Origin of the sequence: Burkholderia sp. AU33423 (assembly GCF_002223135.1) — a bacterium.
GTDB lineage: Bacteria > Pseudomonadota > Gammaproteobacteria > Burkholderiales > Burkholderiaceae > Burkholderia > Burkholderia lata_D.
Genome location: NZ_NKFH01000003.1, coordinates 170,478 through 218,874, shown reverse-complemented (window position 1 = coordinate 218,874; position 48,397 = coordinate 170,478). Strand labels below are relative to the sequence as shown.

48 protein-coding genes (1 of these 48 running past the window's edge) are annotated in these 48,397 nt (G+C 66.6%); 28 read left to right on the top strand and 20 right to left on the bottom strand.

Features of this window, described 5'->3' with window-relative positions; translation table 11 throughout:
• Nucleotides 1–503: 503 nt before the first annotated feature.
• The gene (locus tag CFB50_RS02600; protein WP_069247041.1) at nucleotides 504–1,280 is read right to left on the bottom strand and encodes an enoyl-CoA hydratase; all 777 of its coding nucleotides are present in this window, start codon (nucleotides 1,278–1,280) and stop codon (nucleotides 504–506) included.
• Between the two features lie 129 nt (nucleotides 1,281–1,409).
• On the opposite strand from CFB50_RS02600, the gene paaN reads away from it, so the two are divergent.
• From paaN to paaK, 5 genes are all read left to right on the top strand, one after another.
• Nucleotides 1,410–3,116, top strand: a complete 1,707-nt coding sequence (gene paaN / locus CFB50_RS02595) for a phenylacetic acid degradation protein PaaN (protein ID WP_089444884.1) — start codon at nucleotides 1,410–1,412, stop codon at nucleotides 3,114–3,116.
• 87 nt (nucleotides 3,117–3,203) lie between these two features.
• Complete coding sequence (pcaF, locus tag CFB50_RS02590; RefSeq protein ID WP_089444883.1) at nucleotides 3,204–4,406, top strand: 3-oxoadipyl-CoA thiolase; 1,203 nt, start codon at nucleotides 3,204–3,206, stop codon at nucleotides 4,404–4,406.
• A gap of 45 nt (nucleotides 4,407–4,451) precedes the next feature.
• The gene (gene paaG, locus CFB50_RS02585) at nucleotides 4,452–5,243 is read left to right on the top strand and encodes a 2-(1,2-epoxy-1,2-dihydrophenyl)acetyl-CoA isomerase PaaG (RefSeq protein WP_069247038.1); all 792 of its coding nucleotides are present in this window, start codon (nucleotides 4,452–4,454) and stop codon (nucleotides 5,241–5,243) included.
• A 1-nt stretch (nucleotide 5,244) separates the two neighbouring features.
• Nucleotides 5,245–5,697: a hydroxyphenylacetyl-CoA thioesterase PaaI gene (paaI, locus tag CFB50_RS02580; protein WP_071335534.1), complete on the top strand. Its 453-nt coding sequence runs from the start codon at nucleotides 5,245–5,247 to the stop codon at nucleotides 5,695–5,697.
• A 38-nt stretch (nucleotides 5,698–5,735) separates the two neighbouring features.
• Nucleotides 5,736–7,034, top strand: coding sequence for a phenylacetate--CoA ligase PaaK (gene paaK / locus CFB50_RS02575; RefSeq protein WP_069247036.1), 1,299 nt, complete (start codon nucleotides 5,736–5,738; stop codon nucleotides 7,032–7,034).
• A 248-nt stretch (nucleotides 7,035–7,282) separates the two neighbouring features.
• Here paaK and mltA read toward each other — a convergent pair whose 3' ends face one another.
• On the bottom strand, nucleotides 7,283–8,407 hold the full coding sequence (gene mltA / locus CFB50_RS02570) for a murein transglycosylase A (RefSeq protein ID WP_226275398.1): 1,125 nt from the start codon (nucleotides 8,405–8,407) through the stop codon (nucleotides 7,283–7,285).
• Between the two features lie 28 nt (nucleotides 8,408–8,435).
• On the opposite strand from mltA, the gene CFB50_RS39870 reads away from it, so the two are divergent.
• Nucleotides 8,436–8,567 carry a hypothetical protein gene (locus tag CFB50_RS39870; RefSeq protein WP_256940834.1) on the top strand — a complete coding sequence of 44 codons (132 nt, stop codon included), beginning with the start codon at nucleotides 8,436–8,438 and terminating at the stop codon, nucleotides 8,565–8,567.
• A 22-nt stretch (nucleotides 8,568–8,589) separates the two neighbouring features.
• Here the strand turns inward: CFB50_RS39870 and apaG are convergent, their stop codons facing one another.
• Nucleotides 8,590–8,964, bottom strand: a complete 375-nt coding sequence (gene apaG / locus CFB50_RS02565; RefSeq protein WP_011350820.1) for a Co2+/Mg2+ efflux protein ApaG — start codon at nucleotides 8,962–8,964, stop codon at nucleotides 8,590–8,592.
• 178 nt (nucleotides 8,965–9,142) lie between these two features.
• On the opposite strand from apaG, the gene rpe reads away from it, so the two are divergent.
• The 8 genes from rpe (at nucleotide 9,143) to CFB50_RS02525 (ending at nucleotide 16,457) form a co-directional block, all read left to right on the top strand.
• Nucleotides 9,143–9,829, top strand: coding sequence for a ribulose-phosphate 3-epimerase (rpe, locus tag CFB50_RS02560; RefSeq protein WP_011883156.1), 687 nt, complete (start codon nucleotides 9,143–9,145; stop codon nucleotides 9,827–9,829).
• A gap of 4 nt (nucleotides 9,830–9,833) precedes the next feature.
• Complete coding sequence (locus tag CFB50_RS02555) at nucleotides 9,834–10,598, top strand: phosphoglycolate phosphatase (protein WP_089444882.1); 765 nt, start codon at nucleotides 9,834–9,836, stop codon at nucleotides 10,596–10,598.
• 357 nt (nucleotides 10,599–10,955) lie between these two features.
• The gene (gene trpE, locus CFB50_RS02550; RefSeq protein ID WP_039362349.1) at nucleotides 10,956–12,449 is read left to right on the top strand and encodes an anthranilate synthase component I; all 1,494 of its coding nucleotides are present in this window, start codon (nucleotides 10,956–10,958) and stop codon (nucleotides 12,447–12,449) included.
• A 13-nt stretch (nucleotides 12,450–12,462) separates the two neighbouring features.
• Nucleotides 12,463–13,053, top strand: coding sequence for an aminodeoxychorismate/anthranilate synthase component II (locus CFB50_RS02545; protein ID WP_089444881.1), 591 nt, complete (start codon nucleotides 12,463–12,465; stop codon nucleotides 13,051–13,053).
• Nucleotides 13,054–13,066: 13 nt separating this feature from the next.
• A complete protein-coding gene (gene trpD, locus CFB50_RS02540; protein WP_089444880.1) occupies nucleotides 13,067–14,098 on the top strand; it encodes an anthranilate phosphoribosyltransferase in 1,032 nt (343 codons plus the stop codon).
• A gap of 29 nt (nucleotides 14,099–14,127) precedes the next feature.
• Nucleotides 14,128–14,913 (top strand): indole-3-glycerol phosphate synthase TrpC, encoded by a 786-nt coding sequence (gene trpC / locus CFB50_RS02535; RefSeq protein ID WP_069247031.1) that lies wholly within the window; start codon nucleotides 14,128–14,130, stop codon nucleotides 14,911–14,913.
• Nucleotides 14,913–15,539 (top strand): CYTH domain-containing protein, encoded by a 627-nt coding sequence (locus tag CFB50_RS02530; protein WP_069247030.1) that lies wholly within the window; start codon nucleotides 14,913–14,915, stop codon nucleotides 15,537–15,539. The genes trpC and CFB50_RS02530 overlap by 1 nt, the downstream gene beginning before the upstream one ends.
• Before the next feature lie 12 nt (nucleotides 15,540–15,551).
• Nucleotides 15,552–16,457: a uracil-DNA glycosylase gene (locus CFB50_RS02525; protein WP_089444879.1), complete on the top strand. Its 906-nt coding sequence runs from the start codon at nucleotides 15,552–15,554 to the stop codon at nucleotides 16,455–16,457.
• A gap of 99 nt (nucleotides 16,458–16,556) precedes the next feature.
• Here the strand turns inward: CFB50_RS02525 and CFB50_RS02520 are convergent, their stop codons facing one another.
• The 4 genes from CFB50_RS02520 to CFB50_RS02505 all read right to left on the bottom strand — a co-directional run bounded on the left by CFB50_RS02520 (nucleotide 16,557) and on the right by CFB50_RS02505 (nucleotide 21,204).
• Nucleotides 16,557–17,153, bottom strand: a complete 597-nt coding sequence (locus CFB50_RS02520) for an FMN-dependent NADH-azoreductase (protein WP_039362334.1) — start codon at nucleotides 17,151–17,153, stop codon at nucleotides 16,557–16,559.
• A gap of 147 nt (nucleotides 17,154–17,300) precedes the next feature.
• Complete coding sequence (locus tag CFB50_RS02515) at nucleotides 17,301–19,100, bottom strand: M61 family metallopeptidase (protein WP_089444878.1); 1,800 nt, start codon at nucleotides 19,098–19,100, stop codon at nucleotides 17,301–17,303.
• Nucleotides 19,101–19,202: 102 nt separating this feature from the next.
• Nucleotides 19,203–19,931, bottom strand: coding sequence for a DsbC family protein (locus CFB50_RS02510; RefSeq protein ID WP_039362328.1), 729 nt, complete (start codon nucleotides 19,929–19,931; stop codon nucleotides 19,203–19,205).
• Between the two features lie 94 nt (nucleotides 19,932–20,025).
• Entirely contained in the window at nucleotides 20,026–21,204 is a 1,179-nt protein-coding gene (locus tag CFB50_RS02505) for a UbiH/UbiF family hydroxylase (protein WP_089424390.1), read from the bottom strand.
• Nucleotides 21,205–21,450: 246 nt separating this feature from the next.
• Here CFB50_RS02505 and ychF point away from each other — a divergent pair, with 246 nt between their 5' ends.
• On the top strand, nucleotides 21,451–22,545 hold the full coding sequence (gene ychF / locus CFB50_RS02500) for a redox-regulated ATPase YchF (protein ID WP_089444877.1): 1,095 nt from the start codon (nucleotides 21,451–21,453) through the stop codon (nucleotides 22,543–22,545).
• Between the two features lie 143 nt (nucleotides 22,546–22,688).
• Here ychF and gabP read toward each other — a convergent pair whose 3' ends face one another.
• The 3 genes from gabP to CFB50_RS02480 form a co-directional block, all read right to left on the bottom strand.
• Nucleotides 22,689–24,080 (bottom strand): GABA permease, encoded by a 1,392-nt coding sequence (gabP, locus tag CFB50_RS02495; protein ID WP_089444876.1) that lies wholly within the window; start codon nucleotides 24,078–24,080, stop codon nucleotides 22,689–22,691.
• Between the two features lie 418 nt (nucleotides 24,081–24,498).
• Nucleotides 24,499–24,843 (bottom strand): MmcQ/YjbR family DNA-binding protein, encoded by a 345-nt coding sequence (locus CFB50_RS02485; protein ID WP_089444875.1) that lies wholly within the window; start codon nucleotides 24,841–24,843, stop codon nucleotides 24,499–24,501.
• Nucleotides 24,844–24,924: 81 nt separating this feature from the next.
• A complete protein-coding gene (locus CFB50_RS02480) occupies nucleotides 24,925–26,229 on the bottom strand; it encodes an MFS transporter (protein WP_089444874.1) in 1,305 nt (434 codons plus the stop codon).
• Nucleotides 26,230–26,422: 193 nt separating this feature from the next.
• On the opposite strand from CFB50_RS02480, the gene gcvA reads away from it, so the two are divergent.
• The 3 genes from gcvA (at nucleotide 26,423) to ettA (ending at nucleotide 29,605) form a co-directional block, all read left to right on the top strand.
• Nucleotides 26,423–27,340, top strand: a complete 918-nt coding sequence (gene gcvA / locus CFB50_RS02475; protein ID WP_069247023.1) for a transcriptional regulator GcvA — start codon at nucleotides 26,423–26,425, stop codon at nucleotides 27,338–27,340.
• A gap of 84 nt (nucleotides 27,341–27,424) precedes the next feature.
• Nucleotides 27,425–27,733 carry a DUF3761 domain-containing protein gene (locus CFB50_RS02470; RefSeq protein ID WP_089444873.1) on the top strand — a complete coding sequence of 103 codons (309 nt, stop codon included), beginning with the start codon at nucleotides 27,425–27,427 and terminating at the stop codon, nucleotides 27,731–27,733.
• 204 nt (nucleotides 27,734–27,937) lie between these two features.
• The gene (gene ettA, locus CFB50_RS02465; protein ID WP_027783420.1) at nucleotides 27,938–29,605 is read left to right on the top strand and encodes an energy-dependent translational throttle protein EttA; all 1,668 of its coding nucleotides are present in this window, start codon (nucleotides 27,938–27,940) and stop codon (nucleotides 29,603–29,605) included.
• A gap of 130 nt (nucleotides 29,606–29,735) precedes the next feature.
• Here the strand turns inward: ettA and CFB50_RS02460 are convergent, their stop codons facing one another.
• Genes CFB50_RS02460 through CFB50_RS02445 form a run of 4 tightly spaced genes read right to left on the bottom strand, consistent with a single transcriptional unit; the run spans nucleotide 29,736 to nucleotide 33,050 of the window.
• Nucleotides 29,736–30,359 (bottom strand): HAD family hydrolase, encoded by a 624-nt coding sequence (locus CFB50_RS02460; RefSeq protein ID WP_089444872.1) that lies wholly within the window; start codon nucleotides 30,357–30,359, stop codon nucleotides 29,736–29,738.
• The gene (locus CFB50_RS02455) at nucleotides 30,356–30,907 is read right to left on the bottom strand and encodes a cysteine hydrolase family protein (protein ID WP_089444871.1); all 552 of its coding nucleotides are present in this window, start codon (nucleotides 30,905–30,907) and stop codon (nucleotides 30,356–30,358) included. The genes CFB50_RS02460 and CFB50_RS02455 overlap by 4 nt, the downstream gene beginning before the upstream one ends.
• 55 nt (nucleotides 30,908–30,962) lie before the next feature.
• Nucleotides 30,963–32,777, bottom strand: coding sequence for an aminopeptidase P family protein (locus tag CFB50_RS02450; RefSeq protein WP_089444892.1), 1,815 nt, complete (start codon nucleotides 32,775–32,777; stop codon nucleotides 30,963–30,965).
• An 18-nt stretch (nucleotides 32,778–32,795) separates the two neighbouring features.
• Nucleotides 32,796–33,050 carry a hypothetical protein gene (locus CFB50_RS02445; RefSeq protein ID WP_039352130.1) on the bottom strand — a complete coding sequence of 85 codons (255 nt, stop codon included), beginning with the start codon at nucleotides 33,048–33,050 and terminating at the stop codon, nucleotides 32,796–32,798.
• Nucleotides 33,051–33,221: 171 nt separating this feature from the next.
• Between CFB50_RS02445 and CFB50_RS02440 the strand changes: the two genes are divergently transcribed.
• From CFB50_RS02440 to CFB50_RS02410, 7 genes are all read left to right on the top strand, one after another.
• The gene (locus CFB50_RS02440; protein ID WP_069247019.1) at nucleotides 33,222–33,983 is read left to right on the top strand and encodes a response regulator transcription factor; all 762 of its coding nucleotides are present in this window, start codon (nucleotides 33,222–33,224) and stop codon (nucleotides 33,981–33,983) included.
• Between the two features lie 26 nt (nucleotides 33,984–34,009).
• The gene (hemA, locus tag CFB50_RS02435) at nucleotides 34,010–35,308 is read left to right on the top strand and encodes a glutamyl-tRNA reductase (protein ID WP_069247018.1); all 1,299 of its coding nucleotides are present in this window, start codon (nucleotides 34,010–34,012) and stop codon (nucleotides 35,306–35,308) included.
• Nucleotides 35,309–35,390: 82 nt separating this feature from the next.
• Nucleotides 35,391–36,473, top strand: a complete 1,083-nt coding sequence (gene prfA, locus CFB50_RS02430; RefSeq protein ID WP_089444870.1) for a peptide chain release factor 1 — start codon at nucleotides 35,391–35,393, stop codon at nucleotides 36,471–36,473.
• A 7-nt stretch (nucleotides 36,474–36,480) separates the two neighbouring features.
• A complete protein-coding gene (prmC, locus tag CFB50_RS02425; RefSeq protein ID WP_089444869.1) occupies nucleotides 36,481–37,323 on the top strand; it encodes a peptide chain release factor N(5)-glutamine methyltransferase in 843 nt (280 codons plus the stop codon).
• 67 nt (nucleotides 37,324–37,390) lie between these two features.
• Nucleotides 37,391–37,702: a Grx4 family monothiol glutaredoxin gene (gene grxD, locus CFB50_RS02420; protein ID WP_011350791.1), complete on the top strand. Its 312-nt coding sequence runs from the start codon at nucleotides 37,391–37,393 to the stop codon at nucleotides 37,700–37,702.
• Between the two features lie 16 nt (nucleotides 37,703–37,718).
• Nucleotides 37,719–38,315 carry a UbiX family flavin prenyltransferase gene (locus tag CFB50_RS02415; RefSeq protein WP_048251007.1) on the top strand — a complete coding sequence of 199 codons (597 nt, stop codon included), beginning with the start codon at nucleotides 37,719–37,721 and terminating at the stop codon, nucleotides 38,313–38,315.
• Nucleotides 38,316–38,526: 211 nt separating this feature from the next.
• Nucleotides 38,527–39,318, top strand: a complete 792-nt coding sequence (locus CFB50_RS02410; RefSeq protein ID WP_089444868.1) for a DODA-type extradiol aromatic ring-opening family dioxygenase — start codon at nucleotides 38,527–38,529, stop codon at nucleotides 39,316–39,318.
• Between the two features lie 111 nt (nucleotides 39,319–39,429).
• Here the strand turns inward: CFB50_RS02410 and CFB50_RS02405 are convergent, their stop codons facing one another.
• Nucleotides 39,430–41,028, bottom strand: coding sequence for an APC family permease (locus CFB50_RS02405; protein WP_069247015.1), 1,599 nt, complete (start codon nucleotides 41,026–41,028; stop codon nucleotides 39,430–39,432).
• A 420-nt stretch (nucleotides 41,029–41,448) separates the two neighbouring features.
• Between CFB50_RS02405 and CFB50_RS02395 the strand changes: the two genes are divergently transcribed.
• Complete coding sequence (locus tag CFB50_RS02395) at nucleotides 41,449–41,652, top strand: cold-shock protein (RefSeq protein ID WP_006477070.1); 204 nt, start codon at nucleotides 41,449–41,451, stop codon at nucleotides 41,650–41,652.
• A gap of 98 nt (nucleotides 41,653–41,750) precedes the next feature.
• Here CFB50_RS02395 and CFB50_RS02390 read toward each other — a convergent pair whose 3' ends face one another.
• From CFB50_RS02390 to CFB50_RS02380, 3 genes are all read right to left on the bottom strand, one after another.
• The gene (locus CFB50_RS02390; protein WP_089444867.1) at nucleotides 41,751–43,001 is read right to left on the bottom strand and encodes an Hsp70 family protein; all 1,251 of its coding nucleotides are present in this window, start codon (nucleotides 42,999–43,001) and stop codon (nucleotides 41,751–41,753) included.
• A 187-nt stretch (nucleotides 43,002–43,188) separates the two neighbouring features.
• Entirely contained in the window at nucleotides 43,189–43,794 is a 606-nt protein-coding gene (locus CFB50_RS02385; RefSeq protein WP_069247013.1) for a nitroreductase family protein, read from the bottom strand.
• A gap of 164 nt (nucleotides 43,795–43,958) precedes the next feature.
• On the bottom strand, nucleotides 43,959–45,242 hold the full coding sequence (locus tag CFB50_RS02380) for an MFS transporter (RefSeq protein ID WP_089444866.1): 1,284 nt from the start codon (nucleotides 45,240–45,242) through the stop codon (nucleotides 43,959–43,961).
• 219 nt (nucleotides 45,243–45,461) lie between these two features.
• Between CFB50_RS02380 and CFB50_RS02375 the strand changes: the two genes are divergently transcribed.
• Both CFB50_RS02375 and CFB50_RS02370 read left to right on the top strand, forming a co-directional pair.
• Nucleotides 45,462–46,082 (top strand): TetR/AcrR family transcriptional regulator, encoded by a 621-nt coding sequence (locus tag CFB50_RS02375; protein ID WP_069247011.1) that lies wholly within the window; start codon nucleotides 45,462–45,464, stop codon nucleotides 46,080–46,082.
• A 55-nt stretch (nucleotides 46,083–46,137) separates the two neighbouring features.
• The gene (locus tag CFB50_RS02370) at nucleotides 46,138–46,710 is read left to right on the top strand and encodes a DUF1415 domain-containing protein (RefSeq protein ID WP_089444865.1); all 573 of its coding nucleotides are present in this window, start codon (nucleotides 46,138–46,140) and stop codon (nucleotides 46,708–46,710) included.
• 63 nt (nucleotides 46,711–46,773) lie between these two features.
• Here CFB50_RS02370 and CFB50_RS02365 read toward each other — a convergent pair whose 3' ends face one another.
• Together CFB50_RS02365 and CFB50_RS02360 are read right to left on the bottom strand one after the other, a co-directional pair.
• The gene (locus CFB50_RS02365; RefSeq protein ID WP_089444891.1) at nucleotides 46,774–47,664 is read right to left on the bottom strand and encodes a class I SAM-dependent methyltransferase; all 891 of its coding nucleotides are present in this window, start codon (nucleotides 47,662–47,664) and stop codon (nucleotides 46,774–46,776) included.
• Between the two features lie 89 nt (nucleotides 47,665–47,753).
• A protein-coding gene (locus tag CFB50_RS02360; protein ID WP_089444864.1) for a methyltransferase crosses the window boundary here: on the bottom strand, nucleotides 47,754–48,397 show its 3' portion. It continues 490 nt past the right edge of the window; the window shows 644 of its 1,134 coding nt (coding positions 491–1,134); its start codon lies off the right edge, out of view; it ends in the stop codon at nucleotides 47,754–47,756.

The window sequence follows — 48,397 nt, the reverse complement described above, 5'->3', positions numbered from 1 at the left end:
ATGAATCACTTCATAAACCTGACTTACTTTAGTGTGAGACTCTTGATACTTTCGCTATCTGATCCGAGGATCAGCTCGCTTTCATCAAGCGCCCACACTTATCGGCTGTTAATTTTTAAAGAGCATTCTGCGAGGAACTTCGTGTTTCTCAGCAGCGCTGCGTTTTCAGCAGCAGAGAAGCGAGATTATGAACCGTGTTTCGCAGCTCGTCAACAACTTTTTAACACCATCGTTGCGACTGCGGGGCTCAACTTCCAGGCCAGCTGCGCGCTACAGACTGCTGCGCATCGCCAACCCTGCCTCCCTTCTCCCGCGCCGTGTTTCCGTTAGCGCGAAAGAGGCGTGATTCTAAGCACCCGCCCCCATCCACGCAAGCCCTTTGTGAAAATATTTTGAAAAGCCCCCGTGCGCTGACGCGCACGGGGGCTCGGGTACGACCGGATGGGCAATCACGCCAACAGCCGATACCGACCAGTCGCTGCCCAGCTACCCGGGCAGCCCAATCAGCGGTGCTTGAATACCGGCTTCCGTTTTTCGACGAATGCCGCCATCCCCTCCTTCTGGTCTTCGGTCGCGAACAGCGAATGGAATAGCCGACGCTCGAAGTGGACGCCTTCGGCCAGCGTCGTCTCGTACGCGCGGTTCACCGACTCCTTGACCATCATGACCGCCGGCAGCGAAAACTCGGCGATCGTCGCCGCGGCGGCAAGCGCCTCGTCGAGCAGCGTGTCGGCCGGCAGCACGCGCGACACGAGCCCCGCGCGCTCCGCTTCGGCAGCATCCATGAAGCGAGCCGTCAGGCACATATCCATCGCCTTCGCCTTCGACACCGCGCGCGGCAAGCGCTGCGTGCCGCCCGCCCCCGGCATGACGCCCAGCTTGATTTCCGGCTGCCCGAACTTGGCTGTGTCCGCCGCGAAGATGATGTCGCACATCATGGCCAGCTCGCAGCCACCGCCCAACGCAAAGCCCGAAACCGCGGCAATGATCGGCTTGCGGATCTCGCGGACCGTCTCCCAGTTGCGCGTGATGTAGTCGCCCCGATAGACATCCATATAGGAGTAGGTCGCCATCATGCCGATGTCCGCGCCGGCCGCGAATGCCTTCTCGCTCCCGGTCACGACGATCGCACCAATGCCATCGTCCGCATCGAACGCTTTCAGCGCGGCGCCCAGTTCATCCATCAGCGCATCGTTCAGCGCATTCAGCGCCTTCGGACGGTTCAGCGTAACCAGCCCGACACGCCCCCGGGTCTCCACCAGGATGTTCTCGTAAGCCATCTATTTCTCCTCGATCAATGAAATGAGAAACGCCTCGCACATGCGAATAGTTTGATGCTACCATTCTCCGACCAACCGGTCGGTTAATTAATCGATCCAACCCCTCTCAACGTCAATCAGGCTGCCGCCATGACCCATGCACTGTTCACGAAGCACGAAGACACGCTGAAACACGCACTCGCCGCCATCGAGAGCCGCGGGTACTGGAGCCCGTTCGCCGAAATGCCGAGCCCCAAAGTGTACGGGGAAAGCGCGAACGCAGATGGCGAAGCCACATTCAAGTCGCACCTCGACAAGACGTTCGCGCTCGACCAGCCGGCGTCCGGAGAAACGGTCGGCGCAGAGCGGTCGCCGTACGGTATTGCACTGGGCATCCGCTATCCGAAGTCGACGCCCGACGAACTGATCGCTGCCGCTGCCGCAGCACAACGCTCGTGGCGCGAAGCCGGCCCGAGCGCCTGGATCGGCGTCAGCCTCGAAATCCTCGCGCGCCTGAATCGCGCTAGCTTCGAAATCGCCTACAGCGTGATGCACACCACGGGGCAGGCGTTCATGATGGCGTTCCAGGCCGGCGGCCCGCACGCCCAAGATCGTGCGCTCGAGGCAGTCGCCTATGCATGGGACGAACTGCGCCGCATCCCGGCCGACGCGCACTGGGAAAAGCCGCAAGGCAAGAACCCGCCGCTCGCGATGCACAAGCGCTACACGATCGTCCCGCGCGGCACCGGGCTCGTGCTCGGCTGCTGCACCTTCCCGACCTGGAACGGCTATCCCGGCCTGTTCGCCGATCTCGCAACCGGCAACACCGTGATCGTCAAGCCGCATCCGGGCGCGATCCTGCCGCTCGCCATCACCGTCCGGATCGCTCGCGACGTGCTGCGCGAAGCCGGTTTCGATCCGAACGTCGTCACGCTCCTCGCGACCGAACCCAACGACGGCGCACTCGTCCAGGATCTCGCGCTGCGCCCCGAGATCAAGCTGATCGACTTCACCGGCAGCACGCAAAACGGCACGTGGCTCGAACGCCATGCCCACCAGGCACAGGTCTATACAGAGAAGGCTGGCGTCAACCAGATCGTGATCGACTCGACCGACGACCTGAAGGCCACCGCCAAGAACATCGCGTTTTCGCTGGCGCTGTACTCCGGCCAGATGTGCACGGCACCGCAGAACATCTACGTGCCGCGCGACGGCATCCGGACGGCGGACGGCCATGCGAGCTTCGACGAGGTCGCACAGGCCATCGCCATTGCCGTGCAAAAACTCACCGGCGACCCGGCACGCTCGGTCGAACTGATCGGCGCAATCCAGAACGACGGCGTGACCGCACGCATCGACGATGCCCGCCAGCTCGGCCGCGTGCTCGCCGACAGCCTGACCCTCCAGCACCCTGCGTTCCCTGATGCCCGAGTGCGCACGCCGCTCGTGCTGCAACTCGACGTGGCCGATCGCGAGAAATTCACGCAGGAATGGTTCGGCCCGATCTCGTTCGTGATCGCGACCGACTCGACCGCGCAGTCGCTCGACCTCGCCGGGGAAATCGCGGCGGAACATGGCGCGCTGACCCTCTCCGTCTACAGCACCGACGACGCGATCGTCGACGCCGCCCACGATGCGGCGGTGCGCGGTGGCGTCGCGCTGTCGATCAACCTGACGGGCGGTGTGTTCGTGAACCAGTCGGCAGCGTTCTCGGATTTCCACGGCACGGGCGCGAATCCGGCAGCCAACGCGGCGTTGGCCGACCCGGCGTTCGTCGCCAACCGGTTCCGCGTGGTGCAAAGCCGTGTCCATGTTGCGCCGAAAGCAGCACCCGTGGAAGCCGGCCAACCGGCATAACCCGAATGGCCGACGTGCAAACGCCGCCACGTTCCCTACCATGAACGAAGTCGCCACCCGGCGATTTCGTTGCTCATCGATACGCCCATGACAGACGCCTATATCTGCGACGCGATTCGCACTCCCATCGGCCGCTACGGCGGCGCCCTGAAAGATGTCCGTGCCGACGACCTCGGTGCGGTGCCGCTCAAGGCGCTCGTCGAGCGCAACCGTGACGTCGACTGGACGGCGATCGACGACGTGATCTACGGCTGCGCGAACCAGGCCGGCGAGGACAACCGCAACGTCGCGCGCATGTCGGCGCTGCTCGCGGGCCTGCCGACCGACGTGCCCGGCACGACGCTGAACCGGCTGTGCGGCTCCGGAATGGACGCGGTCGGCACAGCCGCGCGCGCGATCAAGGCGGGCGAGGCGCGCCTGATGATCGCAGGCGGCGTCGAGAGCATGACGCGTGCGCCGTTCGTGATGGGCAAGGCCACGAGCGCGTTCGCACGCCAGGCCGACATTTTCGACACGACGATCGGCTGGCGCTTCATCAATCCGCTGATGAAACAGCTGTATGGCGTCGATTCAATGCCCGAGACGGCCGAAAACGTCGCGGTCGACTACAACGTCAGCCGCGCCGACCAGGATCTGTTCGCGCTGCGCAGCCAGCAAAAAGCCGCGCGTGCGCAGCAGGACGGTACGCTCGCCGACGAAATCGTTGCTGTCACGATTCCGCAGAAGAAAGGCGATCCGGTGGTCGTCTCACGCGACGAGCATCCGCGCGAGACATCGCTCGAAGCGCTCGCGAAGCTGAAGGGCGTCGTGCGCCCGGACGGCTCGGTGACGGCCGGCAACGCATCGGGCGTCAACGACGGTGCGTGCGCGCTACTGCTCGCCAATGCGCAGGCAGCCGACCAGTACGGCCTGCGCCGCCGCGCACGCGTCATCGGCATGGCGACAGCCGGCGTCGCGCCGCGCGTGATGGGCATCGGACCCGCGCCGGCCACGCAAAAATTGCTGGGCCAGCTCGGCATGACCCTCGACCAGTTCGACGTAATCGAGCTGAACGAGGCGTTCGCGTCCCAAGGTCTCGCGGTGCTGCGCATGCTCGGCGTCGCCGACGACGATCCACGCGTGAACCCGAACGGCGGTGCGATCGCACTGGGACATCCGCTCGGCGCATCGGGCGCCCGGCTCGTGACCACGGCGCTCCACCAACTCGAGCGTACGGGCGGCCGTTTCGCGCTCTGTACGATGTGCATCGGCGTCGGCCAGGGCATCGCACTCGCGATCGAACGCGTGTAACCGACGCACCGCGCGCCTATAACGAAGTCATGAAGGAGACACTGCATGTCCTATCAGGCGATTCAGCTGGAAATCGATCAGGCCTCGAACGTAGCCACGATTACCCTCAACCGCCCCGACAAGCTGAACAGCTTTACGCGGGCGATGCATCGCGAGCTGCAGTCGGCACTCGATGATGTCGAGGCGGCCGGCGCGCGCGCGCTGATCCTGACAGGTGCGGGGCGCGGCTTCTGCGCGGGCCAGGACCTGGCCGATCTCGACTTCACGCCGGGCGCGTCCACCGATCTCGGCACGCTGATCGACGAGCACTTCAATCCACTGATCCGCCGCCTGCAGCGTCTGCCGATTCCGGTGATCGCCGCCGTCAACGGCACGGCGGCCGGCGCCGGCGCGAATCTCGCGCTCGCCTGCGATCTCGTATTCGCCGCCCGTTCGAGCAGTTTCATCCAGGCCTTCGTCAAGATCGGTCTCGTACCCGATTCGGGTGGTACGTGGTTCCTGCCGCAACGCGTCGGCATGGCACGCGCGCTGGGGCTCGCGCTGACCGGCGACAAGCTCGGGGCCGAACAGGCCGAGCAATGGGGCTTGATCTGGCGTGCCGTCGACGACGACACGCTCGCTGCATCAGCCCGCCAGCTTGCCACCCAGCTCGCACAGCAGCCGACGCTCGCGATCGCATCGATCAAGCAGTCGATGCGTGCCAGCGTCACGAACACGCTCGACCAGCAACTCGACATGGAACGCGACCTGCAGCGCACGCTCGGCCAGTCGCACGACTACGCAGAAGGCGTGAAGGCATTCATCGAGAAGCGCGCGCCGCGCTTCGAGGGGCGTTGACATGACAAACGCCACTGCCACGCTCGACCCCGATGCACTCGCCCGCGCCACCGCGCGAGCCATGTACGACGCCGACGCATGCAGCCGCGCGTTCGGGATGGAAATCGCCGAAGTCCGCGCCGGCTACGCGCGCCTGCAGATGCGCGTGCGGCCCGAATTCCTGAACGGGCATCAGACCTGCCATGGCGGAATCATCTTCACGCTGGCCGATTCGACGTTCGCGTTCGCGTGCAACTCATACAACGTGAATACCGTCGCGGCCGGCTGCTCGATCGAATTCCTGCGCCCCGTGCACGGCGATGACGTACTGACGGCCGAGGCGATCGAGCAGGCGCGCGCCGGCCGCCAAGGCATCTACGACATCCGCGTCACGAACCAGACCGGCGAAACCGTCGCGATGTTTCGCGGCAAATCCGCGCAGATCAAGGGCACGGTCATCCCGGAAGACCGCTGACGTCGACGGCTCGCACATAACAAACACTGGAGACATGCATGACTACCCCGCTACCGCTCGAGCCGATCGAGACCGCCTCACGCGACGAGCTGACCGCGCTGCAGCTCGAGCGCCTCAAGTGGTCGCTCCGGCATGCGTATGACCACTCCCCCGTCTATCGTCGCAAGTTCGACGACGCGGGCGTCCATCCGGACGACCTGAAGACGCTCGCCGACCTGTCGCGCTTCCCGTTCACGACGAAGAGCGACCTGCGCGACAGTTACCCGTTCGGGATGTTCGCGGTGCCGCAGGACCAGATCTCGCGCATTCATGCGTCGTCAGGCACGACCGGCAAGCCGACGGTCGTCGGCTATACGGCCGGTGACATCGACACATGGGCGAATCTCGTCGCGCGCTCGATCCGCGCCGCCGGTGCGCGCCGCGGCGACAAGGTGCACGTCAGCTATGGCTACGGCCTGTTCACGGGCGGGCTCGGCGCGCACTACGGCGCCGAACGCGCGGGGCTGACCGTGATTCCGTTCGGTGGCGGCCAGACCGAGAAGCAGGTGCAGCTGATTCAGGATTTCCGGCCCGACATCATCATGGTGACGCCGAGCTACATGCTGTCGATCGCCGACGAAATCGAGCGGCAGGGTCTCGATCCCGTGCAGAGTTCGCTGCGCATCGGCATCTTCGGCGCGGAACCCTGGACCAACGACATGCGCGTCGCGATCGAGCAGCGGATGGGCATCGATGCGGTCGACATTTACGGGCTGTCCGAAGTAATGGGCCCCGGCGTCGCGTCCGAATGCGTCGAGACCAAGGACGGTCCGACCATCTGGGAAGACCACTTCTACCCGGAAATCATCGATCCCGAAACCGGCGAAGTGCTTCCGGACGGCGAACTCGGCGAGCTCGTATTCACGTCGCTGACGAAGGAGGCGCTGCCGATCGTCCGCTACCGGACCCGCGACCTCACGCGGCTGTTGCCCGGTACTGCCCGAACGATGCGCCGGATGGAGAAGATCACCGGGCGCTCGGACGACATGATGATCGTGCGCGGCGTCAACGTGTTCCCGACGCAAATCGAGGAGCAGTTGCTCAAGCAGCGCGCGCTCGCCCCGCACTATCAGATCGTGCTGACGAAGGAAGGTCCGCTCGACGTGATGACGCTCAACGTCGAACCTTGCCCCGAGACCGCGCCCGATACGGCGGCGATCCATGCGGCAAAACAGGCGCTCGCCTACGACATCAAGTCGCTGATCGGCGTGACGGCCGTGATCAACGTGCTGCCCGTGAACGGGATCGAGCGGTCGGTCGGCAAGGCGCGACGCGTCGTCGACAAGCGCAAGGGCTGACGAAAATCGCTGCGCGTCAATTACGCGCGACGAATCCGTGGCTGCAAATGAAACAGCCCGATCGGCCAATGCCGATCGGGCTGTTTCATGTCGGGACGCCTTTAGGCACCCGCCGACGCGACAAGCGCATCACGAAAGCTGACACCGCACGTGCGCCCTCACGATCAGAGCGACGTGCCCCACGCACATCGCCGCTTCCACGAATGCCGCAGCCCCGAGAAAACCCCGAGCACCCGCGCCGCGTCACATCACGAATTCGGGAACAGCAGCCACATCCGGCCGACCTGCTTCATCCGCCCGGCCTGATCGCCTGCGTCGTCGCCGAGCCCCCAGAAATAGTCGGCCCGCACGCCCCCCTTGATCGCTGAGCCCGTATCCTGCGCGAACACGAGCCGGTTCATCGGCGTATTCGTCAGCGGGCGCGTGGTCTGCAGGAACACCGGCGTGCCGAGCGGGATCGACGACGGATCGACGGCGATCGAGCGCTCCGGCGTCAGCGGTACGCCCAGTGCACCGATCGGGCCATCCGCACCACCGTGCGGGGCATCTTCCTTGGTCGGCATGTCGCGGAAGAACACGAACCGCGGGTTCGTGTCGAGCAACGCGTCGACGCGGGTCGGGTTCGCCTTCGCCCACGCCTTGATGCCCTGCATCGTCGCCTGGGCGGGCGTCAGCTCGCCACGATCGAGCAGCCACTTGCCGATCGAGCGGTACGGCTGGTTGTTGGTGCCGCCGAAGCCGACCCGCATCACCGAACCGTCGTCGAGCAGCACGCGCCCCGAGCCCTGCACCTGCAGGAAGAACGCTTCGATCGGGTCGTCGACCCACACGAGTTCGTTGCCGTTCAGGATGCCGGCGCGTTCGAGCTGCGCGCGTGCCGGCAGCGCCGCGCCCGCGCGATAACCGGCCGGCCAGCGGTAGAGCGCGTACTGATACGGACCGCGACGCACGCGCGAACCGTGCAGCAGCGGCTCGTAATAGCCGGTCACGAGCCCGTCGAGCGTACCGTCGGTGTTCGCAAGCTGGAACGGCGTGAAATACGTTTCGAAGAACGTGCGTGCACTGCTGACGTCGAGCTCGTCGAGCCGGTCGGCGGCCGCGCAGGCGCGTGCCCAGGCCGGCTGGCGCGCGAGCCGCACGCAGTTCTGCCGCAACGCGGCGGTTGCGCCGAGCAGCGAATCGTCCTGCCAGCCTGGCACCTGCTGCCACGCGACCGGCGTGAGCCGCTTCGCGGCTACCTGACCCGGCACGATCGCCGCGCCGGTCGGCGGCTTCAGCGATGAAGTGCGCGTCGGCGCGCCACCGCACGCCGCAAGGAGCGCCGCTGCCGCAGCAGCCGCAACCCACCCGGCCACCCGGGGCCCAAACCACATACAATGTCCGTTCTTGATGGAAACCGCCATGTCAGATTTTCTCGACCAATATCCGATGCTCATCTTCGCGCTCGAAGCCTTCGTAGCGCTCGCCCTGCTGATCTTCATCGTCGTGTGGACGTCGTCGGGCAGAAAAAAGCACACCCGCAAGCCGCGCTAACACCCTGACGCGCTCCGCACGCTCAATGCAGCGTGCGCGGCATGTGCAGAGCGAACTCGTCGACCGGCGCCTCGAAACGCTCGCCGTCCTCCGCCACGCAGAAGTACGCGCCACGCATCGTGCCGACAGGCGTCGCGATCACGGCCCAGCTCGTGTACTCGAAGTGTTCGCCCGGCTGCAGCAGCGGCTGGTGCCCGACGACGCCGAGCCCCTTCACTTCCTGCACGTGGTTCTCGCTGTCCGTGATGATCCAGTGACGCGCGATCAGTTGCGCCGCGACCTGTCCCGTGTTGCGGATCGTCAGCGTGTACGCGAATGCGTATTGACGGCGATCGGGGTCGGATTGTTCCGGCAAGTAGCTGGTTTTCACCGAAACGGTGAACTGATACTGACTCATGGTGTTTCCGCTGGAAAATGACTGCCCGTGCCGGCATGGGCAACGGGGCCGCGGGCGCGCCGCATTGGTTCGGCATTCTATGCGCAATCCGGCCTCGGCCGCACGACCTGCCGCCGCGCACCGGGTCGCCGGACGGTAGAATGGCGGTTTTGCGCCGCAACGTCCCCGCTCCCCTGCCATGACCCAATTCCGCATCGCTCCCAGCATCCTGTCGGCCGATTTCGCACGGCTCGGCGAAGAAGTCCGCAACGTGGTCGCCGCCGGCGCCGACTGGATCCACTTCGACGTGATGGACAACCATTACGTGCCGAACCTGACCATCGGCCCGCTCGTGTGCGAAGCGATCCGCCCGCACGTACAGGTGCCGATCGACGTGCACCTGATGGTACGCCCGGTCGACCGGATCGTGCCCGATTTTGCGAAGGCCGGTGCAAACCTGATCAGCTTCCACCCGGAAGGATCCGATCACATCGACCGCACGCTGTCGCTGATCCGCGACCACGGTTGCAAGGCCGGCCTCGTGTTCAACCCGGCCACGCCGCTGAACTACCTCGACCACGTGATGGATCGCCTCGACTTCGTGCTGCTGATGTCGGTCAACCCGGGCTTCGGCGGCCAGTCGTTCATTCCGGAAACGCTGAACAAGCTGCGCGAAGCACGCGCACGCATCGACGCGTACACCGAGCGCACCGGCCGCGAGATCCTGCTCGAGGTCGACGGCGGCGTGAAGACCGACAACATCGCGGAAATCGCGGCGGCCGGCGCCGACACCTTCGTCGCGGGTTCGGCGATCTTCGGCAAGCCGGACTACCGCAAGGTGATCGACGAGATGCGCGCCGCGCTCGCTACCGTCGAGCGGAGCTGACGCCGTGGCCGACTCGTCGCTCGCCGGCCAAGCGCCGGCCGGGGCCGCACCGGAAGGCGCCCCGATCCGCTTCGCCACGCCGCGCATCGACGCAGCGCTGATCGATCTCGACGGCACCATGGTCGATACGGCCGACGATTTCACGGCCGGCCTGAACGGGATGCTCGCGCAGCTCGGCGCGCCGGCCACGTCACGCGACGAGGTGATCGGCTATGTCGGCAAGGGCTCCGAACACCTGATCCAGAGCGTGCTGAAGCCGCGCTTCGCGGCCGACGAGGCGCACGCCCGCTTCGACGACGCGCTAGCGATCTACCAGACCGAGTACGCGAAGATCAACGGCCGCCACACGCGCCTCTACCCGGACGTGGCCGCCGGTCTCGACGCGCTGCGCGCAGCCGGCATCCGGCTCGCGTGCGTGACGAACAAGCCGCATCGCTTCGCGGTCGAGCTGCTCGAGCAGTACGGGCTGGCCGATTGCTTCGGCATCGTGCTCGGCGGCGACAGCGTCGCGCGCAAGAAGCCGGATCCGCTGCCGATGCTGACGGCCTGCAACGCGCTCGGCGTCGCACCGGATGCGGCAGTCGCGATCGGCGACTCGGAAAACGATGCGCTGGCAGGCCGCGCGGCCGGGATGGCGACGCTGACGGTGCCGTACGGCTACAACCATGGCAAAGCTATACAAACGATAAATTCGGATGGTATAGTCGATTCGTTGCTGGTCGCAGCTCGCGCGATCTCCGCGCACAACGCCGGCCGGCCAACCCTCTGATTATTTCTTCCATCTGCATGTTTCTGAATAAAAAACGGAGTCTGAGCAGCATCGACCGGGGAGCCTGGCCCTGGCGTCGCTGGTCGCGCTAACCTCTTCGATGAGGTACGCTGAAGCACGTCTTCAGCGCCGTTTTTTATCTCGCTGCGCATCCGCGCGCCGATCGTCGCACCACCTCGAGTTCTACCGCGTCCGAACGCTTGCGTTCAGGTGCGGCCGCAGGCTCGCGACGTTCACGCCCGGAGTGCCGGCCGGCAACAGGCACTTCTCGAACGACCGCCCTTTCGCCGACGGCAACCCGCGCAGCGTCAAGTGATCCCTGGCGCACGCGCCGCTCGTCCCGAACAGGACCGGAACATGACCGAACTCGAATTTCAATCGCTCGCGAACGAAGGCTACAACCGCATCCCGCTGATCGCGGAAGCCCTCGCCGATCTCGAAACGCCGCTGTCCCTCTACCTGAAGCTGGCCCAGCCCGAACGCTCGGGCGCCAACTCGTTCCTGCTCGAATCGGTGGTCGGCGGCGAACGCTTCGGCCGCTATTCGTTCATCGGCCTGCCCGCCCGTACGCTCGTGCGGACCCGCAACGGCGTGTCGGAAGTCGTGCGCGACGGCCAGGTCGTCGAGACGCACGACGGCGACCCGTTCCAGTTCATCGAATCGTTCCAGGCGCGCTTCAAGGTGGCGCAGCGCCCGGGCCTGCCGCGCTTCTGCGGCGGTCTCGCCGGCTACTTCGGCTATGACGCGGTGCGCTACATCGAGAAGAAGCTCGCGAACACTGCGCCGCGCGACGATCTCGGCCTGCCCGACATCCAGTTGCTGCTGACCGAGGAAGTCGCGGTCATCGACAACCTCGCCGGCAAGCTGTACCTGATCATCTACGCGGACCCGAGCCAGGCCGAAGCCTATACGAAGGCGAAACAGCGCCTGCGCGAACTGAAGCAGCGCCTGCGCACGACCGTGCAGCCGCCGGTCACGTCGGCGAGCGTGCGCACCGAGACGTTCCGCGAATTCAAGAAGGACGACTACCTGGCCGCCGTACGCCAGGCGAAGGAATACATCGCGGCCGGCGAGCTGATGCAGATCCAGGTCGGCCAGCGTCTGACGAAACCGTACCGCGACAATCCGCTGTCGCTGTATCGCGCGCTGCGTTCGCTGAACCCGTCGCCGTACATGTACTACTACAACTTCGGCGATTTCCACGTGGTCGGCGCATCGCCGGAAATCCTCGTGCGCCAGGAAAAGCGCGGTGAAGACCAGATCGTCACGATCCGCCCGCTCGCCGGCACGCGCCCGCGCGGCAACACGCCGGAGCGCGATGCGGAACTCGCGACCGAGCTGCTCAACGATCCGAAGGAGATCGCCGAGCACGTGATGCTGATCGACCTCGCGCGCAACGACGTCGGCCGCATCGCGGAAATCGGCTCGGTGCACGTGACCGACCAGATGGTCATCGAGAAATACTCGCACGTGCAGCACATCGTCAGCTCGGTCGAAGGCAAGCTGAAGCCCGGCATGACGAACTACGACGTGCTGCGCGCGACGTTCCCGGCCGGCACACTGTCCGGCGCGCCGAAGGTCCGCGCGATGGAACTGATCGACGAACTCGAGCCGGTCAAGCGCGGGCTGTACGGCGGCGCCGTCGGCTACCTGTCGTTCTCGGGCGAGATGGATCTCGCGATCGCGATCCGCACGGGCCTGATCCACAACGGCAACCTGTACGTGCAAGCGGCGGCCGGCGTCGTCGCGGATTCGGTGCCCGAATCCGAATGGCAAGAGACCGAAAACAAGGCGCGCGCTGTGCTGCGTGCGGCCGAACAGGTCCAGGACGGCCTCGATAGCGACTTCTGACCGGAGACTGACCATGCTGCTCATGATCGACAATTACGACTCGTTTACCTACAACCTGGTCCAGTACTTCGGCGAACTCGGCGAGGACGTGCGCACCTACCGCAACGACGAAATCACGCTCGACGAAATCGCGAGCCTGAATCCCGATGCGATCTGCCTGTCGCCCGGCCCGAGCAACCCGCAGCACGCGGGCATCACGCTCGACGTGCTGAAGGAATTCGCGGGCAGGAAGCCGATCCTCGGCGTCTGCCTCGGCCATCAGGCGATCGGCGAGGCCTTCGGCGGCCGCGTCGTGCGCGCGAAGACCATCATGCACGGCAAGGTGAGCAAGATCGAAACCGACTGCCGCGGCGTATTCGCCGACCTGCCGAAGCACTTCGACGTCACGCGCTATCACTCGCTCGCGATCGAGCGCGAATCGCTGCCCGACTGCCTCGAGGTGTCCGCGTGGACCGACGACGGCGAAATCATGGGCGTGCGCCACAAGACGCTGCCGATCGAAGGCGTGCAGTTCCACCCGGAATCGATCCTGTCCGAGCACGGCCATGCGCTGCTCGAGAATTTCCTGAAGCAGGCGCGCGCCGCGGCCGCGCAAGCCGCCTGACGGGAGCCTCACGATGACGATTACCCCGCAGGAAGCGCTGCAGCGCACGATCGAACACCGCGAAATCTTCCACGACGAGATGCTGCACCTGATGCGGCTCATCATGCGCGGCGACATGTCGCCCGTGATGGCGGCCGCGATCATCACCGGGCTGCGCGTGAAGAAGGAGACGATCGGCGAGATCGCCGCCGCCGCGACCGTGATGCGCGAATTCGCGAACCACGTCGAGGTGCAGGACAACTCGAACTTCGTCGACATCGTCGGCACCGGCGGCGACGGCTCGCACACGTTCAACATCTCGACCGCGTCGATGTTCGTCACGGCCGCGGCCGGCGCGAAAGTCGCGAAGCACGGCAACCGCGGCGTATCGAGCAAGTCCGGCAGCGCCGACGTGCTCGAGGCGCTCGGCGTGAACATCGACCTGCAGTCCGACCAGGTTGCCGCGTCGATCGCCGAAACGGGCATGGGCTTCATGTTCGCGCCGAACCATCACCCGGCGATGAAGAACATCGCGGCCGTGCGCCGCGAACTCGGCGTGCGCACGATCTTCAACATCCTCGGCCCGCTGACCAACCCGGCCGGCGCGCCGAACCAGCTGATGGGCGTGTTCCACCCCGACCTCGTCGGCATCCAGGTGCGCGTGATGCAGCGCCTGGGCGCGCAGCACGTGCTGGTCGTGTACGGCAAGGACGGGATGGACGAGGTATCGCTCGGCGCGGCGACGCTCGTCGGCGAGCTGCGCGACGGCAAGGTGCACGAATACGAGATCCATCCGGAAGACTTCGGCCTGCAGATGGTGTCGAACCGCACGCTGAAGGTGGAAAATGCCGACGAATCGCGCACGATGCTGCTCGGCGCGCTGGACAACCAGCAGGGCGTCGCACGCGAGATCGTCACGCTGAACGCCGGCACCGCGCTCTATGCGGCGAACGTCGCCGAGTCGATCGCGGACGGCATCCAGCTGGCCCGCGAAGCAATCGCGAGCGGCAAGGCCCGCGCGAAAGTCGACGAACTCGTGCGCTTTACGCAGCAGTTCAAGCGCTGACTCCCCTTACGAATCAAGCAGGAATCCACATGAGCGACATTCTCGACCGAATCATCGCCGTCAAGCGCGAAGAAGTCGCGGCGGCCATGCGCAGCGCGCCGCTCGAGGCACTGAAACTGGAAGCCTCCGCGCGCGACCTGCGCGACTTCGTCGGCGCACTGCGCGCGAAGCATGCGGCCGGCCGCGCGGCCGTGATTTCCGAAATCAAGAAGGCCAGCCCGTCGAAGGGCGTGCTGCGCGAGCATTTCGTGCCGGCCGACATCGCCCGTTCGTATGCAGCGCACGGCGCCGCTTGCCTGTCGGTGCTGACCGACGAGCAGTTCTTCCAGGGCAGCGTCCGCTATCTCCAGGAAGCGCGCGCGGCCTGCGAGCTGCCGGTGCTGCGCAAGGACTTCATCGTCGACGCGTACCAGATCATGGAAGCGCGCGCGATGGGCGCCGACGCGATCCTGCTGATCGCCGCCGCGCTCGACACGCCGCTGATGCAGGATCTCGAAGCGTATGCGCACTCGCTCGGTCTCGCAGTGCTGGTCGAAGTACACGACCGCAACGAGATGGAACAGGCGCTGACCCTCAAGACGCCGCTGCTCGGCATCAACAACCGCAACCTGCGCACGTTCGAGACGTCGATCCAGACCACGCTCGACATGCTCGACATGATTCCGGCGGACCGCATCGTCGTGACCGAATCGGGCATCCTGTCGCGCACCGACGTCGACACGATGCGTGCGGCGAACGTGAACACGTTCCTCGTCGGCGAGGCGTTCATGCGCGCCGAGCAGCCGGGCGAGGAACTCGCACGGATGTTCTTCTGATGGCGATCGAAAAGGAAATCAAGCTCGCGCTGCCGGCCGGCCAGGCCGACGCCGCACGACGCTTCTTCGAGACGCTGACCGGCGAACCCGGTCGCGACATCACGCTCGCGAACGTCTATTACGACACGCCCGATCTCGCGCTGGCCCGCTCGAAGAGCGCGGTGCGCGTGCGCCGCACGCCGGACGGCTGGCTGCAGACGTTCAAGACGGTCGGCAGCGCGGAAGGCGGCCTGCATCGCCGCCACGAGTGGGAGCTGCCGGTCGCCGGCGACGCGCTCGAGATCGATGCGCTCGTCGCGGCCTGCGACGTGCCGGAAGCCGCCGCCGCGCTGAATGACGCGGCCGGCACGCTGTCGGCGCTGTTCCGCACGGATTTTTCGCGTACGCTGTGGCGCATCGCAATCGGCGGCGCAACCGTCGAAGCCGCGGTGGACCTCGGCGAGATCGTCGTCCAGGCGGAACACGAAACGCGCCGCGAACCGATCAGCGAAATCGAACTCGAACTGATCGACGGCCCGGAGGCGGCGCTTGCAACGCTCGCCGCCGAATTGCAGCAAGCGCTGCCGGGCCTCGTTCCCGAAAACATCAGCAAGGCGCAGCGCGGCTACCGGCTGCGCGCGCAATAACCCGCATCACGCATGGCAACCCGCAAGACTTCCCGCGCGCCGCAACAGGCGTCGCTGTTCGACGATCCCGTGCCGGAAACGGCACCGGCCGATATTCCGTCCCCGGCGCCCGAAGCGGCCGCGGCCGGACGCAAGCCCGCAAAGAAAGCCGCGGCCCCGGCTGCGGTCCCGGCTGCACCGCAGCCCGTTGCCGCCGACGTTCCGCACCTCGCCGCGCAATTCGACGCGCTGCCGTCCGTCTGGCGCGACGTGCTGAAACCCTTTACCGACAGCGACGCGTACGCGCCGCTGTGCCGCTTCGTCGATGACGAGCGTGCCGCCGGCAAGACGGTCTACCCGACCGACGTATTCCGCGCGCTGCGCCTGACGAGCCCGGACGACGTCAAAGTCGTGATCCTCGGCCAGGATCCGTACCACGGCGACGATCGCGGCACGCCGCAGGCGCACGGGCTCGCGTTCTCGGTGCCACCGGCCGTGCGCACCCCGCCGTCGCTGCGCAACATCTTCAAGGAAATCGCCGCGAACTTCGGCCACGACGCGCCGCGCCACGGCTGTCTCGACACCTGGGCGCGCCAGGGCGTGCTGCTGCTCAACACGGTGCTGACGGTCGAGCGCGGGGCTGCCGCGAGCCATGCGAAGCGCGGCTGGGAGCAGTGCACGGACACGCTGATCCGCGAACTCGCCGGCCGCCATCAGGGGCTCGTCTTCATGCTGTGGGGCGCCCATGCGCAGGCGAAGCGTGCACTGTTCGACGCCAGCGCGCATCGCGTGCTCGAGGCGCCGCATCCGTCGCCGCTGTCCGCGCACCGCGGCTTCCTCGGCTGCCGCCATTTCGCGCTCGCGAACGACTATCTGGTCGAGGCAGGCCGCGAACCGATCGACTGGCGCCTGCCGGAAGCGGCGGAAACGCTCGCCTGACCGCCGCGCCAGCCGGCATGCAAAAACGCCGCGCCCCTTTCGGGACGCGGCGTTTTTTTTATCGGACGATGCGGCGGGCGCGGCGCACCCGCTTCGACCTTACGCGGCGGCGATCGCTTCGCGTGCGCCGGCCAGCGCTGCGCTTTGCGCATCCGCTCCGAGGTTCAGGCCTTCCGCGAAGATGAAGTTCACGTCGGTCATGCCGACGAAGCCGAGGAACGTGCGCAGGTACGGGGTCTGGCTGTCGTTCGGCGTACCAGCGTACTTGCCGCCACGGGCCGTCACCACGTGAACCTTCTTGCCCTTGATCAGGCCTTCCGGACCGTTCTCGGTATAGCGGAACGTGACGCCTGCACGTGCGATCCAGTCGAAGTACGTCTTCAGTTGCGACGAGATGCCGAAGTTGTACATCGGTGCGCCGATCACGATGATGTCGGCAGCTTGCAGTTCGGCGATCAGTGCATCGCTCTTCGCGACGATCGCATTCTGTTCCGCGGTGCGCTTGTCGGCCGGCGTGAAGAACGCGCCGAGCACCGATTCGTCGAGGTGCGGCAGCGCATCGGCCAGCAGGTCGCGAACCACGACGTTCGCGCCGGGGTTCGATTGTTGCAGCTTTGCCGTCAGTTCGTTGGCCAGCAGCGTGGATTGCGCACCTTGCGAACGCGCGGCGGAATTGATTTGCAGAATGGTCGTCATGTCAGGCTCCAGTAGGGTTGCGCTTGGGTAGCGCGAGTGACGCCATTGTGCGTGGCCGCATGACCGCGAAAAAGCGGGTTCAGGGCGACGGATTGTTGCAGCAGCAGAACAATCGTTGATCGCGCCCCGATACCCGATTCAGGCCGCTCACCCCTTCAGCCAGGCCTCCCGGGCCTTCGAGACCGCAGCCGGCTTCGCGGCCGCCGTCAGCCGGTAGCGCGTGACTTCCGGGCCGTCGAGCTTCAGTTTCGCGGTGCGCAGCTCGTCGCGCCGGAAGGCGTGAACCTCGACCTTGTCACCCGGCCGGTAGCGCGCGAGCAACGCATCGAGGTTGGTGCCCGTGACGCGCAGCCCGTCGACCGCGATCAGCGTGTCGCCGGCCGACAGCCCCGCGCGATGTGCGGCGCCGCCTTCGTAGACGGCCGCGAACGTGCAGTCCGCGCCGCCACGCAGGCGCGCGCCGATCGTCGGCTTCGCGGTCGCGCCGTTCGCGACATCGGGCGCGAGCGTCACGCCGAACGGTGCGAGCAGTTCGGCGAGCGGCAGGTCGCGCGTGCCGTGCACGGCATCGGCGAACAGGCGGCCGAGCGCGACGCCCGTCGCCTCTTCGATCAGCGCCTCGACTTCGTTCTCCTCGACGCCCGCCTGCTTGCCGCGGTAGAAATCGCGGCCGTAGCGCTGCCACAGCAGGCGCATCACGTCGTCGAGCGACTTCTTGTTGCGCGTCTGCGCGCGGATTGCGAGATCGAAGGCGAGCGCGACGAGCGAGCCTTTCGTGTAGTAGCTGACGATCGCGTTGGTCGCGTTCTCGTCCTGGCGGTAGTACTTGATCCACGCGTCGAACGAGCTTTCGGCGACGCTCTGCTTCAGGCGCCCCGTGCCGCGCAGCACGCCGCCGACGGTGCGGCCGAGCGCCGCGAAATATTCGTCCTGCGACATCAGCCCGCTGCGCACCAGCATCAGGTCGTCGTAATACGACGTGAAGCCCTCGAACAGCCACAGCAGCGACGTGTAGTTTTCCTTCGACAGGTCGTACGGCACGAACGCCGCGGGCTTGATGCGCTTCACGTTCCACGTATGGAAGTACTCGTGGCTGCAGAGCCCGAGATACGTGCGATAGCCTTCCGTCGTTTCGGGCCGCCCCTTCACCGGCAGGTCGGTGCGGTTGCAGATCAGCGCGGTCGACGCGCGATGCTCGAGGCCGCCGTAACCGTCGCTGACCGCCAGCGTCATGAACACGTAGCGGTCCATCGGCGCTTTCTTCGATTTCGGCTCGAACAGCGCGATCTGCGCTTCGCACACGCGCTTCAGGTCGGTGCGCAGGCGCTCCAGGTCGAGCTGCGTCACGCGCCCCGCGATCACGATGTCGTGCGGCACGCCGTGCGCGTCGAACGTCGCGAGCGCGAATTCGCCGATCGTCACCGGATGGTCGGAGAGCTCGTCGTAGTTCGATGCGCGGTACGCGCCGAACCCGTAGCGCTTGGTGCCGCGCCCCTCGGGCAGCGACGTACCGACGCGCCATGCGCGAAACGCCGCACCGGCCGGCTTCGCGATGTCGACTTCACACGGCGCGCCCTCGTGGCCCGCGACGCTCAGGAACACGGCCGTCGCGTTGAAGAAGCCGCCCGATTCGTCGAGATACGCGGAGCGCACCGACAGGTCCCACGCATACACGTCGTAGCGCAGCGTCAGCGCGCCGTTCACGGGTGCGGCCTGCCACGTGTGCTTGTCGGTCTTCGCGATCCGCACCTTGCGGCCTGCGTCGTTGAAGGCGCCGAGCGTCACGATGTTGCGCGCGAACTCGCGCACGAGGTAGCTGCCCGGAATCCACACCGGCAACGAAAAGCGCTGGCCTTCGGGATCGGGATCGGCGACCGTCACCGACACTTCGAACAGGTGCGCGGCAAGATCTTTCGGGACAATCGAATAGCGGATCGGCTGGGTCATCGTGGCAATCGGTCGAATACGGCGGCGAAAACGAAGAGAGGCGCCGGCAGATCATGCGGGCGCCCCTCGCTGGCCGGGTCATGCGGCCCGGCGTGTGATCGGTTACTTGCTCGAGGCGAGCGCCTGGTTGAGCTGGTCGGCCGACACGGCGCCCGGCAGGCGGCGGCCGTCCGGCAGGAAGATCGTCGGCGTGCCCGTGACGTTCATCCCGCGGCCGAGCGCGAGGTTCTTGTCGAGCGCGGTCGTATCGCAGGTACCGGCGCCGGACGGCGCGCGGTGGTCGAGCATCCAGCCCTCCCACGTTTTCGCGCGGTCGGTCGCACACCAGATCGCCTTCGACTTCGCGGTCGAATCCGGCGACAGAACCGGGTACAGGAACGTGTAGACGGTCACGTTGTCGACCGACTGCAGCGTCGTCTCGAGCTTCTTGCAATACGGGCAGTTCGGATCGGAGAACACCGCGATCTTGCGGGCGCCGTTGCCCTTGACGACCTTGATCGCATTCGCGAACGGCAGGCTTGCGAAATCGATCTTGTTGATTTCGGACAGGCGCGCGTCGGTCAGGTTCTTGTGCGTCTTGGTGTCGACGAGATCGCCGAGCAGCACGTAGTCGCCTGCCGCATCGCTATAGATGATCTGCGAGCCGAGGTTCACTTCGTAAAGGCCCGCGACCGGCGCTTTCGACACGCTCTTGATCGGCGCGTCGCTGCCGAGGCGGGCCTGCAGCGTCGCTTTCAGCTTGTCGGTGGTCTGGTCGGCCTGCGCGGTGCAGCCAAGCGTCGCCATCGTGACGGCCAGCGCCAGCGACGCGATGCGGATCGTTTTTTTCATTGAAATCTTCCTTCAGCTCAATCGGTGTGCACGGCACAGTGTACGCCGTAACGGAACCGTGTCCGACCGGCGAAGCGGCCGAAGGTTCGATCGATCAGCCGAGCGCGGCCGACACGAGCCAGCGCTTTACCAGCGGCTGCGCGCCGACGAAGGCCATGCCCGCATTGCGCACGGCCTTCGCGAGCGAGCCCGGCACCGCGAACAGCCGCTGCAGCCCGTCGGTCGCGACCATCAGCGCGCGGATGTCCTCGCGGCGCGAACGCTCGTAGCGGCGCAGCAGCACCGTATCGCCGAGGTTGCGGAAGCTTTCCTTGCCCGCGATCGCGTCGGCAAGCGCCGCGACGTCGCGCAAGCCGAGGTTCATCCCCTGCCCCGCGAGCGGGTGGATCAGGTGCGCGGCATCGCCGACGAGCGCGACGCGCGGTGCGATCAGCTTGTCGACCGTCTGCAGCGCCAGCGGGAAGCCGGCAGCCGGCGTCACGCAGTCGAGCGTGCCGACCTGGCCGTGCGACACGCGCTCGACCTCGGCCGCGAGCTGCGCCGGATCGAGTGCGAGCAATTCGTCAGCATGCGCGGTGTGCGCGGACCAGACGAGCGATACATGGCCGTCCGGCAGTGGCAGCAGCGCGACGATCTCGCCTTCGTGGAACCACTGGTAAGCGGTCTCGCGGTGCGGCAGCGACGCCTTGAAGTTCGCGACGACGCCGGTTTGCCGGTAGTCGCGCCGCTCGACCTTGGCCCCCATTTGCGAGCGCACCCACGAATGCGCGCCGTCCGCGCCGACGACGAGGTCCGCTTCCAGCACCTGCCCCGACGACAGCGTGAGCACGGCCGCGTCGTCGCGCACGTCGAAACCCTGTGCGCGTGCATCGAACCACGTCAGATTCGGCTGGAACCGCAGCGCGGCGTCGAGCGACGCCTCGACCAGCGACGATTCGGCGATCCATGCGAGTTGCGGCACGGACGCCTGGTACGCGGAGAAATGCAGTTCCGCGTGCGCATCGCCGTACACGCGCATGTCGTAGACCGGTGCGAGCCGGCTGTGATCGAGCGCCTGCCAGACCCGCAGCCGCTCGAGCAAGGCCTGCGAACTGGAGGACAGTGCGTAGACGCGCGTGTCGAATGCGAGATCGGCGGGGCGCGGCGTGGCCGGCTGGGCGAGCAGGGCTGTCTTGTAGCCGGACTGGGTCAGCGCGAGCGCGGCCGTCTTGCCGACGAGCCCGCCGCCGACCACGGCGACGTCGAAGGTGTGGTGGGCAGTCATGGCGGGCATTATAGCCGCGGGGCCAAACCCTTACGCGGCAGGACTTTGCGGGAAATCAGCAGAATCGCAGGCCGATGCGGCAGCGCGGCGGCCCGCCGCAGCGGCCATTCGGCGCGAGCCCGGAATCCGGGGCGTCGGCACGGTACAATAGCGCCTTTGACCGTCGGCCCGCCGCGCCTCAAGCGCCGGCCGCCCTTTTTTCCCGCGCCGCCGTGCCCTGTCCGGCCGCGCCGCCTTACCCGTCCGAAGGATTCCATGAGTCTCAAATGCGGCATCGTCGGCTTGCCCAACGTCGGCAAGTCCACCCTGTTCAATGCGCTGACCAAGGCCGGCATCGCCGCCGAGAACTACCCGTTCTGCACGATCGAGCCGAACGTCGGCATCGTCGAAGTGCCCGATACGCGCCTGAAGGCGCTCTCCGAGATCGTCAAGCCGGAGCGTGTCGTGCCGGCCGTCGTCGAATTCGTCGACATCGCGGGCCTCGTCGCGGGCGCGAGCAAGGGTGAAGGCCTCGGCAACCAGTTCCTCGCGAACATCCGCGAAACCGACGCGATCACGCACGTCGTGCGCTGCTTCGAGGACGAGAACGTCATTCACGTCGCCGGCAAGGTCAGCCCGATCGACGACATCGAAGTGATCAACACCGAACTCGCCCTCGCCGACCTCGGCACCGTCGAAAAGGCGCTCACGCGCTATTCGAAGGCTGCGAAGTCGGGCAACGACAAGGAAGCGGCGAAGCTCGTCTCGGTGCTCGAAAAGGTGCGCGCGCAGCTCGACCAGGGCAAGGCCGTGCGCGGCCTCGCGCTGTCGGATGACGAAGAGGCGCTGCTGAAGCCGTTCTGCCTGATCACCGCGAAGCCGGCGATGTACGTGGCCAACGTGAAGGACGACGGTTTCGAGAACAACCCGCACCTCGACGCGGTCCGCAAGTACGCGGAAAGCGAGAATGCGCCGGTCGTGGCCGTGTGCGCGGCAATCGAAGCCGAAATCGCCGATCTCGACGATGCGGACAAGGAAGCGTTCCTCGCCGACATGGGCATGGAAGAGCCGGGCCTCGACCGCGTGATCCGCGCGGGGTTCAAGCTACTCGGCCTGCAAACTTACTTCACCGCCGGCGTGAAGGAAGTGCGCGCGTGGACGATCCATATCGGCGACACGGCGCCGCAGGCAGCCGGCGTGATCCACACCGACTTCGAGCGCGGCTTCATCCGCGCGCAGACGATCGCGTTCGACGACTACGTCACCTACAAGGGCGAGCAAGGCGCGAAGGAAGCCGGCAAGATGCGCGCGGAAGGGAAGGAATATGTCGTGCACGACGGCGACGTGATGAACTTCCTGTTCAACGTCTGACAGCTGCATTGGCCGATGCCATGCGATATGCATGGCATCGCGCAACGCGTGCTGCGGCACGAAAAACAAATGGCCCGACCGGCAAACGCCGATCGGGCCATTTTTCGTGACGCGGGCTTTCCGCCCGCCATCACTTCACGCCATCACGTCGCCGACACGCGCCGCCCTTCACTCGCCTGTGCATCGCGACCACGCTTGTTCAGCCACGACGCCAGCAGCACGATCAGCGCCAGCACGGCCGTCGCACCCACTTCCATCCGGTGATCCTCGCTCACGAGCATCACGGTCAGCGTGCCGCAGATGAACAGGATCACCGCCCACGTGAGCCACGGGAACAACCACATCCGCAGCGTCAGGTCCGCGCCGGTCGATTCGAGCGTCTTGCGCATCCGCAGCTGCGAGATCGCGATCACGAGATACACGAGCAGCGCGATCGCGCCTGACGTCGCCAGCAGGAAGCCGAACACCTGTTCCGGCATCAGGTAGTTCGCGATCACGGTCACGAAACCGAACGCGGTCGACGCGAGCACGGCCGCGCGCGGCGTGCCGGTCGCATCGGTGCGGTGCAGGAACGCGGGCGCATCCTTGCGCTTGGACAGCGAGAACAGCATCCGCGACGCGGTGTACAGCGCCGAATTCAGGCAGCTCGCGACCGACACGAGCACGATCACGTCGATGATCGCCTTCGCGTTCGGGATGCCGATCAGCTCCATCGCGCGCTGATACGAGCCGTGCTTCGGCAGCAGCGGGTCGTTCCACGGCACGATGGCCGCGACGACGAGAATCGAGCCGAGATAGAACAAGGTGATACGCCAGATCACCGAATTCGTCGCGCGCACGATCTGGCGTTGCGGGTTGTCCGATTCGGCGGCCGCGATCGTCACGATCTCGGTGCCGAGGAACGAGAACATCGTCGTCAGCATCGCCGCGAGCACCGCGCCGGCGCCGTGCGGCATGAAGCCGTCATGCACGAACAGGTTCGACACGCCCGATACGGCCGGCGCCGGGATGATGCCCACGATCGCCGCGCCGCCGATGCACAGGAACACGACGATCGCGACGACCTTGATCAGCGCGAACCAGAATTCGAATTCGCCGTAGTTCTCGACCGAGAAGAGATTGGTGACCGTCAGCACCAGCGTGATGCCGAGCGCGAAGATCCAGGTTGCAACGCCGGGGAACCATGCATTGAGAATGGTCGCGGCGGCGGTCGCCTCGATCGGAATCACCAGCACCCAGAACCACCAGTACAGCCAGCCGATCGAGAAACCGGCCCAGTGGCCGATCGCGCGATCGGCATAGGTGGAGAACGACCCGCTGTCCGGATGGGCGACGGCCATCTCGCCGAGCATGCGCATCACGAGCACGACCAGCACCCCCGCGATCGCATACGCGAGGATCGACGCCGGGCCGGCTTCCGCGATGGCGTGGCCGGAGCCGACGAACAGGCCCGCGCCGATCACGCCGGCAATCGACATCATCGTCACGTGCCGCTGCTTCAGGCCCGTACCGAGGCCTGTGTTGCTTCCACTCATCTGTCTCTCTCCAAAAAACGGTTCCGGTATGGCCGGGTATCGCGTGAAGGCAGCACGGGGGATTGTGGTTCTTGAGCCGGTCCGGATGCGGCGCCTGCATGGGTGGCAGGCGCGCAGCCGGACCGGGGGCCGTTCCGGAACGGTGCGCGACGCAGTCTGCGAAGCTGCGGGTGCGATGCGGCGCGCAGGGCGCCGGCGCATCGCGTGCGCCCTTTCCGTCGGCTTTCGTCAGCTGCCTTCGAAGCGAAGGAGTGTAAGCATCAAACGGTTCTTCACTAAGAACCAATTGAAGAATTTCGATGGAACCACTTGTTGCATCGACATCGATCGATGCAACGCTTGTACCGTTCGTGGCGACTCGCGAGCGCGCCGAAAGCACCCGGCGACAACGGGTCAGCCAGTCGCAACCGGCGGCGTGTCAGCGCATGCCGTTCGCCATCTCGTCGCGCCATTTGGCGGGGACGACGGCCTGCCATTCTCGCAGAAGCAGGCTTTTCACGGCGTCCGGATGGGCCGCCGACAGCCGCACCAGCACGATCGGCCAGCCGACGTAGTGGTCCGTCACGTAATACACGTCAGGTTCCGATTCGATCAGCCACGCGCGCTCGTCGGGGCCGACACCTTTCACGACGAGCGTGTCGCCGTCCTCGCGCAGCCGCGCGAGCATCTTGCCCTTCACCTTGAGTGCGGGCGTGCCGTATGACGTGCCTTCCTCGACACCGCGCCACGCCAGCGCGATCTGCCGGACTTCATCGAATGTCACGGTGCCTCCCGGCTGCCTGCCTTCGGTTCACGATCCGGCCACCCTACCGGAATTCGCGATGGTGCGTCGGCCGAAGCGCGCCTATCCGCGCACCGCACGTGCGGCCGTCGACACACGCCCCGTCGTCGCGACGATTGCGAACGCGATCGCATTCGCGGCGGCGCTGGCCAGGATCGGCACGAGATAGCCGCGGCCCGCGTCGTAGATGAAGCCGGCCGCGGTCGGCCCGATCAGCGTGCCGAATGCGACGCTCGTATAAAGCACGCCGATGATCCCGCTCACGTTGCGGCCGCCGAAGTAGTCCATCACGACTGCCGGCAGCACCGCGACCCAGCCGCCATAGAACACGCCGAACACGAGTGCGAACGCTGCAAGCGTCGCGACGGTGCCGGCGCCGGCCCACGCGACGAGCGCGACGGCCATGCCCGCGAACATCGCGAGCAGCGATGTGCGGCGGCCGAAGCGGTCGGCGAGGCCGCCGAGGAAGAAACGGCCGGCCGTACTGCCGACGCCGATCGCGCCGAGCAGCAGCACGGCCGTCGATGACGAGACGCCATGGTCGAGCGCGTACGGCACGAGATGAACGAACGGGACGAACACGCCGAACGAGCAGATGAGGCATGCCGCGTAGAGGCTCGCGAACGAGCGCGACGTGACGGCTTCGCGCACCGTCGCGCCGGCAGCCGGCTTGCGACTCGCGGATGCACCGGACACCGACGCCCCCGCATCGCGCACGGCAGCTTTCGCGCCGCCGCCCTCGACGGGCTCACGCGCCGCCTCCCCATCCGGCAGCAGCCCTCGCCCGCGCGGATCGTTCTCGATCAGCAACGCCATCCCCGCGCCGATCACGACCGCGATCACGGCCAGCGTGATATACGCGCCGCGCCAGCCGACATGCGCGATCAGCGCGGACGCGAGCGGCGGCATCACCAGCGTACCGACGCCGATCCCGGCGACCGCGAGCCCCGACGCGAAGCCGCGCCGGCGCACGAACCAGCGCTGCACGGCGCCGACGGCCGGCACGTACGCGCAGCCGACGCCGAGCCCGACACCGAGCCCGTACGCGACATAAACCTGCAACAGCGTATGCGCGACGCCGGCAGCCGCGAGCCCGATGCCCGTCAGCAGCATCCCGGCGACGGCCAGCCGCCGCGAGCCGAAGCGGTCGGCCAGCGGCCCGCTGACGATTCCGAAGCCGAAATACAGGAAGCCGGCGAGCGAAAACACGAGCGAGATCTGCCCGCGCGATGCGGCGAAATCCCGCTGCAGCGACTCGACGAACGCGCTGAACGTATAGGCGCTGCCGAAACCGACGAACGTAACGGCGAACGCGGCCGCAACCACGTACCAGCCGTAGAAAAGGCGCGATGCGCCCGGGCGGTTCATGACGATGCTCCTCTCAGGTTCCACCGGCCGCCGGGCGGCGTCCGGATTGCCTCATGGATATAGTTGAACTATGTTGATCACACCGGCCGCCGACAGGCAGTCGCGAAGCATGCGATCCGATACGTCAACGGTACTCGTGCACATGCATCGTCTCAAACGATATTTCGTCGGACTTTCGATTTAGAAAAACTGAATGAATCGTTCCCGCTTGCCGCCTCTCAACCCGCTGCGCGCATTCGAAGCGGCCGCCCGCCACCTGTCGGTGAAGGCGGCTGCCGAGGAGCTGTCGGTCACTCCCGGCGCGGTAAGCCAGATGATCCGCACGCTCGAGACGCATCTCGGCGTACAGCTGTTCGAGCGCGTCAACCGCGGCATCCTGCTCACGGCCGCCGGCCGCGACTACCTGCCGCCGGTGCGCAACGCGTTCCGGCAGATCGCCGATGCGTCGCAGCGTGTGTCGGGCGCCGCCGACAGCGGCGTGCTGACGGTGAGCGTCACGCCGTTTTTCGCATCCGCGTGGCTCGTCCCGCGCCTCGCGCAATTCCGCGAGGCGTGCCCGGACGTCGACCTGCAGGTCGTCACGAGCCACGCACTGGCGGATTTCTCGCGCGACGGCGTCGATGTCGCGATCCGTCATGGCCTCGGGCGCTACATCGGGCTGTGCAGCGAGCGCCTGCTGACGGTGGAGATCGTCGCGCTCGCGTCGCCCGAACTCGTCGCGCGGCTCGGCATGCCGGCGACGCCGGCCGAGCTCGTCGGCTGGCCTCAGTTGCACGACGCCGAGCGCAAGGGCTGGCATATCTGGTTCGGCGCGCAGCGGATCGACGATTTCGGGCCGCCGCGCGGCCCCGCGTTCGACGACTCGGGCCTGTTGCTGCAGGCGATCGTCGCCGGCCAGGGCGCCGGGCTGCTGCCGGCCGCGATGGTGCGCGGCGAGCTGGCAAGCGGCCGGCTCGTGCAGCTCGCCGACGTCGCGTGGCTCGACGATTTCGCGTACTACCTCGTCTATCCGCCGCATCACGCGGAACGGCCTAAGGTCGCGGCATTTCGCCGATGGATCCTCGACGCCGCACTGGCCGACGGCGCGGCATCGATGTCCGGCGCGGCGTAGCGTCACTCTCCCCTCACGGTGCGGTGCCCCGGCCGATCGGCTAACATGCGGCCCGAAACCGATAACAACAGACCGAGAGAGACCATGCCTGCCCTGCTCCGCCGCGCGACACGCATCGCGACGCTGTCCGCCGCACTCTTCATTGCATGTGCCGCGTTAACGCCTTCCGCGTATGCCTACCGCGCACCGACCGGCTACAGCAACGAAGCCGATCTCGACCGACACGACACGTATCGCAACCGCGACGGCGAAACCGTGCACGCCCCCGCGCATTCGAAATCGGGCCGCGTGCCCGACGGCGCGAGCGCGCGCTGCCGCGACGGCACGTACAGCTTCAGCCGTCACCGGCGCGGCACGTGCTCGGGGCACGGCGGCGTCGCCGCGTGGCTGTAGCCTCGACCGAATGGCCAATCCGGACCGCTGCAGCCACCCGCCGCTGTCTGCGACACTCGGCGGCGAAGTACAATAGCCGCTCGCGCCGCCGACACGCGGCGACGCCGCCGCGCCCTGCGCGGCACGCTCCGTACCGAATCACCCGACGCCGCCACGCCCGCGCGCTGCGCGGCAGTCTCAACCACTTCTGAATTTCACACCCAAATGGCCCAATACGTTTTCACGATGAACCGGGTCGGCAAGATCGTGCCGCCCAAGCGCCAGATCCTGAAGGACATCTCGCTGTCGTTCTTTCCCGGCGCGAAGATCGGCGTGCTCGGCCTGAACGGCTCGGGCAAGTCGACGCTGATCCGCATCATGGCGGGCGTCGACAAGGACATCGAAGGCGAAGCCACGCCGATGCCGAACCTGAACATCGGCTACCTGCCGCAGGAACCGCAGCTCGACCCGACGAAGACGGTGCGCGAAGCCGTCGAGGAAGGCCTCGGCGACCTGTTCCAGGCCAACAAGAAGCTCGAGGAAATCTACGCGGCGTACGCGGAGCCGGACGCCGACTTCGACGCGCTCGCAGCCGAGCAGGCGAAGTACGAGGCGATCCTCGCGTCGAGCGACGGCGGCAGCCCCGAGCAGCAGCTCGAAGTGGCCGCCGACGCGCTGCGCCTGCCGGCGTGGGACGCCAAGATCGAACACCTGTCGGGCGGTGAAAAGCGCCGCGTCGCGCTGTGCAAGCTGCTGCTCGAAAAACCCGACATGCTGCTGCTCGACGAACCGACCAACCACCTCGACGCGGAATCGGTCGACTGGCTCGAGCAGTTCCTGGTGCGCTTCCCGGGCACCGTCGTCGCGGTCACCCACGATCGCTACTTCCTCGACAACGCAGCCGAGTGGATTCTCGAACTCGACCGTGGCCACGGCATTCCGTGGAAGGGCAACTACAGCAGCTGGCTCGACCAGAAGGAAGAGCGCCTGAAGCAGGAAGAAGCGTCGGAATCGGCGCGCCAGAAGGCGATCAAGAAGGAACTGGAGTGGGTGCGCCAGAACCCGAAGGGCCGCCAGGCGAAGTCGAAGGCGCGTATCGCGCGCTTCGAGGAGCTGAGCAGCCAGGAATACCAGAAGCGCAACGAAACGCAGGAAATCTTCATTCCGGCCGGCGAACGCCTCGGCAATGAAGTGATCGAGTTCAAGAACGTCAGCAAGTCGTTCGGCGACCGCCTGCTGATCGACAATCTGAGCTTCAAGATCCCGGCCGGCGCGATCGTCGGCATCATCGGCCCGAACGGCGCCGGCAAGTCGACGCTGTTCAAGATGCTGACCGGTAAGGAACAGCCGGATTCGGGTGAAGTCGTGATGGGCCCGACGGTGAAGCTCGCGTACGTCGACCAGAGCCGCGACGCGCTCGACGGGTCGAAGACGGTGTTCGAGGAAATCTCGGGCGGCGCCGACGTGCTGACGGTGGGCAAGTACGAAACGCCGTCGCGTGCGTACATCGGCCGCTTCAACTTCAAGGGCGGCGACCAGCAGAAGATCGTCGGCAACCTGTCCGGCGGTGAACGCGGCCGCCTGCACCTCGCGAAGACGCTGATCTCGGGCGGCAACGTGCTGCTGCTGGACGAACCGTCGAACGACCTCGACGTCGAAACGCTGCGCGCGCTGGAAGACGCACTGCTCGAATTCGCGGGTTCGGTGATGGTGATCTCGCACGATCGCTGGTTCCTCGACCGGATCGCGACGCACATTCTCGCGTTCGAAGGCGATTCGCAGGTCACGTTCTTCGACGGCAACTACCAGGAGTACGAAGCCGACAAGCGTGCACGCCTCGGCGAGGAAGCCGCGAAGCCGAAGCGTCTGCGCTACAAGCCGATCAGCCGCTGACCGGCTCGGCCCGGGTGCCCGGCACCGCGATCACGCGGGGCCGGTGCCGAAGCGGGCCGCTTCCGGAACGGCACAACGAAGAAGCGGGCTCACGGCCCGCTTTTTTTATCCCGCGTTGCGTCCCCGCCGCTTACACCAGCGCGCCCAGTTCACGCAGGCGTGCTTCGGTGGCCGCCGCGCTCGTGTGATGAATGCCGTGCCAGCCGAGCGCCGTCGCGGCCGCGGCGTTCTTCGCGTTGTCGTCGATGAACACGAGTTCGTGCGGTGCGATGCCCGGCAGGTGCGGCTCGATCCGCGCATGCATCTCGCGATAGATCGCCGGATCGGGCTTCACGAGCTTCACACGCCCCGACACGACGATCTCCTTGAAACGCCGCAGCACCGGGAAGTTGTCCCACGCATACGGAAACGTCTGCGCGGACCAGTTCGTCAGCCCGAACAGCGGCATCCCCTGCGCGTCGAGCCGGTCGACAAGTGCGGCGCCTTCGTCGAGCACACCGCCGATCATCTCGTGCCAGCGCGCGTAGAACGCGCGGATCAGTGCCTCGTGCTCCGGAAACTTCGCGACGAGCTCGGCCGTGCCTTCCTCGATCGTCTGCCCGCCGTCCTGGCGGATCACCCAGTCCATCGCGCACACGTGCGTGAGAAACCAGCGACGCTCCGTGTCGTCGGGAATCAACTCCCGGTAAAGATACTCGGGGCTCCAGTCGATCAGCACGCCGCCGAAATCGAACACCACGGCCTTGATCGTCATGCGAACTCCGTCGAAAGAACGTCCGCGAGCGGACGTGGCGTCACCGGGTTGCCCGCCAGCGAATTGTTTTGCCATACGAAGTGATGGTGCGCGACGATCTGCGCGGCCGACAGGTGCGTGCGCTCGTTCGTCGTGTGCAGGTCGGACACGACCGTCGTCCGATAGCCGAGCAGCGCCGCGCGGCGCGCGGCCGAATCGACGCAGAACTCGGTCGCATAGCCGCAGATCAGCACCGAACGGATGCCGTGGCGGTCGAGCTGCGCCGCGAGCGGCGTGTCGTGAAACGAATCGCTCACCTGCTTGCGCACGCGCCAGTCGTCGTTCCCGACGACCAGCCCCGCATGCAGCTCCCAGCCCGGCGTGCCGGGCACGATGTCGTCGTCCGCATCGCCATCGTGCTGCACGAAGCACACGGGCGCGTTCGCCGCGCGCGCCGCCGCCGTCAGCCGGTTGATGCCCGATACCACGTCGTCGAGCCGGTAAGCGGGCTGAGCCCGCTCCACCAGCCCGCGCTGCATGTCGACCACGATCACTGCGGTGTCCGCCATTGCCTGCCCTCGGTTGTGTCGTTCGGCCGTTGTCCGGCCGTTATCGCGTGTTGTGTCAGATCGGCTGCGTGCGCATGTCGAGCCATGCCTTGGCATCGCCGCTCAGGTGCCGGCCGACACGCTCGCGCACGGTCGCGTGATACGTGTTCAGCCATGCGCGCTCGTCGTCGTGCAGCATCTCGATCAGCACGCAGCGCGTGTCGATCGGGCACAGCGTCAGCGTCTCGAATGCGAGGAAATCGCCGAATTCCGTCTGCCCGGCCGCGCGGTTCACGACCAGGTTCTCGATCCGGATGCCCCACTGGCCGGGACGGTACACGCCCGGCTCGATCGACGTGATCATGCCCTCTTCCATCGCCGTGTGCGGCTCGGCCGGCGCGTAGTGCGAGATCACCTGCGGGCCTTCGTGCACGTTCAGGAAGTAGCCGACACCATGCCCCGTGCCGTGGCCGTAGTCGAGCCCGGCCGCCCACATCGGTGCGCGCGCGATCGCGTCGAGCATCGGCGAGCGGATACCGCGCGGGAAGCGGGCACGCGACAGCGCCATCATCGACTTCAGCACGATCGTGAAGTCGCGCCGCTGCAGGTCGCTGACGGTGCCGACCGGCACGACGCGCGTGATGTCGGTCGTGCCCGTCACGTACTGGCCGCCCGAATCGATCAGCAGCAGGCCGTCGCCGGCGATCGTCGCGTGCGACGCCGGCGTCGCGTGGTAGTGCGGCATCGCGCCGTTCGCATTGAAGCCCGCAATCGTCGCGAAGCTCGCCGACACGTAGCCGGGGCGCCGGGCGCGGGCGGCCGTGAGCTTTTCCTCGATCGTCAGCTCGGTGATCGTCTCGCGGTTCACCGCCTGCTCGAACCACGTGAAGAATTCCGCGAGTGCGGCGCCGTCGTGCTCCATCGTCACGCGCACGTGCTCGATCTCGGCGGACGTCTTGCGCGACTTCGCGAACGTCGACGGATTCACGGCCTCGACGAGCTTCACACCGGCCGGCACGGCCTCGAGCGTGCCGAACGTCACGCGGCGCGGGTCGATCAGCAGCGTCGCGCCGTCAGGCAGCGACGCGAGCGCGGCGCGCGCGGCGTCGTAGGCGCGAACGTCGACGCCATCCTTCGCGAGCGACGCGGCCAGCGCCGGCGACACCTTGCCGTCGGCGACGAACAGCGTCGCGCGATCGGCGCCGATCATTGCGTGCGCAACGAATACGGGATTGAAGTTGACGTCGGCGCCGCGCAGGTTGAACAGCCATGCGAGGTCGTCGAGCGTCGAGACGAAATGCCATTGCGCACCCTGCGCGCACATCGCGCGGCGCACTTCCGCCAGCTTGCTCGCGCGCGTCGTGTCGGCCTGCGGCGCCGCGTGCTCGAACACCTTGTCGCCGGGGAGGCCCGGCCGCTCGGGCCAGATCGCGTCGAGCAGGTCGAGATCGGTGCGCAGCGCGATGCCGCGTGCATTCAGCGCACCCGTCAGCCCGCGTGCGGCCGCGACGCCGAGCACGGCACCGTCGACGCCGACCGTCGCCCCTGCCGCCACGTTCTGCGCGAGCCAGTCGACGTGCGGCGCGCTCTGCTGCCCGCCCGTCATCTTCATCAGTTGCACGCCCGTGCCGGCCAGTTCGGCATCGGCCTGCACCCAGTAGCGGCTGTCGACCCACAACCCCGCGAAATCCGCGGTCACGACCAGCGTGCCGACCGAGCCCGTGAAGCCGGACAGCCAGCGACGGGCCTGCCAGCGCTCCGGCAGGTACTCGGACAGATGGGGATCGGCGGACGGCACGAGATAGGCGGCCAGGTCCTCGCGGGCCATGGCGCCACGCAGCAGCGCGAGGCGGGCCGGCACCGGCGAGACTTCGGGAAGACGGGCATTCATGATTTCACCTGAGAACATTCAGCGACGGGCCGACAGCGTAACCGTCACGGCTACGACGAGGAACGCGACACCGGTGCAAACCGGCCATTCGAGCGTCTCGCCATCGTAAAACAGTCCCGAGAGATTGCCGGCCATGCGGGCCGCACCCGCGCCGACGATGCCGGCGAGCACCGCGATCCACCACGCCGGCCGGCCCGTGCGCCGCATCGGATGCAGCCATCGGCCGAACAGCCCGACGGCCGCTCCCAGGACAAGGATTCCAAACCAGTTCATTCGACGCCTTCTATAAATTCAGATTCGTCCCATAGGCGTGAACGTTGCCAGCGGCTAGCATCGATTCATCCATCGAACCCGAGACCAGCCGGGTGCCGCCAACATTCGAGTGTAGGGGCCGACTCGACGTTATGGCAAGCGCGCGCCGGCTGCCGTATTGAAGAAATTCTCATGCGAATCGCTCTGATCGATCCGGAAGCGCGCCATGCCGCGCTCCTGAACCGCCTGCTCTTCGCAGGCGGTCACGTGTGCCACGCGTTTCCGTCCAGTGCGGCGTTCTTCGAGTGGCTCGCCACCGACACCTGCGACATGCTGATCACCGGCCATTGGGCCGGCGACCAGCCGGCCGAGGAAGTCATTCCGCGCGCGCAGGCCATCCTGCCCGGCCTGCCGGCCATCGCCGTGATGCAGTTGCCGCGCGAAAGCGAAATCGTGTCGTGCCTGCATGCGGGCGCCGACGATTGCCTCGTGCGCCCCGTGAGCGGGCCCGAGATGCTCGCGCGCGTCAACGCGCTGAGCCGGCGCGCCGGCGTGCGCCGGGCACCCACCCGCTCGCGCGAAATGTATGGCGAATACGCTTTCGACGCCACGCACTGCCTTGTTCGCTTCGGTGACGCAATCGTTTCACTCACGCCGAAGGAGTTCCGGTTCGCGCAGCTGCTGTTCACGAACCTGTCGCGGCCGGTGTCGCGCGCCCATATCCTCGAAACGGTGTGGGCGCGCCGCCGCGACATGAAGTCGCGCACGCTCGATACCCACGCGTCCCGGCTGCGCAGCAAACTGCAACTGCTTCCGGAGCGCGGCTACCGGCTGCTGCCGCTTTACGGCTACGGCTATCAGCTCGACCGCGTGCCGATCGAACCCCCAAATTCCCGGCCCCGGCACGCTGATGCCCGGTATGCGGCGAGTGAGGAAATCGCTGAAACGCTATAATATGGGGCTAAACGATAGCCCTCGATATGCAACTCCTCACGATCGGAATCAATCACCACACTGCGCCTGTCGCCCTGCGCGAACGCGTGGCGTTTCCGCTCGAGCAGATCAAGCCGGCTCTCGTCACGTTCAAGAACCTGTTTCTCGGCCCCCAGGCGCCCAATACGCCCGAAGCGGCGATCCTCTCCACCTGCAACCGCACCGAACTGTATTGCGCGACCGACGATCGTGCGGCACGCGAAGGCGCGATCCGCTGGCTGTCGGAGTATCACCGGATCCCGGTCGACGAACTCGCGCCGCACGTCTATGCGCTGCCGCAGTCGGAAGCGGTCCGGCACGCATTCCGCGTCGCATCCGGCCTCGATTCGATGGTGCTCGGCGAAACCCAGATCCTGGGCCAGATGAAGGACGCCGTCCGCACCGCGACGGAAGCCGGCGCACTCGGCACCTATCTGAACCAGCTGTTCCAGCGCACCTTCGCGGTAGCGAAGGAAGTGCGCGGCACGACCGAAATCGGCACGCAGTCGGTGTCGATGGCCGCCGCCGCAGTGCGCCTCGCGCAACGGATCTTCGAAAAGGTGTCGGATCAGCGCGTGCTGTTCATCGGCGCCGGCGAGATGATCGAACTGTGTGCGACGCACTTCGCCGCGCAAGGCCCGCGCGAACTCGTCGTCGCGAACCGTACGGCTGAACGCGGCCAGCGGCTCGCCGAGCGCTTCAACGGCCGTGCGATGCCGCTCGCGGATCTGCCGACCCGCATGCACGAATTCGACATCATCGTGTCGTGCACGGCATCGACGCTGCCGATCATCGGCCTCGGCGCAGTCGAGCGCGCGGTGAAGGCACGCCGCCACCGGCCGATCTTCATGGTCGACCTCGCGGTGCCGCGCGACATCGAGCCCGAAGTCGGCAAGTTGAAGGACGTGTTCCTCTACACCGTCGACGATCTCGGCGCGATCGTGCGCGAAGGCAACGCCTCGCGTCAGGCTGCAGTCGCGCAGGCCGAAACGATCATCGAAACGCGCGTGCAGAATTTCATGCAATGGCTCGACACGCGCAGCGTCGTGCCGGTGATTCGTCACATGCATACGCAGGCCGACGCGCTGCGCCGGGCCGAAGTCGACAAGGCGCAGAAGCTGCTCGCGCGCGGCGACGATCCGGCCGCCGTGCTCGAAGCGCTGTCGCAGGCGCTGACCAACAAGCTGATCCACGGCCCGACGAGCGCGCTCAACCGCGTGAACGGCGCCGATCGCGATTCGCTGATCGACCTGATGCGCGGCTTCTACCAGCACGCACCGCGCTCGAACGACCAGTCCGGCCACTAGCGCCGGCCGATCGCCCTGCCGCCGGCCGCGCGCCGACCTATCCTTTCCGAATACCCCTTGCCCGGGAGCGCCGCTCCACACCATGAAGACGAGCATGCAACGCAAGCTCGACCAGCTGTCCACACGGCTGGCCGAACTGAACGACCTGCTGAGCCGCGAAAACGTCACGGCCGACCTCGACCAGTACCGCAAGCTCACGCGTGAACATGCGGAACTCGGCCCGGTGGTCGAACAGTACGCGCTGTGGCGCCAGTCGCGCAGCGACGAGACGGCTGCACAGGAACTGCTCGGCGATCTGTCGATGCGCGACTTCGCGGAAGACGAAATCCGCAGCGCACGCGAGAGCATGGCCCGCCTCGAGACCGAGCTGCAGAAGATGCTGCTGCCGAAGGATCCGAACGACGACCGCAACATCTTCCTCGAAATCCGTGCGGGCACGGGCGGCGACGAATCGGCGCTGTTCGCGGGCGACCTGCTGCGCATGTACCTGCGCTTCGCGGAACGCCAGCGCTGGCAGGTCGAAATGATGTCGGAAAGCGAGTCGGATCTCGGCGGCTACAAGGAAGTGATCGTGCGGATCGCGGGCCAGGGCGCGTATTCGCGCCTGAAGTTCGAATCGGGCGGCCATCGCGTGCAGCGCGTACCGGCCACCGAAACGCAGGGGCGCATCCACACGTCCGCGTGCACGGTCGCGGTGATGCCGGAAGCCGACGAAATCGGCGAGGTCGAGATCAATCCGGCCGACCTGCGGATCGACACGTTCCGCGCATCCGGCGCGGGCGGCCAGCACATCAACAAGACCGATTCGGCGGTGCGCGTCACGCACATCCCGACCGGGATCGTCGTCGAGTGCCAGGACGACCGTTCGCAGCACAAGAACAAGGATCGCGCACTGAAGGTGCTCGCCGCACGCATCAAGGACAAGCAGTATCACGAGCAGCACGCGAAGGAAGCCGCTACACGCAAGAGCCTGATCGGCTCCGGTGACCGCTCGGAGCGGATCCGCACGTACAACTTCCCGCAGGGCCGGATGACCGACCACCGGATCAACCTGACGCTGTACCGGCTCGAAGCGCTCATGGACGGCGACCTCGACGAACTGATCAGCGCGCTGGTCAGCGAACACCAGGCCGAACTGCTCGCGTCGCTCGGCGATGCCGACTGAGGCCGCGATGCCCGACACCACCGCCGACGAACTGCTGCGCGCGTCGCCGCTCGACGCGGTCGATGCGCGCGTGTTGCTCGCGCACGCGCTCGGCTGGACCCGCACGCAACTGATCACCCGCGGCGACGCGCCGCTCGACATGGCCGCGGTCGAACGCTACCGCGCGCTCGAGGCGCGCCGCCTGGCCGGCGAGCCCGTCGCACAGCTCGTCGGGATGCGCGAATTCTTCGGCCGGCCGTTCGACGTGACGCCTGACGTGCTGATTCCGCGCCCCGAAACCGAACTGCTCGTCGAAGCCGCACTCGATGCGATCGACGGGCTGCCGCATCCGGCCGTGCTCGATCTCGGCACGGGCAGCGGCGCGATCGCCGTATCGATCGCCGCCGAACGTCCCGATGCGCGCGTGTGGGCGCTCGACCGTTCGCCGGCCGCACTCGAAGTGGCGCAACGCAACGCCGGCAAGCTGCTCGACGCGCGCCGCCCCGGCGGGCCACTGCACTGGCTGGCGAGCGACTGGTATGCGGCGCTCGATCCGGCACTCGCATTCGACGCGATCGTCAGCAACCCACCGTACATCGCGCAGCACGATCCACACCTCGAGCAAGGCGACCTGCGTTTCGAGCCGCGCGGCGCGCTCACCGACGATGCCGACGGCCTCAGCGCGATCCGCACGATCGTCGCGGGCGCCGGCTCTTATCTGAAACCGGGCGGCACGCTCTGGATCGAGCATGGCTACGACCAGGCCGAGGCCGTGCGCGCGGTGCTCGCCTCGCACGGCTTCGTCGCGGTCGAATCGCTCGCCGATCTGGCCGCCATCGAACGCACGACCGGCGGCCGCCTGCCGGGCTGATGCCCGGCCCGCCCGGTTGAAATCCGCTATCATTTCGATCTAACGCCCCGCAAACGCAAGGTCAGTCATGGACACCCAACAACGTATCAAGCAAATCGTCGACGAAAACCAGGTCGTGCTCTTCATGAAGGGCAACGCGCAATTCCCGATGTGCGGCTTTTCGGGCCGCGCCATCCAGGTGCTGAAGGCCTGCGGCGTCGACCAGTTCAAGACGGTCAACGTCCTCGAAGACGACGAGATCCGCCAGGGCATCAAGGCATTCTCGAACTGGCCGACCATCCCGCAGCTCTACGTGAAGGGCGAATTCATCGGCGGCTCGGACATCATGATGGAGATGTACCAGTCGGGCGAACTGCAGCAACTGTTCGCCGCCGCGTAATACGCCCCTCCTTTCGATGGCATCTCCCAGCGCGCCGCCACGCCGGCTGATCGTCGCGATCACCGGCGCCACCGGCGCGATCTACGGCGTACGGCTGCTCGACCTGCTGCGCGCCGCCGGCGGCGTCGAAACGCACCTGCTGATTTCGAACGCCGGCTGGCTCAACATCCAGCACGAACTGAAGCTGTCGAAGGCGGATGTCGAAAGCCGTGCGGACGTCGTGCATTCGGTGCGCGACGTCGGCGCGACGATCGCATCGGGGTCATTCGCGACCGACGGGATGGTGATCGCGCCCTGCTCGATGAAGACGCTCGCGAGCGTCGCACACGGGCTGTCCGACAACCTGATCACGCGCGCAGCCGACGTCACGTTGAAGGAACGCCGCCGCCTCGTGCTGATGGTGCGCGAAACGCCGTTCAATCTCGCGCATCTGCGCAACATGACGGCCGTCACCGAAATGGGCGGCATCGTCTTCCCGCCGCTGCCCGCGTTCTACGCGATGCCGAAGACGATCGAGGAACTCGTCGACCAGACCGTCACGCGCGTGCTCGACCTGTTCGCGCTCAGCGCACCGCTGACGACGCCGTGGGCCGGCATCCGGCACGCGCAGTAAGCACACACTCGACGATCCATTCGTCGCGCATCTTCGCCGATTTTCACTGAAATTCATTCGATTTCACGCATACAGCGCCCAACGGCCGTGATGCGCAGGGCGCCTGCCCGGATTATCAACAAACAAGCGTCAATCAAATTCCCGATCGCTGATTTATCAATATCCGGTGCGCGCCTATAGTCACAGGCAAATCCCTTTGCAGGCCACCACCATGAACCGCTTGCCTTCGCTCTACCTGTCCCACGGCGCTCCGACGCTGCCGATCGACCCGACGCTGCCGTCCGGCGCATTCACGCATCTCGCCGCCGAATTGCCGCGCCCGCGCGCGGTGCTGATGCTGTCCGCGCACTGGGGCACGCAGCGCCCCGTCGCCAGCATTGCCGCGCATCCGGAAACGATCCACGACTTCTACGGCTTCCCGCAGGCGCTGTACGACATCCGCTACCCGGCGCCCGGCGCGCCCGACGTCGCCGAACGCGCGGCCGGGCTGCTGAATGCGGCCGGCATCGAGACCGCGACGACCGAGCACGGCCTCGACCACGGCGCGTGGGTGCCGATGCTGCTGATGTTCCCGGAAGCCGACGTGCCGGTGGCGCAGCTGTCGATCCAGCCGCGCGCGGATGCCGCCCACCACTTCGCACTCGGCCGCGCGCTGCGACCGCTGCGCGACGAAGGCGTGATGGTGATCGGCTCGGGCCAGATCACGCACAACCTGCGCGCCGCCGATTTCGGTGCCGCACCGGAGGATGCGGATCCGCGTGTCGCGGAATTCACCGACTGGTTCGAGGTGAAGCTGGCTGCGCGCGACGTCGACGCGCTGCTCGACTACCGCCGGCAGGCGCCGCACGCGGCGCTGATGCATCCGACCGACGAGCATCTGCTGCCGGTGTTCACGGCACTCGGCGCGGCGGACGACGACTACCAGCTCGGCATCCAGTCGCTCGGCACCTACCAGCGCGTGCTTGCGATGACGAACTACGTGTTCACCGGCACGACCGCCTGAGCGGTCGCGCGGCAGCCGCGACCGCCCAACAAAAAACCCGCCCGAGCATCGCTCGGGCGGGTTTTTTTACGCTGCTTGCTGCCGCCGCCGAATCCGGCGGCAGGTCACGCGTCAGGCACCGACCCCTTCGAGGATCTCGTCGTGCGATTCACGCTCGTCGAGATACTGGGTCCGGTAGCCGGTATTCACGCCCCAGAAGTAGAACACCAGCGAGATCGCCGCGACGACCACCATGTCCCAGCCGTACGGCAGCACGCCGTGGCCGCCGAATTCCTTGCTGCCGATCAGCGACAGCACGGCCATCGTCGGCAGGTACGCGACCAGCCACCAAGCAGCCTTCAGGTCGGCGCCCCAGCCGGTCCAGCCCGACTTCGCCTGGAAGTAGAAATACACCGGCAGCGCGACGATCATCAGCAGGATGATCTCGCCCGTCAGCGGCCACTTCGCCCAGTACAGGATCAGCGACGCGCAGACGAATGCGAACGGGGCGATCAGCTTCATCAGCGGAATCGACAGCGGACGCTCGATGTCGGTCGCCGAACGGCGCAGCGCCATCAGGCTGATCGGGCCGGTCAGGTACGAAATCACCGTCGCCACCGAGATCACTGCCGCGAGCGAGCTCCAGCCGCGGAAGAAGAACAGGAAGATGAACGACACGAGCAGGTTGAACCACATCGCCTGGCGCGGCACGCCGTAGATCGGGTGCACGTTGCCGAACATCTTCGGCATCGTGTTGTTGCGCTCCATCGCGTAGATCATGCGGGTGGTCGTCGCCATGTAGGTCGTACCGGTGCCGCTCGGGCTGATGAACGCGTCGACATACAGCAGGATCGCGAGCCAGTTCAGGTTCAGCGCGATCGCGAGTTCCGCGAACGGCGACGAGAAGTTGAAGTGCGCCCAGCCCTTCGCGACGTCGGCCGGATTCACCGAGCCGATATACGCCATTTGCAGCAGCACGTAGATCACGAGTGCGAGCAGGATCGACGTGATCACCGCGAACGGCACGCTGCGCGACGGGTTGCGCGCTTCACCGGCCAGGTTCACCGGGCTCTGGAAGCCGTTGAACGCGAACACGATGCCGCTCGTCGCGACCGCGGTCAGCACGGCCGACCAGCCGTACGGCGCGAAGCTGGCATTGGATGCAGTGCCGAGGTTCTCCGAGTGGAAGCTCGTCAGCATCAGGCCGAGGATCGTGAGGCCGGGGATCAGGAACTTGAAGATCGTGATCGCGGTGTTCGCCCGCGCGAAGGCCTTGACGCCCCAGTAGTTCAGCATGAAGTAGATGACGACCAGCACGGCCGACAACAGCAGGCCGAGCGTCTGTAATTCACCGTTCACGAACAGTGCGTGCGCCCACGGATACGGCCACGTGCTCATGTACTGGATCGACGCTTCGGCCTCGATCGGGATCACGGATACGATCGCGATCCAGTTCGCCCACGCACTGATGAAACCGACCAGCGAACCGTGCGAGTAGCGCGCGTAGCGCACCATGCCACCCGACTCGGGGAACATCGCGCCCAATTCCGCGTAAGTCAGTGCAATTGCGAGAATCACCACAGCGCCGATGATCCATGCGCAGATCGCCGCCGGACCGGCAATCTTCGCGGCCTTCCAGGCGCCGAACAGCCAGCCCGAGCCGATAATCGAACCCAACCCTGTCAGCATCAATGCAAACGGGCCGATGTTCCGTTGAATAGAACTCTTCACATCCTCTCCTGTGTCTCAAAAAGCATGGTCGGCCCGCGGTCCGGGATCGGCTCGGACAGCACCGCGCACGCAATTTTGGGGGGACGCGTCACCCGATCGGGGCAACCCGTCCACGCGGCGCGTAGTTTAACGGTTGCACCTCAAACGTGGCGCCAAAATCGTTCGGCCCCTACAAAAAATTCGCATCGTTTGCAAGCTTTGTAAACCTGATATACGCAATAACCCTGAGTCCATGGAAATACGGTTGACCACGCGGTTGATAAGCCGTATAAAGGACTTCGCAGGATTTCAAGCGGCGAGTGAATTGGTTCTTTCGTAGTTCGCCCATCAACGGTACTCCGGTTGGTCCTATTACCCCTTCCTTGATTTTCCGCACCCCATGGGCTTCGGCCCCGTTTTATTTTTTTAGGAACAAGTAACATGGCAACCGGTACCGTCAAGTGGTTCAATGACGCAAAGGGCTTCGGCTTCATCACCCCGGAAGGCGGCGGCGACGATCTGTTCGCGCACTTCTCGGAAATCCGCGTCGAAGGCTTCAAGACGCTGCAAGAAAACCAGAAGGTTGAATTCGAAGTGAAGACGGGCCCGAAGGGTCTGCAAGCTGCGAACATCCGTCCGGTCTAAGCTTGGCGCGATAATTCGTGAAAAAAGCCCCGCTTCGGCGGGGCTTTTTGTTTTTCGGCGCCGGTCGACCGGCTTGGCGGCCTTTCAGCCGCCCACAATCAACCGAACAATCGCTGCGCGTGAATGCCAAGGCCCGTCGCGACACTCGCGAGGCGGTCGCCGAACACCGGTTGCGCATCCGGGAACGCACCCGCCAGCGCGCCCGACAGGAACGCGAGCCCCGTCGAGCCGCCGGTGAAATACAGGGCGCCGACATCGCGCGGCGCCACGCCCGCCAGCCGCACCGTCTCGCGCGCGGCGTCGACGATGCGTGCGGTGTCGTCGCGGCTCGCGTCGACGAGCCGGTCGGCATCGAACGCGATCTGCAGATCCTCTTCCACGTCGTTCAGGTCGATCATCGTCTCCCCGCCCGCCGCGACGCCGATTTTCGCTTCTTCCGCACGCGCCATCAGCGCATGCCCGAGCCGCTGCTCGACCACGCTCGTGAGCCGGTCGTACTGCTGCACCTCCCGGTACAGGTGCTTCATCAGCTTCAGCTCGCCGAGCCGCTTCGGCGTGTAGACCGTGTTGATCAGGTGCCAGGTGGCGAGATCGAAGTAGATCTTGTTCGGCAGCTCGCGACCTTCGGGGTCGAGCGAACGGTAGCCGAATGCGGGCAGGATCGCCGCCAGCTCGACGCGCCGGTCGTAATCGGTGCCCGCGACGTGCACGCCGTGGTGGGCCAGCACGTCGTCCTTGCGCTCGAGCCGCGTCATCCGTTCAGGCCCGACGCGCACCAGCGAGAAGTCGGACGTGCCGCCGCCGATGTCGGCGACGAGCACAAGGCGCTCCGCCTGCTGGCGCGACTCGTAGTCGAACGCGGCCGCGATCGGTTCGTACTGGAATTGCACGTCCGTGAAGCCGACCGATCGCGCGGCGGCCTCGAGCTGGTCCTGGGCGAGGCGGTCGGCGCGCGGATCGTCGTCGACGAAGAATACCGGCCGGCCGAGCACCGCACGGCCGATCGGCGCGCCCGCGCGGGCTTCGGCCTTGCGCTTCAGGTGCGTCAGGAAGCGCGCGATGATTTCGGTGTACGCGATCGCGCTGCCGTCGCCGAGATCGGTCGTCGTTTCCGCGAGCGGCGAGCCGAGGATGCTCTTCATCGAGCGCATCAGCCGGCCGTCGAAACCGTCGATATAGGAAGCCAGCGCCGCACGGCCGTATTCGACCGTCTCTTCGTCGTTGTTGAAGAAGATCGCGGTGGGCAGCGTCAGGTGGTCGCCCTCGACGGGCGCGAGGCGCATGCCGTCGCCGTCGGGCAGCGCCACGGCGGAATTGGACGTGCCGAAATCGATCGCGCAGTAAGTCATGGGAAGTTGCCGCAGCAGGGCCGGCGCGAAAACGGAAAGGACGGGCTTTTTAACATGAAGCCCGCGGGATCACAACCGGGGCCGGCCACCGGTGCCGCGCAACGGGCCTCGGCGTGACGGCGCGCGGCCTGGCGCGCCGGGGAAACATGCGGGCGGGATGCGCGATGCAGCCCGTCCGCCAGGCAGGTCAGGCTGCCGCGTCGAAACCCTTCTTCCACGCGCCCGCATAGACGACCTCGCCGATCGCATGGCGCGTGCGCGGCGCCTTCTCGCGATCGCGCAGCACCGGATCGAGCTTGTCGACGTTGCCGTAGTGACCGAGCGAGATGATCGACGGAATCGCGACGTCGGCCGGAATCGCGAACGCATCGCGGAACGCCTTCGCATCGAAGCCGCTCATCTGGTGGGCAGCCAGGCCCAGCGCGTGCGCCTGCAGCACCAGCGACATCGCGGCGGCGCCCGCGTCGTACAGCGCGGTGGGAGCCGGTTCACCCTTCGGCGTGAGCGTGTGCGCGGTCACCGCGATCAGCACGGGCGCCGGCGCATTCCAGCCCTGGTTGAACGGCACCAGCGTCGCGAACGCGCGTTTGAATGCGTCTTCGTCCTGCTTGCGGTCGAATACGATGAAGCGCCACGGCTGCGCGTTGTAGGCAGACGGCGCCCAGCGGGCGGCTTCGAGCACCGCGTGCAGATCGCCGGCGCTGACGGCTTCATCCGAATACGCGCGCGGGCTCCAGCGGCCCGCGATCAGATCGTGAATCGAAACAGTGGTGGGAGCAGGTTTGACGGACATGCGGTTCCTCGCTGACATCGATGAAGGGGCGCGAACGCCTCGCGAACCGCAAGCATACCCGCTTGAGCCGATGCGCGCCCGATCCTCCCGCGCTAAGCAAATCGCCGTGCGTGCATTGCCCGGCCATCCGCCGCGCGGCCGGCCGGGCGATCGAATGGCCGCGCTCAGGCCGCCTGCGCGGCCGCGCGGGACGAGCCGCGGTTGATCCGCAGCACGATCAGCGCGCCGATGATGCACAGCCCGCCCGAGATCATCGACGCGATCGTATAGGTGCCGAGGCTCGCGCGCAGCAGCCCCGCGCCGAGCGCCGCGAACGCCGCGCCGAGCTGGTGGCCGGCGACGATCCAGCCGAACACGACGGGAGCCGCGGCCTTGCCGAACACGTCGGTCGCGAGGCGCACGGTCGGCGGCACGGTCGCGATCCAGTCGAGCCCGTAGAACATCGCGAACAGCGGCAGCCCGAAGAAATCGATCCCGAACGCGTGCGGCAGGTAGATCAGCGACAGCCCGCGCAGCCCGTAGTACCAGAACAGCAGCACGCGGTTGTCGTAACGGTCGGACAGCCAGCCCGACAGCGTCGTGCCGAACAGGTCGAACACGCCCATCGCCGCGAGCAGCGACGCGCCCTGCACTTCCGTCATCCCGTAGTCGCTGCACATCGCGATCAGGTGCGTGCCGACGTAGCCGTTGGTGCTCGCGCCGCAAATGAAGAAACTGAAGAACAGCAGCCAGAAATCGCGCGAACGGCTCGCCGTCAGCAGCGTACGGAACGCGACCGCGAGCGGGTTCTCCTTCGACGCCTCGGGCGCGGGCGGCGCATCGGCCGGCTCGCCGTACGGGCGCAGCTGCACGTCGGCCGGCCGTTCGGGCAACAGGAATGCGACCAGCGGAATCACGATCGCGGTCGCGACCGCGACGACCAGCACGACCGGCCGCCAACCATGACGCTGCGCGATCGCCGCGAGCATCGGCAGGAATACGAGCTGGCCGGTGGCCGTGCTTGCGGTCAGGATCCCCATCACGAGGCCGCGCCGCGCATGGAACCAGCGCGTGACGAAGGTCGCGGACAGCGTCAGCGCGACCACGCCCGTCGAGCAGCCGACCATCAGGCCCCAGATCACCACCATCTGCCAGCTCTGCGTCATCATCGACGACAGCGCGACGCCCGCGCTCATCGTCACGAGCGCGGTGAGAATGGTCGGACGCAGCCCGAAGCGCTGCATCGCGGCAGCCGCGAACGGGCCCGTCAGGCCGTACAGCGCGATATTCACCGAGATTGCCAGCGAAATCGCCGCGCGGCTCCAGCCGAGCTCGCGTTCGAGCGGCACCATCAGCACGCTCGGCGTCGCGCGCGTGCCGGCCGCCGCCAGCAGGATCAGGAATACCACCGCCGCCGCGAGCCATCCGTAGTGGAAGCGCCCGCTGATTCGTGTCACCGCCCAGTTCATCTTCGCAATCTCCAGTTGGCGGCTCCGGTGCCTCCGCACCCGCGCCGCTCGCCCTGCCAGGCCACCTCCGCCGCACGCTGCATCGGCTGACCCGGGCCGACGCTTGGCATTTGTCTGTTGATCCGACCGGCATTGTTACCGACCGGTCACAAGTGTGTTGCGATCGTAGTGACCAATCGGTAACATGTCAAGCAATCCAATATGCAGTCGAGGGTCATCATGTCGGGCATCGAGATCGCCAAACCGCTGCCGCGCCGCACGCGCCGGCCGATTGACGGCGCCACCGCGCAGGAGCACCTGCTGCGCGCCGCCGAGGAGCTGTTTTACAAGGAAGGCGTCCGGACGGTGGGCGTCGAGGCGGTCGTGGAGCGGGCGGGCGTCAACAAGATGAGCCTGTATCGGCAGTTCTCGTCGAAGGACGAGCTGATCCTCGCGTACCTGGAGCGGATGGATGCGTGTTTCTTCGACCGCTTCAACACGAGCGTCGCGAAGCACCCGGGCCAGCCGAAAGCGCAACTGATCCAGTATTTCGTCGATCTCGCCGAGCGCGCGACGCAGAAGGATTACCGCGGCTGCCCGTTCGTCAACGTCGCGGCCGAATTCCCGGATGCGTCGCACCCGGCGCGCGAGCGCGTCGCGCAGAACAAGGAACAGCTGATGAAGCGACTTGTCGCACTGTGCGAAGATGCCGGCGCGCGGCAGCCGCAGGCGCTCGCCGACTCGCTCGCGCTGGTGATCGAAGGCATCTACGCGGCAAGCCAGACCTACCGGCACGGCGAAACGCCGATCGGCGTCGCGCCCGCGCTCGTCACGCAGTTGATCGAGGCCGCCTGCGCGTGACGGCGCGCCCGCTACAATGCGGCCCTCGCCGCCCTTCCGCCCGACTGGTTTCACGATGACCGACACCCGCCCCGAATCGCACGACGACATCCTCGCCGCCACGCGGCACTGGCTCGCGCGGGCGGTGATCGGGCTCAATCTGTGCCCGTTCGCGAAAAGCGTCTATGTGAAGGAACAGGTGCGCTACGCGATCAGCGAAGCGACGACGCTGGAAGACGCGCTCGCCGAACTCGAAACGGAGCTGCGCGCGCTCGACGCGGCGGACCCGCAGCAGGTCGACACGACGCTCTTGATCTTCCCGCATGCGTTCGCCGATTTCGTCGACTACAACGATGCGCTGTTCTTTGCCGACCGGCTGGTGCGGCAATTGCGGCTCGACGGCGTACTGCAGATCGCGAGCTTCCATCCGGACTACCGGTTCGAGGGCAGCGAGCCCGACGACATCGAGAACTACACGAACCGCGCGCCGTATCCGATCCTGCACCTGCTGCGCGAGGACAGCATCGCGCGCGCGGTCGACGCGTTCCCGGACGCGTCCGCGATCTACGAAAAGAATCAGGAAACGCTGCGGCGCCTCGGCCATGACGGCTGGCGCGAATGGATGCGCCGGCCGGGCGACGACGTCTGACGCGACGGGCGCCGTGCAACGTGCGCCGCCCGGTGCGCCGGGCGCGACGCGCCCGCCCGCAGGTCAGCCGGCGGCCGGTTCGGCGGCCTCGCCGCCCGCGGCCGCGGCTTCCGGCACGAAGAAGCGTTCGTTCAGCTCGGCAAGCCCGAACATCCCGAGGATCTCGTTCAACCGCTCGCCGGGCCGGCGGCGCGGCAGGTTCTTGTATTGCGCGATGATCAGCTCGTTCTTCATCGAATGCTCCCAGCCGACCAGCTCGGTCACGCTGACCTGGTAGCCGTGCGCTTCGAGCTGCAGGCAGCGCAGCACGTTGGTGATCTGGCTGCCGAATTCGCGCGTGTGCAGCGGATGCCGCCACACTTCCGTCAGCGCGTTCGCGAGCGACTTGCCCTTGTTCTTGCGCAGCACGCCCGCGACTTCCGCCTGACAGCACGGCACCAGCACGATGTGCTGCGCGCGCTTCGCGAGCGCGAAGCGGATCGCGTCGTCGGTCGCCGTGTCGCACGCGTGCAGCGCGGTGACGACGTCGACCGTTTCAGGCAGTTTCGGCGACGTGATCGAATCGGCGACCGACAGGTTCAGGAACGACATCCCGCCGAACCCGAGCCGCGCGGCAAGCTCGGCCGAGCGCGTGACGAGTTCCTCGCGGGTCTCGATCCCGTATACGTGCGACGCGAACGCCGGCGTGCCGTGCCCCGGCTGCTGCTTGAAGAACAGGTCGTACAGGATGAAGCCCAGATACGACTTGCCGGCGCCGTGATCGACGAGCGTCACGCTGCCACGCTCGGCCTGCACGCCGGCGAGCAGCGGCTCGATGAACTGGAACAGGTGATAGACCTGCTTCAGCTTGCGGCGGCTGTCCTGGTTCAGCTTCCCGTCGCGGGTGAGGATGTGCAGTTCCTTCAGCAGCTCGACGGACTGCTCCGGGCGGATTTCGTGGGTCTTGTTCGACATCGTGAAGCGCCGCCGGGCCACGGTCGGTCGACCACGGCCCGGCGGCGGGAATTCGTGAGGATTGGCGATAGTTTACCGAAAATACGCGGTCAGGCTCGTGCGCCGAGCCGCCAGAGCGACGTGACCTCGGCCTGGCGTGCCGCGTGCAGCGGATCGTCGGCATCCATCGCCTTCGGGTGCGCGGGGCGGATGTCGTCGCGGCCGAGCACGACGAGGCCCGCTGCGTCGATCCATTGCAGCAGCGTGTCGCGCGGCCGCAGGCCGAGATGCTCGGCGAAATCGGACAGGATCAGCCAGCCTTCGCCGCCCGGCTCGAGGTGCGCGGCGAGCCCCGCGAGGAAGCCACGCAGCATGCGGCTGTCCGGATCGTAGACCGCGTATTCGATCGGTGCGCTCGGCCGGGCCGGCACCCACGGCGGGTTGCAGACCACCAGCGGCGCACGGCCGGCCGGGAACAGATCCGCCTCGACGACTTCGACGCGATCCGCGTGGCCCAGCCGTTCGACGTTCTCTCGCGCACAGGCGAGCGCGCGCGGATCCTGGTCGGTCGCGACGACACGCTCGACGCCGCGCGACGCAAGCACGGCTGCCAGCACGCCGGTGCCGGTGCCGATGTCGAACGCGAGCGACGTCGCCGGCAGCGGCGCGCGCGCGACGAGTTCGACGTATTCGCCGCGCACCGGCGAGAACACGCCGTAGTGCGGGTGGATCGGCGCACCGCCGAGCGCCGGGA

What these genes read in the sequence shown, in the direction of transcription:
- CFB50_RS02445 (WP_039352130.1), bottom strand. Translation starts at nt 33,050, where the DNA reads ATGAACTGGTTTGGAATCCTTGTCCTGGGAGCGGCCGTCGGGCTGTTC.
- paaN (WP_089444884.1), top strand. Translation starts at nt 1,410, where the DNA reads ATGACCCATGCACTGTTCACGAAGCACGAAGACACGCTGAAACACGCA.
- CFB50_RS02450 (WP_089444892.1), bottom strand. Translation starts at nt 32,777, where the DNA reads ATGAATGCCCGTCTTCCCGAAGTCTCGCCGGTGCCGGCCCGCCTCGCG.
- CFB50_RS02390 (WP_089444867.1), bottom strand. Translation starts at nt 43,001, where the DNA reads ATGACTTACTGCGCGATCGATTTCGGCACGTCCAATTCCGCCGTGGCG.
- gcvA (WP_069247023.1), top strand. Translation starts at nt 26,423, where the DNA reads ATGAATCGTTCCCGCTTGCCGCCTCTCAACCCGCTGCGCGCATTCGAA.
- CFB50_RS02545 (WP_089444881.1), top strand. Translation starts at nt 12,463, where the DNA reads ATGCTGCTCATGATCGACAATTACGACTCGTTTACCTACAACCTGGTC.
- ettA (WP_027783420.1), top strand. Translation starts at nt 27,938, where the DNA reads ATGGCCCAATACGTTTTCACGATGAACCGGGTCGGCAAGATCGTGCCG.
- CFB50_RS02380 (WP_089444866.1), bottom strand. Translation starts at nt 45,242, where the DNA reads ATGAACTGGGCGGTGACACGAATCAGCGGGCGCTTCCACTACGGATGG.
- rpe (WP_011883156.1), top strand. Translation starts at nt 9,143, where the DNA reads ATGACCCAATTCCGCATCGCTCCCAGCATCCTGTCGGCCGATTTCGCA.
- CFB50_RS02370 (WP_089444865.1), top strand. Translation starts at nt 46,138, where the DNA reads ATGACCGACACCCGCCCCGAATCGCACGACGACATCCTCGCCGCCACG.
- paaK (WP_069247036.1), top strand. Translation starts at nt 5,736, where the DNA reads ATGACTACCCCGCTACCGCTCGAGCCGATCGAGACCGCCTCACGCGAC.
- CFB50_RS02410 (WP_089444868.1), top strand. Translation starts at nt 38,527, where the DNA reads ATGAACCGCTTGCCTTCGCTCTACCTGTCCCACGGCGCTCCGACGCTG.
- CFB50_RS02600 (WP_069247041.1), bottom strand. Translation starts at nt 1,280, where the DNA reads ATGGCTTACGAGAACATCCTGGTGGAGACCCGGGGGCGTGTCGGGCTG.
- grxD (WP_011350791.1), top strand. Translation starts at nt 37,391, where the DNA reads ATGGACACCCAACAACGTATCAAGCAAATCGTCGACGAAAACCAGGTC.
- CFB50_RS02385 (WP_069247013.1), bottom strand. Translation starts at nt 43,794, where the DNA reads ATGTCCGTCAAACCTGCTCCCACCACTGTTTCGATTCACGATCTGATC.
- CFB50_RS02440 (WP_069247019.1), top strand. Translation starts at nt 33,222, where the DNA reads ATGCGAATCGCTCTGATCGATCCGGAAGCGCGCCATGCCGCGCTCCTG.
- ychF (WP_089444877.1), top strand. Translation starts at nt 21,451, where the DNA reads ATGAGTCTCAAATGCGGCATCGTCGGCTTGCCCAACGTCGGCAAGTCC.
- CFB50_RS02415 (WP_048251007.1), top strand. Translation starts at nt 37,719, where the DNA reads ATGGCATCTCCCAGCGCGCCGCCACGCCGGCTGATCGTCGCGATCACC.
- trpC (WP_069247031.1), top strand. Translation starts at nt 14,128, where the DNA reads ATGAGCGACATTCTCGACCGAATCATCGCCGTCAAGCGCGAAGAAGTC.
- CFB50_RS02460 (WP_089444872.1), bottom strand. Translation starts at nt 30,359, where the DNA reads ATGACGATCAAGGCCGTGGTGTTCGATTTCGGCGGCGTGCTGATCGAC.
- CFB50_RS02515 (WP_089444878.1), bottom strand. Translation starts at nt 19,100, where the DNA reads ATGACCCAGCCGATCCGCTATTCGATTGTCCCGAAAGATCTTGCCGCG.
- prfA (WP_089444870.1), top strand. Translation starts at nt 35,391, where the DNA reads ATGAAGACGAGCATGCAACGCAAGCTCGACCAGCTGTCCACACGGCTG.
- CFB50_RS02455 (WP_089444871.1), bottom strand. Translation starts at nt 30,907, where the DNA reads ATGGCGGACACCGCAGTGATCGTGGTCGACATGCAGCGCGGGCTGGTG.
- hemA (WP_069247018.1), top strand. Translation starts at nt 34,010, where the DNA reads ATGCAACTCCTCACGATCGGAATCAATCACCACACTGCGCCTGTCGCC.
- CFB50_RS02480 (WP_089444874.1), bottom strand. Translation starts at nt 26,229, where the DNA reads ATGAACCGCCCGGGCGCATCGCGCCTTTTCTACGGCTGGTACGTGGTT.
- trpE (WP_039362349.1), top strand. Translation starts at nt 10,956, where the DNA reads ATGACCGAACTCGAATTTCAATCGCTCGCGAACGAAGGCTACAACCGC.
- gabP (WP_089444876.1), bottom strand. Translation starts at nt 24,080, where the DNA reads ATGAGTGGAAGCAACACAGGCCTCGGTACGGGCCTGAAGCAGCGGCAC.
- CFB50_RS02505 (WP_089424390.1), bottom strand. Translation starts at nt 21,204, where the DNA reads ATGCCCGCCATGACTGCCCACCACACCTTCGACGTCGCCGTGGTCGGC.
- paaI (WP_071335534.1), top strand. Translation starts at nt 5,245, where the DNA reads ATGACAAACGCCACTGCCACGCTCGACCCCGATGCACTCGCCCGCGCC.
- CFB50_RS02520 (WP_039362334.1), bottom strand. Translation starts at nt 17,153, where the DNA reads ATGACGACCATTCTGCAAATCAATTCCGCCGCGCGTTCGCAAGGTGCG.
- CFB50_RS39870 (WP_256940834.1), top strand. Translation starts at nt 8,436, where the DNA reads ATGTCAGATTTTCTCGACCAATATCCGATGCTCATCTTCGCGCTCGAA.
- CFB50_RS02530 (WP_069247030.1), top strand. Translation starts at nt 14,913, where the DNA reads ATGGCGATCGAAAAGGAAATCAAGCTCGCGCTGCCGGCCGGCCAGGCC.
- CFB50_RS02525 (WP_089444879.1), top strand. Translation starts at nt 15,552, where the DNA reads ATGGCAACCCGCAAGACTTCCCGCGCGCCGCAACAGGCGTCGCTGTTC.
- prmC (WP_089444869.1), top strand. Translation starts at nt 36,481, where the DNA reads ATGCCCGACACCACCGCCGACGAACTGCTGCGCGCGTCGCCGCTCGAC.
- pcaF (WP_089444883.1), top strand. Translation starts at nt 3,204, where the DNA reads ATGACAGACGCCTATATCTGCGACGCGATTCGCACTCCCATCGGCCGC.
- paaG (WP_069247038.1), top strand. Translation starts at nt 4,452, where the DNA reads ATGTCCTATCAGGCGATTCAGCTGGAAATCGATCAGGCCTCGAACGTA.
- mltA (WP_226275398.1), bottom strand. Translation starts at nt 8,407, where the DNA reads ATGTGGTTTGGGCCCCGGGTGGCCGGGTGGGTTGCGGCTGCTGCGGCA.
- CFB50_RS02470 (WP_089444873.1), top strand. Translation starts at nt 27,425, where the DNA reads ATGCCTGCCCTGCTCCGCCGCGCGACACGCATCGCGACGCTGTCCGCC.
- CFB50_RS02510 (WP_039362328.1), bottom strand. Translation starts at nt 19,931, where the DNA reads ATGAAAAAAACGATCCGCATCGCGTCGCTGGCGCTGGCCGTCACGATG.
- CFB50_RS02365 (WP_089444891.1), bottom strand. Translation starts at nt 47,664, where the DNA reads ATGTCGAACAAGACCCACGAAATCCGCCCGGAGCAGTCCGTCGAGCTG.
- CFB50_RS02375 (WP_069247011.1), top strand. Translation starts at nt 45,462, where the DNA reads ATGTCGGGCATCGAGATCGCCAAACCGCTGCCGCGCCGCACGCGCCGG.
- CFB50_RS02395 (WP_006477070.1), top strand. Translation starts at nt 41,449, where the DNA reads ATGGCAACCGGTACCGTCAAGTGGTTCAATGACGCAAAGGGCTTCGGC.
- apaG (WP_011350820.1), bottom strand. Translation starts at nt 8,964, where the DNA reads ATGAGTCAGTATCAGTTCACCGTTTCGGTGAAAACCAGCTACTTGCCG.
- trpD (WP_089444880.1), top strand. Translation starts at nt 13,067, where the DNA reads ATGACGATTACCCCGCAGGAAGCGCTGCAGCGCACGATCGAACACCGC.